57 protein-coding genes, 2 tRNA genes and 2 pseudogenes (1 of these 61 running past the window's edge) are annotated in these 57251 nt (G+C 40.8%); 31 read left to right on the plus strand and 30 right to left on the minus strand.

The window, feature by feature from the left end:
• Positions 1-413 precede the first annotated feature (413 nt).
• The 8 genes from ABLA85_RS09890 (at position 414) to ABLA85_RS09925 (ending at position 8536) form a co-directional block, all read left to right on the plus strand.
• The gene (locus ABLA85_RS09890) at positions 414-1586 is read left to right on the plus strand and encodes a phage tail sheath protein (RefSeq protein WP_367963625.1); all 1173 of its coding nucleotides are present in this window, start codon (positions 414-416) and stop codon (positions 1584-1586) included.
• A gap of 11 nt (positions 1587-1597) precedes the next feature.
• Entirely contained in the window at positions 1598-2116 is a 519-nt protein-coding gene (locus ABLA85_RS09895; protein WP_367963627.1) for a phage major tail tube protein, read from the plus strand.
• A gap of 95 nt (positions 2117-2211) precedes the next feature.
• Complete coding sequence (locus ABLA85_RS09900) at positions 2212-2529, plus strand: phage tail assembly protein (RefSeq protein ID WP_047680883.1); 318 nt, start codon at positions 2212-2214, stop codon at positions 2527-2529.
• A gap of 14 nt (positions 2530-2543) precedes the next feature.
• Positions 2544-2663 (plus strand): GpE family phage tail protein, encoded by a 120-nt coding sequence (locus tag ABLA85_RS09905; RefSeq protein ID WP_197056368.1) that lies wholly within the window; start codon positions 2544-2546, stop codon positions 2661-2663.
• A complete protein-coding gene (locus ABLA85_RS09910; protein WP_367963630.1) occupies positions 2656-6234 on the plus strand; it encodes a phage tail protein in 3579 nt (1192 codons plus the stop codon). Before ABLA85_RS09905 ends, ABLA85_RS09910 begins: the two co-directional genes overlap by 8 nt.
• Positions 6231-6716, plus strand: coding sequence for a phage tail protein (locus tag ABLA85_RS09915; RefSeq protein ID WP_367963633.1), 486 nt, complete (start codon positions 6231-6233; stop codon positions 6714-6716). Before ABLA85_RS09910 ends, ABLA85_RS09915 begins: the two co-directional genes overlap by 4 nt.
• Positions 6717-6734: 18 nt before the next feature.
• On the plus strand, positions 6735-8198 hold the full coding sequence (locus ABLA85_RS09920) for a contractile injection system protein, VgrG/Pvc8 family (protein ID WP_367963634.1): 1464 nt from the start codon (positions 6735-6737) through the stop codon (positions 8196-8198).
• Positions 8199-8287: 89 nt separating this feature from the next.
• Entirely contained in the window at positions 8288-8536 is a 249-nt protein-coding gene (locus ABLA85_RS09925) for an ogr/Delta-like zinc finger family protein (protein WP_367963636.1), read from the plus strand.
• 172 nt (positions 8537-8708) lie between these two features.
• On the opposite strand, the gene ABLA85_RS09930 is transcribed toward ABLA85_RS09925, so the two are convergent.
• Complete coding sequence (locus ABLA85_RS09930; RefSeq protein WP_047680869.1) at positions 8709-8927, minus strand: YdcH family protein; 219 nt, start codon at positions 8925-8927, stop codon at positions 8709-8711.
• A gap of 268 nt (positions 8928-9195) precedes the next feature.
• Between ABLA85_RS09930 and eco the strand changes: the two genes are divergently transcribed.
• The 3 genes from eco (at position 9196) to ABLA85_RS09945 (ending at position 11121) form a co-directional block, all read left to right on the plus strand.
• Complete coding sequence (gene eco, locus ABLA85_RS09935) at positions 9196-9669, plus strand: serine protease inhibitor ecotin (protein ID WP_367963638.1); 474 nt, start codon at positions 9196-9198, stop codon at positions 9667-9669.
• A 210-nt stretch (positions 9670-9879) separates the two neighbouring features.
• Positions 9880-10575 carry an aquaporin Z gene (aqpZ, locus tag ABLA85_RS09940; RefSeq protein WP_367963640.1) on the plus strand — a complete coding sequence of 232 codons (696 nt, stop codon included), beginning with the start codon at positions 9880-9882 and terminating at the stop codon, positions 10573-10575.
• A gap of 108 nt (positions 10576-10683) precedes the next feature.
• Positions 10684-11121 carry a GNAT family N-acetyltransferase gene (locus ABLA85_RS09945; protein WP_367963641.1) on the plus strand — a complete coding sequence of 146 codons (438 nt, stop codon included), beginning with the start codon at positions 10684-10686 and terminating at the stop codon, positions 11119-11121.
• Between the two features lie 187 nt (positions 11122-11308).
• Here the strand turns inward: ABLA85_RS09945 and ABLA85_RS09950 are convergent, their stop codons facing one another.
• Positions 11309-11536, minus strand: a complete 228-nt coding sequence (locus tag ABLA85_RS09950; RefSeq protein WP_367963791.1) for an ATP-dependent Clp protease proteolytic subunit — start codon at positions 11534-11536, stop codon at positions 11309-11311.
• Between the two features lie 659 nt (positions 11537-12195).
• Between ABLA85_RS09950 and pvcA the strand changes: the two genes are divergently transcribed.
• The 3 genes from pvcA to ABLA85_RS09965 are packed head-to-tail and all read left to right on the plus strand — an operon-like array spanning position 12196 to position 15444.
• Positions 12196-13212 (plus strand): L-tyrosine isonitrile synthase, encoded by a 1017-nt coding sequence (gene pvcA / locus ABLA85_RS09955; protein WP_367963643.1) that lies wholly within the window; start codon positions 12196-12198, stop codon positions 13210-13212.
• A gap of 48 nt (positions 13213-13260) precedes the next feature.
• On the plus strand, positions 13261-14145 hold the full coding sequence (gene pvcB / locus ABLA85_RS09960; RefSeq protein WP_367963645.1) for a tyrosine isonitrile desaturase/decarboxylase: 885 nt from the start codon (positions 13261-13263) through the stop codon (positions 14143-14145).
• Between the two features lie 18 nt (positions 14146-14163).
• Positions 14164-15444 (plus strand): glycosyltransferase, encoded by a 1281-nt coding sequence (locus tag ABLA85_RS09965; RefSeq protein ID WP_367963648.1) that lies wholly within the window; start codon positions 14164-14166, stop codon positions 15442-15444.
• Between the two features lie 94 nt (positions 15445-15538).
• Here the strand turns inward: ABLA85_RS09965 and ABLA85_RS09970 are convergent, their stop codons facing one another.
• Both ABLA85_RS09970 and ABLA85_RS09975 read right to left on the minus strand, forming a co-directional pair.
• Positions 15539-16120, minus strand: a complete 582-nt coding sequence (locus ABLA85_RS09970; RefSeq protein ID WP_367963650.1) for a YceI family protein — start codon at positions 16118-16120, stop codon at positions 15539-15541.
• 16 nt (positions 16121-16136) lie between these two features.
• Entirely contained in the window at positions 16137-16697 is a 561-nt protein-coding gene (locus ABLA85_RS09975) for a cytochrome b (RefSeq protein ID WP_367963652.1), read from the minus strand.
• A 519-nt stretch (positions 16698-17216) separates the two neighbouring features.
• Here ABLA85_RS09975 and ABLA85_RS09980 point away from each other — a divergent pair.
• Positions 17217-17846, plus strand: coding sequence for a glutathione S-transferase family protein (locus ABLA85_RS09980; RefSeq protein ID WP_367963654.1), 630 nt, complete (start codon positions 17217-17219; stop codon positions 17844-17846).
• A gap of 304 nt (positions 17847-18150) precedes the next feature.
• Here ABLA85_RS09980 and ABLA85_RS09985 read toward each other — a convergent pair whose 3' ends face one another.
• From ABLA85_RS09985 to prpB, 5 genes are all read right to left on the minus strand, one after another.
• The gene (locus ABLA85_RS09985; RefSeq protein WP_367963656.1) at positions 18151-19098 is read right to left on the minus strand and encodes a glycosyltransferase; all 948 of its coding nucleotides are present in this window, start codon (positions 19096-19098) and stop codon (positions 18151-18153) included.
• Between the two features lie 285 nt (positions 19099-19383).
• Complete coding sequence (locus ABLA85_RS09990; protein ID WP_367963659.1) at positions 19384-21270, minus strand: propionate--CoA ligase; 1887 nt, start codon at positions 21268-21270, stop codon at positions 19384-19386.
• Positions 21271-21384: 114 nt separating this feature from the next.
• The gene (locus ABLA85_RS09995) at positions 21385-22860 is read right to left on the minus strand and encodes a bifunctional 2-methylcitrate dehydratase/aconitate hydratase (RefSeq protein WP_367963661.1); all 1476 of its coding nucleotides are present in this window, start codon (positions 22858-22860) and stop codon (positions 21385-21387) included.
• Between the two features lie 72 nt (positions 22861-22932).
• Complete coding sequence (gene prpC, locus ABLA85_RS10000; RefSeq protein ID WP_367963663.1) at positions 22933-24096, minus strand: 2-methylcitrate synthase; 1164 nt, start codon at positions 24094-24096, stop codon at positions 22933-22935.
• Complete coding sequence (gene prpB / locus ABLA85_RS10005) at positions 24089-24994, minus strand: methylisocitrate lyase (protein ID WP_367963664.1); 906 nt, start codon at positions 24992-24994, stop codon at positions 24089-24091. The genes prpC and prpB overlap by 8 nt, the downstream gene beginning before the upstream one ends.
• 309 nt (positions 24995-25303) lie before the next feature.
• Between prpB and prpR the strand changes: the two genes are divergently transcribed.
• The gene (gene prpR, locus ABLA85_RS10010) at positions 25304-26971 is read left to right on the plus strand and encodes a propionate catabolism operon regulatory protein PrpR (RefSeq protein WP_367963667.1); all 1668 of its coding nucleotides are present in this window, start codon (positions 25304-25306) and stop codon (positions 26969-26971) included.
• A gap of 109 nt (positions 26972-27080) precedes the next feature.
• Here prpR and ABLA85_RS10015 read toward each other — a convergent pair whose 3' ends face one another.
• A complete protein-coding gene (locus ABLA85_RS10015) occupies positions 27081-27422 on the minus strand; it encodes an SH3 domain-containing protein (protein WP_367963669.1) in 342 nt (113 codons plus the stop codon).
• 554 nt (positions 27423-27976) lie between these two features.
• On the opposite strand from ABLA85_RS10015, the gene ABLA85_RS10020 reads away from it, so the two are divergent.
• Both ABLA85_RS10020 and ABLA85_RS10025 read left to right on the plus strand, forming a co-directional pair.
• Positions 27977-28639: an AidA/PixA family protein gene (locus ABLA85_RS10020; RefSeq protein ID WP_367963672.1), complete on the plus strand. Its 663-nt coding sequence runs from the start codon at positions 27977-27979 to the stop codon at positions 28637-28639.
• A 148-nt stretch (positions 28640-28787) separates the two neighbouring features.
• Positions 28788-29333 carry a hypothetical protein gene (locus ABLA85_RS10025; RefSeq protein ID WP_367963675.1) on the plus strand — a complete coding sequence of 182 codons (546 nt, stop codon included), beginning with the start codon at positions 28788-28790 and terminating at the stop codon, positions 29331-29333.
• Between the two features lie 269 nt (positions 29334-29602).
• On the opposite strand, the gene ABLA85_RS10030 is transcribed toward ABLA85_RS10025, so the two are convergent.
• The 5 genes and pseudogenes from ABLA85_RS10030 to ABLA85_RS10050 all read right to left on the minus strand — a co-directional run.
• Positions 29603-30925: a TIGR00366 family protein gene (locus tag ABLA85_RS10030; RefSeq protein ID WP_367963677.1), complete on the minus strand. Its 1323-nt coding sequence runs from the start codon at positions 30923-30925 to the stop codon at positions 29603-29605.
• Entirely contained in the window at positions 30922-31587 is a 666-nt protein-coding gene (locus ABLA85_RS10035; RefSeq protein ID WP_367963679.1) for a 3-oxoacid CoA-transferase subunit B, read from the minus strand. The genes ABLA85_RS10030 and ABLA85_RS10035 overlap by 4 nt, the downstream gene beginning before the upstream one ends.
• Positions 31588-31599: 12 nt before the next feature.
• Positions 31600-32250 carry an acetate CoA-transferase subunit alpha gene (atoD, locus tag ABLA85_RS10040; RefSeq protein ID WP_367963681.1) on the minus strand — a complete coding sequence of 217 codons (651 nt, stop codon included), beginning with the start codon at positions 32248-32250 and terminating at the stop codon, positions 31600-31602.
• A gap of 277 nt (positions 32251-32527) precedes the next feature.
• The gene (locus ABLA85_RS10045; RefSeq protein WP_367963684.1) at positions 32528-32893 is read right to left on the minus strand and encodes a hypothetical protein; all 366 of its coding nucleotides are present in this window, start codon (positions 32891-32893) and stop codon (positions 32528-32530) included.
• 630 nt (positions 32894-33523) lie between these two features.
• Positions 33524-33778: pseudogene (locus tag ABLA85_RS10050) on the minus strand (IS1 family transposase); the annotation flags it as partial.
• 291 nt (positions 33779-34069) lie between these two features.
• Here ABLA85_RS10050 and ABLA85_RS10055 point away from each other — a divergent pair.
• Positions 34070-34492, plus strand: a complete 423-nt coding sequence (locus ABLA85_RS10055) for a GNAT family acetyltransferase (protein WP_367963686.1) — start codon at positions 34070-34072, stop codon at positions 34490-34492.
• A gap of 53 nt (positions 34493-34545) precedes the next feature.
• On the opposite strand, the gene ABLA85_RS10060 is transcribed toward ABLA85_RS10055, so the two are convergent.
• Complete coding sequence (locus ABLA85_RS10060) at positions 34546-35007, minus strand: hypothetical protein (RefSeq protein WP_367963687.1); 462 nt, start codon at positions 35005-35007, stop codon at positions 34546-34548.
• Positions 35001-35273 (minus strand): hypothetical protein, encoded by a 273-nt coding sequence (locus tag ABLA85_RS10065; RefSeq protein ID WP_367963797.1) that lies wholly within the window; start codon positions 35271-35273, stop codon positions 35001-35003. The genes ABLA85_RS10060 and ABLA85_RS10065 overlap by 7 nt, the downstream gene beginning before the upstream one ends.
• Between ABLA85_RS10065 and ABLA85_RS10070 the strand changes: the two genes are divergently transcribed.
• The 6 genes from ABLA85_RS10070 (at position 35194) to cysM (ending at position 40004) form a co-directional block, all read left to right on the plus strand.
• Positions 35194-35772 carry an RpoE-regulated lipoprotein gene (locus ABLA85_RS10070; RefSeq protein ID WP_367963689.1) on the plus strand — a complete coding sequence of 193 codons (579 nt, stop codon included), beginning with the start codon at positions 35194-35196 and terminating at the stop codon, positions 35770-35772. The genes ABLA85_RS10065 and ABLA85_RS10070 overlap by 80 nt on opposite strands.
• Positions 35773-36001: 229 nt before the next feature.
• The gene (locus ABLA85_RS10075; protein WP_367963692.1) at positions 36002-36190 is read left to right on the plus strand and encodes a hypothetical protein; all 189 of its coding nucleotides are present in this window, start codon (positions 36002-36004) and stop codon (positions 36188-36190) included.
• A gap of 3 nt (positions 36191-36193) precedes the next feature.
• Positions 36194-37027: a sulfate/thiosulfate ABC transporter permease CysT gene (gene cysT, locus ABLA85_RS10080; RefSeq protein ID WP_367963695.1), complete on the plus strand. Its 834-nt coding sequence runs from the start codon at positions 36194-36196 to the stop codon at positions 37025-37027.
• Positions 37027-37866: a sulfate/thiosulfate ABC transporter permease CysW gene (cysW, locus tag ABLA85_RS10085; RefSeq protein WP_367963697.1), complete on the plus strand. Its 840-nt coding sequence runs from the start codon at positions 37027-37029 to the stop codon at positions 37864-37866. The genes cysT and cysW overlap by 1 nt, the downstream gene beginning before the upstream one ends.
• Before the next feature lie 33 nt (positions 37867-37899).
• Positions 37900-38988: a sulfate/thiosulfate ABC transporter ATP-binding protein CysA gene (gene cysA, locus ABLA85_RS10090; protein WP_367963699.1), complete on the plus strand. Its 1089-nt coding sequence runs from the start codon at positions 37900-37902 to the stop codon at positions 38986-38988.
• Positions 38989-39122: 134 nt separating this feature from the next.
• Entirely contained in the window at positions 39123-40004 is an 882-nt protein-coding gene (gene cysM / locus ABLA85_RS10095) for a cysteine synthase CysM (RefSeq protein WP_367963702.1), read from the plus strand.
• Between the two features lie 302 nt (positions 40005-40306).
• Here the strand turns inward: cysM and crr are convergent, their stop codons facing one another.
• The 5 genes from crr to cysZ form a co-directional block, all read right to left on the minus strand.
• Positions 40307-40816 (minus strand): PTS glucose transporter subunit IIA, encoded by a 510-nt coding sequence (gene crr / locus ABLA85_RS10100; RefSeq protein ID WP_367963705.1) that lies wholly within the window; start codon positions 40814-40816, stop codon positions 40307-40309.
• A gap of 65 nt (positions 40817-40881) precedes the next feature.
• Positions 40882-42609 (minus strand): phosphoenolpyruvate-protein phosphotransferase PtsI, encoded by a 1728-nt coding sequence (ptsI, locus tag ABLA85_RS10105; RefSeq protein ID WP_367963707.1) that lies wholly within the window; start codon positions 42607-42609, stop codon positions 40882-40884.
• A 142-nt stretch (positions 42610-42751) separates the two neighbouring features.
• Complete coding sequence (gene ptsH / locus ABLA85_RS10110; RefSeq protein ID WP_367963708.1) at positions 42752-43009, minus strand: phosphocarrier protein Hpr; 258 nt, start codon at positions 43007-43009, stop codon at positions 42752-42754.
• Positions 43010-43473: 464 nt separating this feature from the next.
• Positions 43474-44427 carry a cysteine synthase A gene (cysK, locus tag ABLA85_RS10115; protein ID WP_367963710.1) on the minus strand — a complete coding sequence of 318 codons (954 nt, stop codon included), beginning with the start codon at positions 44425-44427 and terminating at the stop codon, positions 43474-43476.
• Between the two features lie 181 nt (positions 44428-44608).
• Positions 44609-45388, minus strand: coding sequence for a sulfate transporter CysZ (cysZ, locus tag ABLA85_RS10120; RefSeq protein ID WP_367963712.1), 780 nt, complete (start codon positions 45386-45388; stop codon positions 44609-44611).
• 220 nt (positions 45389-45608) lie between these two features.
• Here cysZ and zipA point away from each other — a divergent pair, with 220 nt between their 5' ends.
• The 6 genes from zipA to ABLA85_RS10150 all read left to right on the plus strand — a co-directional run bounded on the left by zipA (position 45609) and on the right by ABLA85_RS10150 (position 52821).
• On the plus strand, positions 45609-46526 hold the full coding sequence (gene zipA / locus ABLA85_RS10125) for a cell division protein ZipA (RefSeq protein WP_367963714.1): 918 nt from the start codon (positions 45609-45611) through the stop codon (positions 46524-46526).
• A 582-nt stretch (positions 46527-47108) separates the two neighbouring features.
• A complete protein-coding gene (locus ABLA85_RS10130; protein WP_367963717.1) occupies positions 47109-48026 on the plus strand; it encodes a DUF1266 domain-containing protein in 918 nt (305 codons plus the stop codon).
• 549 nt (positions 48027-48575) lie between these two features.
• Positions 48576-48890 (plus strand): hypothetical protein, encoded by a 315-nt coding sequence (locus tag ABLA85_RS10135; protein ID WP_367963719.1) that lies wholly within the window; start codon positions 48576-48578, stop codon positions 48888-48890.
• 104 nt (positions 48891-48994) lie between these two features.
• Positions 48995-51013, plus strand: a complete 2019-nt coding sequence (gene ligA / locus ABLA85_RS10140; RefSeq protein WP_367963721.1) for an NAD-dependent DNA ligase LigA — start codon at positions 48995-48997, stop codon at positions 51011-51013.
• A gap of 303 nt (positions 51014-51316) precedes the next feature.
• Positions 51317-52507 carry a NupC/NupG family nucleoside CNT transporter gene (locus tag ABLA85_RS10145; protein WP_367963724.1) on the plus strand — a complete coding sequence of 397 codons (1191 nt, stop codon included), beginning with the start codon at positions 51317-51319 and terminating at the stop codon, positions 52505-52507.
• A gap of 95 nt (positions 52508-52602) precedes the next feature.
• Positions 52603-52821: a DUF3820 family protein gene (locus ABLA85_RS10150; RefSeq protein ID WP_367963726.1), complete on the plus strand. Its 219-nt coding sequence runs from the start codon at positions 52603-52605 to the stop codon at positions 52819-52821.
• 347 nt (positions 52822-53168) lie between these two features.
• Here the strand turns inward: ABLA85_RS10150 and ABLA85_RS10155 are convergent.
• The 8 genes and pseudogenes from ABLA85_RS10155 to nqrE form a co-directional block, all read right to left on the minus strand.
• Positions 53169-53244: transfer RNA gene (locus ABLA85_RS10155), tRNA-Ala, on the minus strand.
• A gap of 25 nt (positions 53245-53269) precedes the next feature.
• Positions 53270-53345: transfer RNA gene (locus ABLA85_RS10160), tRNA-Ala, on the minus strand.
• Positions 53336-53500, minus strand: coding sequence for a hypothetical protein (locus ABLA85_RS10165; RefSeq protein WP_367963728.1), 165 nt, complete (start codon positions 53498-53500; stop codon positions 53336-53338). The genes ABLA85_RS10160 and ABLA85_RS10165 overlap by 10 nt, the downstream gene beginning before the upstream one ends.
• Before the next feature lie 77 nt (positions 53501-53577).
• A pseudogene (locus tag ABLA85_RS10170) lies at positions 53578-54086 on the minus strand (transposase DNA-binding-containing protein); the annotation flags it as partial.
• A gap of 123 nt (positions 54087-54209) precedes the next feature.
• Entirely contained in the window at positions 54210-54434 is a 225-nt protein-coding gene (gene nqrM, locus ABLA85_RS10175; protein ID WP_367963730.1) for a (Na+)-NQR maturation NqrM, read from the minus strand.
• Positions 54435-54446: 12 nt separating this feature from the next.
• Positions 54447-55520, minus strand: a complete 1074-nt coding sequence (locus ABLA85_RS10180) for an FAD:protein FMN transferase (RefSeq protein ID WP_367963732.1) — start codon at positions 55518-55520, stop codon at positions 54447-54449.
• A gap of 133 nt (positions 55521-55653) precedes the next feature.
• On the minus strand, positions 55654-56880 hold the full coding sequence (gene nqrF / locus ABLA85_RS10185; protein ID WP_367963733.1) for an NADH:ubiquinone reductase (Na(+)-transporting) subunit F: 1227 nt from the start codon (positions 56878-56880) through the stop codon (positions 55654-55656).
• Between the two features lie 15 nt (positions 56881-56895).
• Positions 56896-57251, minus strand: the 3' portion of a protein-coding gene (gene nqrE, locus ABLA85_RS10190; protein ID WP_038263259.1) for an NADH:ubiquinone reductase (Na(+)-transporting) subunit E. It continues 241 nt past the right edge of the window; the window shows 356 of its 597 coding nt (coding positions 242-597); its start codon lies beyond the right edge, outside the window; the stop codon is at positions 56896-56898.

The raw sequence follows: 57251 nt of genomic DNA on the forward strand, positions 1-57251 counted from the left end.
TTAAACCGAGGTTTTTTACAATCCTTAGATCCTTATGATCCTAGCTAAGATCCAATCTCCTATCCTCTGAAAACCAATAAATAGAGGTGAAAATGGCCCAATTTAGCTTGTCAAAAAATAACCAAAAGCTCGAATTACTTGAAATAATATTGAATAGAATAAATTTTAAACCAATTTTGAGTAAAAAATATACTAAAGAGGGTCATTATTCGGTCAATAAAAGGCTGCCCTCACCAAAAACTACTAATTTCTCTCTCCCATCCAAAAATGAATCAAATATAAAATTAACATATTGATTATTAATAAAAATATTAATATAGATTTGTACCTTGCCCCACACACAGCCAACCGAATGATTTCCCCCGTCCAATCCGCCAATATATCAGCACACCTTAACAGGAGAGAACGCTAATATGGCACAAGATTATCATCACGGAGTCCGTGTACAGGAAATTAACGAAGGTACTCGTACCATCACTACCGTTAGCACCGCTATCGTAGGTATGGTTTGTACTGCTCCTGACGCAGACGAAAAAACATTTCCATTAAATACTCCAGTCCTGATTACTGACGTTATGAGCGCCAGTGGTAAGGCTGGAAAAAAAGGCACTTTGTCTGCATCACTAAAAGCAATTGCTGCTCAGGCTCTGCCTGTGACTGTGGTTGTTCGTGTGGCTGAGGGCGAATCTGAAGAAGTAACCGTTTCTAACATCATCGGTGGTGTCACTGATGCAGGTAAGAAAACCGGTATGCAGGCGCTGTTGGCAGCACAAGGCCAACTCGGTGTTAAACCACGCATTCTAGGCGTTCCGGGTCTGGATTCAAAAGCAGTTGCTGTTGAACTGGCAAGTGTTGCCCAGAAACTAAAAGCAATGGCGTATGTCAGCGCTTATGGCTGTAAAAATATCTCAGAAGTGATCAAATATCGCGACAACTTCAATCAGCGTGAGCTGATGCTGATTTGGCCAGATTTCCTGAGCTGGGATACCGTTACCAATAGCGAAGCTATCGCGTTTGCAACCGCTCGTGCTCTGGGTCTACGCGCCAAAATCGACGAAGAGACTGGCTGGCATAAAACCTTGTCCAACGTTGGTGTCAACGGTGTAACGGGTCTGTCTGCTGATGTCTTCTGGGATCTGCAAGATACCGCGACTGACGCTGATCTGTTGAACAAAAGTGGCGTCACTACACTGATCCGTAAAAACGGTTTCCGTTTCTGGGGTTCTCGTACTTGTGCAGATGATCCACTGTTCCAGTTCGAAAGCTACACCCGTACCGCTCAGGTTCTGGCTGATACGATGGCTGAAGCGCACATGTGGGCAATTGATAAACCACTGACCCCATCGCTGGTACGCGACATTATCGAAGGTATCAATGCCAAGTTCCGCGAACTGAAAGCAGGTGGTTACATCATTGATGGCCGCTGCTGGTATGACGACAAAGCCAACGATAAAGACACCCTAAAAGCAGGCAAACTGACCATCGATTACGACTATACCCCTGTACCGCCACTGGAAAACATGATGTTACGCCAGCGCATTACAGATAGTTACCTGATGGATTTCGCAAAAAGTATCAATAAATAAGGGGCTAACTGATGGCATTACCTCGCAAACTTAAGTACCTGAACTTGTTCAATGATGGCAACAATTATCAGGGTATTGTGGAAGAGCTAACTCTTCCTAAGCTGAGCCGCAAACTGGAAGCCTACCGCGGTGCCGGTATGAACGGCAGTGCAATGGTTGATCTGGGTCTGGATGAAGGCGCACTGGATGCGGAATTCACTCTGGGTGGCGTTGAAGCTCAACTGTACAAACAGTGGGGCATCGCACAAGTTGATGGCGTTATGTTGCGCTTTGCTGGCTCTTTTGAGCGCGAAGACACGGGTGACGTGGTTGCAGTTGAAGTTGTTATGCGTGGCCGTTTCCAGGAATTCGATCACGGTACTTATAAACAAGGCGACAACACTCAAACCAAAATTACCGCTAAAAATACTTATTTCAAACTGACTTGGAATGGTGAAGAACTGATTGAAATCGACACCGTCAACATGGTTGAGAAAGTGGGCGGAGAAGATCGCCTGGCGCAGCATCGCCGCGCTATCGGTATTTTTTAATCACTCTTTTATTAACAAATTTAAAACTTATTCCCTGTCTCAATCAGCATATCGCAGCTGAGACAGGTTTTTACTCGGATAAACAAGGTTGAATTATGACTGAAGCACTGAAAACTCAAGATGAAGATCTGCGCACAATCGAATTGGAAGCACCACTGGCGCGAGGCAACGGAAAAATCACGGAAGTGACGGTACGTAAACCTACCAGTGGCGCGTTGCGCGGTGCTCGTTTACAGGCACTGCTGGAAATGGATGTGGATTCTATGTTGCTGGTTCTGCCACGTGTTACCACTCCTGCATTGACCAAAAATGACCTGATGATGATGTCACCTGGTGATCTGATTAATCTCAGTGTGGAGGTGGTCAATTTTTTGTTGCCGAAGTCGGTCAAGTCCGATTCCCAGAACGATTAACCGTTGATGAACTGGTGGCAGATATTGCCACCGTTTTTCACTGGACTCCGGCAGACACAGATGAAATGTTATTGTCGGAATTATTGGACTGGCGACATCGGGCCATTTTAAGAAGTGGTGCAGAAAATGAGTAATATACAGTCACAGCTTAACAAAGTACTGAGTACTGTTGGTAAGCTGACCAGTTCCTTTAAATCTTTTCAACAGCATCAGAAAAAACTGGTAGGTTCAGTAGATAAAATTTATAACCAGTTTAAAAAACTCAATAAGAGTGTTGAAAAATTAAAACCCATTATAGGTTATGCGCAGGAAACTGCGCGTATGCGGGCCGAACTTAAGGCCTATAATCAAACAATTAAACAATCTTTTTCTGTGCGGCAAAATTCCCCAAAAGTGATACAGGTAAATGCCGCCAGCCAATCAGCTAATGTGGTCCAAATGACTCAGAATGTCCAACAGGAAAATTCATCCAGTAAAAAAAATGAATTTAATCTTGGTGTGACAGGCAATATGACTAACAATTTTAAATTGTTAGATAAATTGGTTATTAATATTAATCCTCAGATAACTATTTTATTTGGCATGCTGAATAAAATTAATGGGGTTTTGAATTTAACTGCTGGTTTTGTAAAAGTCACATTCCAAACATTAATTAGTCATATACAAATATTTGGTAATATCGGCATAAAAGCATTTGACACGTTAAGAATCAGATTAAATATATTTGCCTTGCTGGGGATTCAGGCATTTGTGGAATTAAGGGCCAGTCTGAACTTCTTTGTACAATTGGGTATTCGGGCTTTTGTCGCGCTAAGAACGAGTTTGCGCTTTTTCGTGCAATTGGGGCTGCAGGCATTTGTCGAATTAAGGGCCAGTCTGAACTTTTTTGTACAATTGGGTATTCGGGCTTTTGTCGCGCTAAGAACAAGTTTGCGCTTTTTCGTGCAATTGGGGCTGCAGGCATTTGTGGAATTAAGGGCCAGTCTGAACTTTTTTGTACAATTGGGTATTCGGGCTTTTGTCGCGCTAAGAACAAGTTTGCGCTTTTTCGTGCAATTGGGGTTGCAGGCATTTGTGGAATTAAGGGCCAGTCTGAACTTCTTTGTACAATTGGGTATTCGGGCTTTTGTCGCGCTAAGAACGAGTTTGCGCTTTTTCGTGCAATTGGGGCTGCAGGCATTTGTGGAATTAAGGGCCAGTCTGAACTTCTTTGCGCAGTTGGGAGTTAGTGCTTTTATCGAACTAAAAGCCAGTCTGAATATTTTTGCGCAGTTTGGCATTCAGATTTTTGTTGATCTGAGAGTTAGTCTGAATAAATTTGCGGAATTGGGTCGCCAGGCACTGGATACATTAAAGACCAGCTTGAATACTTTTGCGCAGTTGGGTATTAAGGCTTTGGAGACGCTGAAATCCAGCCTGAATAGGTTTGCAGAATTAGGTAGCCATGCACTGGAAACATTAAAGACCAGCTTGAATGCGTTTGTACAGTTAGGGATTCAGGCTCTGAATAAATTAACATATCCTTTAGATATGTTTGTCCAGTTAGGAATCAAAGCCTTTGAAGAGCTAAAAGCCAGCCTCAATTTCTTTGCTCAATTAGGTATTCAGGCGTTGGATAAATTGAAATCCAGCCTGGATACATTTGTGCAGTTGGGACTTAAAGCTTTTGAGGAATTAAAAGCCAGCCTGAACTTTTTTGCACAATTAGGTGTTCAAGCGCTGGATAAAATAAAATCCAGTTTGGATGCATTTGTGCAGTTGGGACTTAAAGCTTTTGAGGAATTAAAAGCTAGTCTGAACTTTTTTGCACAATTAGGCGTTCAGGCGTTGGATAAATTAAAGTCCACACTGGATGCATTTGTGCAGTTGGGAGTTCAGGCACTAAATAAATTAACGGCCCCACTGGATATATTTGCACAACTGGGTACTCAGGCGTTGGATAAATTAAAATCCACACTGGATGCATTTGTGCAGTTGGGGGTTCAGGCACTGAATAAATTAACGGCCCCACTGGATATATTTGCACAACTGGGCACTCAGGCGCTGGATAAATTAAAGTCCACACTGGATGCGTTTGTGCAGTTAGGGGTTCAGGCGCTGAATAAATTAACATCTCCGCTGGATATATTCGCTAAATTGGGTATGCAGGCTCTGGAAGAATTAAAAGCCAGCCTCAATTTCTTTGCACAGCTAGGAGTTCAGGCACTGGATAAATTGAAATCCAGTCTGGATATATTTACCCAAATTGGGGTTCAGGGACTGGAAGAATTAAGGGCCAATCTGAATAGATTTGCGCAAGTCGGTATTCAGGCTATGGAGAATTTAAGAGATGGCTTGAAGGCATTCGCACAATTCGGAACCGAGGCTTTGGAAGCACTAAGAGCTGCCATGGATTTTTTTGGTAAAACCGGGGATAAGGTTTTTGGTTCACTTAATAATGGTGCTGATTTGCTATCTAACAAAGGTAATAAGGATACTTTTGGAAAACAAAGAAGAGACATAGGTGCATTAGGGAATATTGGTCAAAAAGTTTTTGGTGTTTTGGGTAATGGCATAAATATTCTGGCAAGTATTGGTGTAAAAGGCCTGTCTTTTTTAAGTGGTGCTTTCAGCGTGTTAGGTAAGGCAATACTGTTTATTGGCCGGGCTATGATGGCAAACCCAATTTTTGCTGTTATTGGTGTTATCGCAATGGCTGCTATTTATATTTGGCAGAATTGGGAATCATTAGGGCCAAAATTCACTGCTTTATGGGAGGGCGTAAAAAATATCTTTGGTATTGCTTGGGAAGGAATTAAAAACCTTGTCAGTACGGCGTGGGAAGGTATTAAGAATTATTTCATGAGTGGTGGGTTAATTGGCATTATTTACCAAAACTGGGACACCATTAAACAAAGTGCCTCAGAAGCCTGGGAGTTTATTAAAACGATAATAAGTGGGGCTTGGGAATCTGTTAAACAGAGTACATCTGAAATCTGGGAGAGCGTTAAAAAATCAATTTCAGATAAATGGAATGAAATTGTTGCTGATGTTCAGGCTATTCCTGAAAAATTAAAAACGGCTGGGTCAGAAATGATCGATAGTTTGCTAGTTGGTATTCAGGAGAAGTGGGAAAACCTGAAAAGTAAGTTTTCCTCAATTACAGATTTTTTTAAGTCGTGGTGGTCTGGCGATGATAAAAAGGAAATTGCTGTAAAAACATCGCAGGAAATTACTAAGAACGACACAATACAACAAGCGGCACAAATTACTAAAAGCGACACAACACAACAAGCGGCACAAATTACTAAGCACGATTCAGGAGGATTTATTCCAGCCGGGAAGCTAGGCCTCGTGGGTGAATATGGTCCTGAAATTATCAACGGCCCTGCTAATGTTACCAGTAGAAAAAATACTGCAAAACTGGCTGCTTTGGGGCTTGCCGTCAGCTCAATGTCATTGCCTGCTGCGGCGCAGGATGCCCCGTTGCACGCACAAAGTTTACCTGCTCATGCTTATGAGGAAGTTCAGGCAAAACGGGAGCGGAGCCAGCCACAGCAATATAGTGGCGCAACACCGCAATATAACATCTATGTCTATGGCTCTCAGGGACAGTCCGCTCAGGATATCGCCCGTATGGTCAGACAGGAACTGGAACAACGAGAACGTATGCATCAGGCCCGTATGCGTAGCTCACTTTCTGACAGAGGAGAAGATTTCTTATGATGGCTGCACTTGGTTTATTTGTTTTTATGTTGAAAACCACGCCATACCAAAGTTTTCAGCATAAACAAAGCTGGAGACATGCCTTTAATAGCCGTGTGGGAGCACGGCCTGCATGGCAATTTGTGGGTTCAGATAACGATACGATTACATTATCGGGAGAACTTTATCCTGAACTGACTGGCGGTTCGCTTTCACTGACTGCATTGAAATTGATGGCAGATAGTGGCAAAGCTTGGTCTTTTATTGATGGCTGTGGCTCGATTTACGGCATGTTTGTCATTGAAAGTATTGATGAGACCAAAACCGAATTTATGTTAGACGGGGCGCCCCGCAAGATTAGCTTTACGCTGACTTTACGGCGGGTAGACAACAATCTGTTTGAGATGTTGGGTGATTTGCAGGATCAGCTATCTGACATCAAGGATAAACTATCTAGGTCACAGAGTAAGTTTTCTGAGCTTAAAGATCAGACCAATGGATAAAGTTAAGGAAATATTCTCATGATAGATTTCAGTCAATTGACACCAAGCACGGATTGGATTCCCAAATTTGATTTGATTATTGGGAAAACAGGGGCGCCAGCTTTTCGGTTGGAAACTAATAGCAAAGATATCACAGGAAAAATTCAGTCGCGTTTAATGTCATTAACACTGACAGATAACCGTGGATTGGAATCAGATCAGCTCGATATTGAATTGGATGATGCAGATCACGAACTTATTTTTCCTTCCCGAGGCGATATTTTGACATTGGAACTGGGGTGGCATGGCCACACTTTAACGCCAAAGGGAAAATATGTCGTTGATGAAATTGAACATTCAGGTGCACCTGACCGATTGACTATCCGCGCTCGTAGCGCGGACTTTCGTGGTGACCTGAACGTAAAGCGTGAAGCTTCTTATCATAAACTCACGTTAGAGAACATTGTGAGTACGATTGCTACGAGAAACCAACTGAAATTTCAAGTCAGTGAGGAATTGAAAGGGATCTCTGTGCATATTGATCAAACTAACGAATCTGATGTGAGCTTTTTAACGCGGGTGGCTAAGCAGGAAGGCGCGATTGTTTCAGTTAAAAATGGCGAATTGTTGTTTATTTGTCAGGGAAAAAATAAGACTGCAAGTGGTACGCCTATTACTCCTGTTGTGATTACTCGTGAATCAGGGGATAGCCATCGATTCTCTCTGTCTGATCGTGAAGCTTATACTGGTGTGATTGCTCAATGGTGGGACACAGGTACAGCATCTAAACAGACAGTCACCTATCAACGACAGGAGTCGACAAAAACAAAAATTGATGTCTCCGTTCACTATGAAAGCAGCAAAACTAAGTCATCAACTAAAAATCATTCTCAGATAAGTAATAAGCCTTCTAAACATAATGATTCATCTAAACATAGGGATAGAGAAAAACTAAAAAAAGAAAAAAATAAAAATTCGGGTGCTACTGACTTGTCGAAAAAAAATCCTAAACCGAAAGAAGGGAAGAAATCTCCTTATGATAGGACTCGTCATACAGGAGGAAATCGGCATGACAAAAGTAGTCGTAGAGATGAAAGTCACTCCTATGAGGAACAGCGAGAATCTGTGCATGAATCTCATCAAACAACGACGAACCAACAACAAACACAAGAGTATTTGCAGGGAACAGCGGAGAATATACTGACACTTTCGCGGATCTATCACAACAAAGCAGAGGCAGAACGTGCTGCCAAAGCAGCCTGGGAAAAAATTCAACGAGGTACAGCGCAGTTTTCTATCACTTTGGCTAGAGGACGTGCTGACATCTATCCTGAAACACCAGTTCTGATTAAAGGGTTTAAACCACAGATAGACGAAACTAATTGGACGATAGTTAAAGTGACTCATAATCTCAATGACAGTGGTTTTACAACATCTTTAGATCTTGAGATTAAGCTTGATGAAATAGAAATCAAACCAGAGGATACCAAAATAAACACTTGATCTCAATATGAGAACTTTGATATATTGTTCACCAGACGAGATGGTGTTATTTCATTAAAAACAATGCTTTCAAGATAAGGTGAACAATTATGATTAAGTGTCCTCTGTGTGGTCAGTCAGCACATACTCGTAGCAGCTTCGAGCATTCCAGCCAAACAAAGGAGCGCTATAACCAATGCCAGAATATCAATTGTGGGGCAACGTTCGTCAGCCATGAAACGTTTGTGCGCTTTATCTCTAAGCCGGGGGAAGTTGAAAGTGTTACGCCACATCCAAGGGTAAAAACGAAAAGACAACCTAGCCAGAAAGCTGTTGCACAAGCGGCTGTAAGCCAATAAATAATGAAGAAACCTTGCTCCAGTTTTTGCCACCTTTATGGTGGCTTTTTTGTGGATGTTTGACAATGTGAGTTCTTGATTTGAGAACTTTATTGTAGGGAAATGACAAACAAATGAGTGCTTTCATGAGACGCCCGCTTTTCAGCGTAGCAGGCGTCAGTCTATGGCAGGGTTACTTCTGAGATTCTGCCTGCAAAATCCTTTGCATCTCATCCTTTATATGTAATTTTTCTTTTTTTAATCGCACAACTTTTTCGTTATAGCCGGCTCCGTTCGGGCCTTCAAGTTGCGATATCTCGTGGTCAAGGCGGTTATGTTTTTCAAACAAGGATTGGAAACGGGGGTGAGATTCTTTCAGGTTAGATACTAAATTGTGATCTTCTGGAAACATGGGACCTCCTATACGAAGTTTGCTACCACACTATGAGTGTAGCAGCCCATTGTAATATCAGATTTGAGAAATATCACATAAAAAATATTTTGTAGAAACTATGTATCCTTCTGATTGTTAACGTAAATTTATTTTATATCCGAAAGGAGTTGCTTTTGTCTAAAGGAATAGTGGTAAAAATCAGTGCCTTGCCAAAAAAGCATAATTTCTTTAGGGATTTTCGTTGTTATGATCCTCTTGCATTGTTAAATATATCAAGAGGTGAAAAATGAAAAAGTATCTACTTGCTTTAGCTGCTATGGCTGTTTCTGTTTATGCTCAGGCTGATAAACTTGAAAATGTAGCTCCTTATCCTGAGGCTTCAAAGGGTATGGTTCGCAGTGTGATTACATTATCACCTGAAAAGAACGAAAATAATTATATGGTAGAGTTGATAATTGGTAAGGATATGTTGGTGGATTGTAATCATCACTCATTCGGCGGCAAGCTTGAAACGAAAACCTTGGAAGGGTGGGGATATAATTATTACGTTTTGGATAAAGTCGTGGGGCCTATTTCAACCAAGATGGCATGCCCTGATGACAAGAAAACTATGAAATTCGTTCAGGTGAATTTAGGAAAAGATGCGGCTGTACGTTATAACAGTAAATTACCAATTGTAGTATATACACCAGATACCATGAAAGTGAAATACCGTATTTGGCATGCGTCAGATAAGATCAATAACGCGGTAGAGAAATAAATTACTAATTAAATAAATCAGCGACCTGAGTTTATTATCATTAAACTCAGGTTGTTATGTATTTAATATGATTGTTATGTACTCATTATTCGTAATGTATTTCTGTCATTTATTTTCTGCTGACAAGTTCCTTGCACATACTTAAAAATACTAACTAAACTTTGTTTGGATTCTTTTGCATTCATGCAAATATTATTGAGGATTCATAGGATGTTTAAAAAATTATCAGCGGAGTTCTTCGGAACTTTTTGGTTAGTATTTGGAGGATGTGGAAGTGCTGTTTTAGCTGCGGCATTTCCACAGCTAGGGATAGGTTTTGTGGGAGTATCTCTGGCTTTTGGTTTAACTGTTGTGACAATGGCGTATGCTGTCGGCCATATTTCCGGTGGGCATTTTAATCCGGCTGTGACATTGGGATTATTTGCTGGTGGGCGTATTTTAGCTAAAGACGTTATTCCTTATATTATTGTTCAGGTAATTGGAGGAGTTGTCGCCGCTGCGGTACTTTATCTGATTGCCAGTGGTCAAAGTGGTTTTAATGCAACAGAGAGTGGATTTGCATCCAACGGTTATGGGAATCACTCTCCTGGAGGATTTTCATTACAATCTGCAATTATCATTGAATTGGTGTTAACAGCATTTTTCTTGATCGTCATTTTTGGCGCGACAGATAAAAATGCGCCAACGAAATTCGCGCCATTGGTAATTGGTTTGGCATTAACTTTGATCCATTTAATTAGCATACCTGTGACAAACACGTCAGTTAACCCTGCAAGAAGTACAGCAGTTGCGATTTTTCAGGGAACCTGGGCTATAGAGCAGTTATGGTTATTCTGGTTGGTTCCACTAATTGGGGGGATTATTGGTGGTTTGATATATCGCAGGTTATTACAAAAAAATGAGTAAATCATGGAGATTTTCATATTTTGAAAAGCCACACAATTGTGTGGCTTTCTTTTAAGCGTTTTTGTGATAATTTCTTTTCACAGCTAATTTTTCTGAAAAGGAAAAAAGATGAAAGAAGCGATAGAGTGGAGACGTGACGAATATTGGATCACAACGGATAAAAATAAAATTGATGTGAAATTTGTTCACAGTAATCTTACGCAATTATTTTGGGCACGTGGAATTGAATTTGAAAAAGTTAAAACTGCAGTAGAAAATAGTTTATGTTTTGTATTATTTCATCACGATAAAGAAATTGGGTTTTCCAGATTAATAACTGATTTTTCAATGTTTTCTTATATTTCAGATGTATTTATTATTGATGAGTATCAAAAGAAAGGATTAGGGCGTTGGCTAATAGCGTGTATTTTGCAGCACCCTGCTATTACTCAGGTAAATCATGTGGCATTAGTGACTTCTAATGCGGGTTGGTTATATAAAAAATTTGGATTTGCGCCTGTCACAGAACAAGATTTTGTATGGACACTGGAGAAAATCCAAGAATAATTAGAATATAAAGTAATTAGACCCCAATGAATTTTAAGTTGCGTCATGGCGGCAAGGGAATGCTCCCCAGAAGCCTTGCAAACGTGATGTGTTCATAGAGAAGGGTATAAACCTATCAAAGCCATAAAACAGCCATCATTGACCATACTCTTCATCTTCCAATTTGTTCCAATGGCTGATATTTGCCCTACGATACTATAATCACGGGCTTCTTCCAGCCCACCCATAAATTACGGTCAGTGTCTTTTACTGCTTTATCAATAGGGCAGCCAGTAGCTTCACTGATAAGCTGATTTATCCGGCCACGGATTTTTAATATTCCTTTTCTTTCAATTTCGATGTCGGAAGTGCTTCCCTGAACGCTTCCAAAAGTCTGGTGGATCATAAAACGAGTATGATGATAATTGAATGTGATTGAAGTAGTTTATCGTAAAAAAGTAACTTTTAGGTATTTCTTTTTTATTACCAAAAAAATATATGTTATTTTATTCCTAATTAATATTGTTAATATTAATAAATAATATATCTTATAAAAAAATATTCTATATAAAAAAGACTAAATTTATAAGTTAAAATTTCTAATTAGTTTTATTGGGTGAGGTTTCTTCTTTGTATTATTTTTTTTAAAGTTTTTTTTCTTTACTTGCAGATATTAACTGTCTATATTATTTTGCATATGTACATGTAATAAAATACATTATATACAAGGAATATTATTATTTATGTATTATATGATTGTCATGTATGATTAATGTTAATCAGATGTTGTTTTATTTGTTTTTATAGAGGAGGTTAATTGTAATAATCTTTTCGACAAGCTTAAGTTTGTCGCCTTTTTATTACTTATCTGATTTTGTCGGCATAACTTATTGTTTATTTAAGTGAATTTAATATTCCTGAGTTTTGTGATTCTTATATTAAAAAAAATTATAACCTTATAACTTTTCAAATTTTTTGAATTTCTTATTGGGTTATATTGAATAATATCATTAGTCAGTATCTAAATCTAATACAGATATTCTGTAGGTGGGAATTATTTGTATTAAGGTAAATGTAATAAGCTAGGAATGAATTATGAAATACTTTGATATAGAAAATGTGTCAGGAAAGATCTTACAGGAATTATTGCAATATCGACGTCGTTTTCCAACATCTGAACATACAATTGAAAATGAGGAAAAGTACGTTGCCGAGGTTCAGTTACCACGCATTCGTGCTTTTGTTGAACAAGGCAAAACAATTAAATGTATCTTGCCCGCGTTTCCGACAAAATCACCAAACCCCCGTAAAGTGTTGGGCGTTATGCCTGATATGGCAGAAAAGTTATCGCTGATTTTTTTGAATTCTTTATGTCAACGTATTCAGCTTTATTACCCTCCAGGAGCGCATATTGTTATTTGTTCTGATGGGCATGTATTTAGTGATCTGATACGGGTCAATGATAAAACGGTTACTCTTTATCAATTGGAAATTGAGAAACTGTTACATGAATTGGGATTGACTAATCTCTCGGTATTTAATCTCGGTAATGTTGAGTCATTAACTCAATATACCAGCGATTATGATCAACTACGTGAATTGCTGGTCAGTAACTATGCTTATTCTACCGAGGAGATTAAAGCCACATTGAAAGAAAGCGAAGAGGGTATTCAATTATATCGGGCGATTACCCGTTTCCTTTATGAAGATAGCTTATTACCTGAATATATCGGTTCTAAAAATGCTTTGCAGAAAGATGCCCGCCACCGTTCTGTTGGGGTGATCCAACGCAGTTGGGCTTGGGGAAATCTGCTGTCAGAACAATTCCCTGAAGCCATCCGTCTTTCTATCCATCCTCAACCTATGGACAACATTAAAATCGGTATTCATATGATGCCTACCCGAGATGATTGGTTGACTCCATGGCATGGTGTCGCAGCCAATATCAATGGTCAGTTTGTGCTGATGAAAAGTGATGAAGTGAAAAAAATGCAAGGCAAATTGGTCGAAATCCGTGGTGTTCCAAGCCATTACTTGATCGAAGGTTTATCTGAGATAAGTCCGCAGGATGTGCCTTTGATGACTACATTACAGAATAAGCAAACAGCTTAGGAAAACCTCTATCCTCCGTCGTTATACTTTACTTTGAGAGAAAGCATTATGTATGCAGATAAACTCGATTGTCATATTGAACCGATTACTCCTTTTGGTGTGATGATTACGCCAAATTGGCCTGGGCAGGACGTGTCCACGCTGCCTGTTGATACTTTACGTGAGTTAGCTCGTACTCATTTACTGGTTATATTACGCGGTTTTTCTTCCGGTTTTACAGATCCAGAAAGGTTGACTGAATACTCTCGCCGTTGGGGAGAAATCATGATGTGGCCTTTTGGTGCTGTATTGGATGTGATGGAACATCAGGACCCTTCTGACCATGTATTAGACAGTACTGAAGTACCTCTGCATTGGGATGGGATGTATAGAGAAACTATTCCGGAATTTCAGATATTCCACTGCGTTTCAGCACCAGAAACAACTCAGGGTGGCCGAACCACATTTTTTAATACTGAACAGTTGGTCCTTGATGCCAGTGAAGATGAACGTCATAGCTGGAAAAATACTATTATCACTTACCGTACAAGCCGCGTAACACATTATGGTGGTGAGGTAGTTTCTCCACTGGTTTGTCTTCATCCTGATGGTGAGAAATGGGTAATGCGTTACAACGAACCGATGGCGGTTGACAATGAAAAATATTCTGATCATCACACAGTGAAATTTGCCGGTTTTTCACCAGAGCAACAGAAGGTCTTGGAAAAAGATCTGAAGAGCAGGCTTTATGAACCGCGCTATTTCCTTGCTCATCAGTGGCAAACGGGTGACCTTGTTATTAGTGATAACTTTACTTTACTACATGGCAGGGAATCTTTTGTCACTCGTTCATCTCGCCATCTCCAAAGGGTACATATTCATGGAACACCAATATGTAATAACACCAGCTTTAAGACTATTTCCACGCCGCCTTCAGATAGTAAGGCAGTTTAATTGAAGGAGGTTTGATTTATGGCGCGTATTGTTTTGGCAGCAATTGCAACTCCGGGGCATGTTTTTCCCATTTGTTCTATTGCCAGACATTTAATAGAACAGGGACATGATGTAACAATATTCAGTGGTTCTCTTTTTCGGCAGCAGTCGGAAGCGCTAGGGGCGAGTTTTGTTGCTTTTGATCCGAGAGTGGATGTTGATTACCGTTATTTGGAAAAAAAATTTCCTGAACGTGGACAGCATCCGCCGGGAAATGCCCAGACGTCGTTTTCTCTTAAGCAATTTTTTGCGGGGCCGATCCCTGTACTATATCCTCAATTGCAACAACTGGTTGCAGATGCTGATTTGCTGATTGTTGACAATACGTTCTATGCTGTATTGCCCTTATTACAAAAGCCTGTTCATGAACGCATTCCTGTCATGGTGATTGGGGTAAGTCCGCTGTTATTGTCATCTCGGGATGCCATATTCTGGGGGGCACGTATACCGCCCGAATTGCTTCCTGCCGATTTAAAGCGTGAACAGTTGGTGGATGAGGAAACTCACAAGCTGATTGCGCAGGTCCAGGAAGCTTTTAACACAGCTTTGGCCACAGTGAATGCTCCTTTACTGACACAGGATTATAACGATGTCATTCTGAAACAATCTAATTGTTTCCTGCAATTGGCAACTCGGTCGTTTGAATTCCCGCGTGATGATCTGCCGGAAACACTGGATTTTATTGGTGCGCTGAAAGTTGATGTACAGGATGATAAAAAAGAGCTGGAATGGCCTGATGAGAGTTTGCCACTTATACTGGTTACTCAAGGTACATTGGCGAATATTGATTTCAATCAGTTAATAATACCGACTTTGCATGCCCTGGCGAATTTACCAGTACGCGTTTTGGCTATCACCGCAGGAAGGCCGGCTGAAATGTTGGGAGAATCAATACCGGATAATGCCAAAGTAGTGGAATATCTTAACTTTGAATACTGGCTTCCCCGTTCAGCAATTTTTATTACGAATGGTGGATATGGTTCTCTCAATGCAGCAATTCGTCATGGTGTACCTATGGTTGTGGCTGGTACAGGAGATGGTAAGCTGGAAGCGGTTGCCCGTGTTATCTGGGCACGCTGTGGTATCAGCCTGAATACAGATACACCGAGTGAACAACAGCTCTATCAGGCAGTTACACGGATACTTTCTTCTCCTGAATGGTATCAGCAGGCGCAGAAACTTAAGGCAGACTATGCTGCTCATAACGCTCTGGAGTCTATTACATTCCATGTTAATAAATTGCTTGCACAGTCGGTTTAAGTAGCGACAGAGATCATGGTTTAATTTCAAGTTGCAGCCAACAAATCTGCAACTTGAAAAGCAAAAAGGATAGGAGAAATGATTTTGAAAAGTATCAGGCTTTTTCTCGAATACCTTCCAACGAAATATTCAGTTCAACTTCCTGAGATTTGGGCCCTAAATCAGTTTTAATATTAAAATCTTTCAATTTAAGTTTCCCGTTAGCTTCAAAGCCTGCGCGATATCCTCCCCACGGATCTTTACCTTCGCCCATTAGTCTTGCTTGCAGCGTTACTGGTTTAGTCACACCATTCAATGTCAGATTACCGATAATTTTGTAGTGATCTCCCTCTTTCTCCACCTTGGTTGAAGTAAATTTGGCTTCCGGATGTTTTGTGGTATTTAAAAAATCAGCACCACGTAAGTGCTTATCGCGTTCAGCATGGTTTGTCTCTACGCTATCTGTTTTTATAACGACATTGACCTTATCCGTTGTTGGATTGTTTGCATCGAAAGTAAAATCACCATCAAATTTTTTAAAGCTACCGTAAAGCCAGCTCATACCTAAATGTTGGATACGAAACTCGATAAAGGCATGTTGGCCAGCAGTATCAATTTTATAGTTAGCAGCGATTGCTGAGCCTGCGCTCATAAATAAAGCACCTGCTGTCAGGCTGATTAGCGTCTTTTTCAACATAATGATTCTCCATAATTTATTTTGAGTCGGGTGGGAGTCCAAACATTCTTTTTAGCGTACTATCTCGGTCAATAAAGTGATGCTTCAGCGCTGCAAGCCCATGTAATAGCGAAAGCACAACGACCAGCCAGGCAAGATAGAGGTGGATAATACCGGCTGTATCTGCTTGTACGCCTTGCTTTGCCAGTGTGGCGGGGATATCAAACCATCCAAAAACACTGATAGGCTGACCATCTGCTGTGGAGATAAAATATCCGCTGAATAAAATGCCAAACAGGGCGATATAAAGGGTGAACTGAACTAATTTTGAACTGATCCGTGTAAGTTGGCTATAACTATTCAGGGGCTTAGGGGGAGGAGAAATAAATCGCCAGATAATGCGGATGACCATAATAATAAAGATTAAAAAACCGATGCTCTTATGAAGTTTGGGAGCTTGATGATACCAGGTATCGTAATAACTTAATGTGACCATCCATAAACCTAATGCGAACATTCCATAAACAGCAAGCGCAATTAACCAGTGGATCAAAACAGAGATATGACCAAATTGCTTGGAGGTGTTTTTTAATAACATATCGTTTCCTTATTTTTGATCACTTACAAAATACAATTTCCTAACATAGCACTCTTCTAACATAGATAGTAAACAGAAATGAAAAAAAATGAACCTCACAATAGATAAAAGTTTAGTCTTATTTTTGTAAATCTTCGCCAAATAATTTGTTTAAGAATGTCAAAATTTATCAATAATAGAGTTAGCTGGCGTATTCTTAATAAAATAAAAGACAAATGGAATATTGATATTCCTATTGGATATATATAAAAAATAAATTAACTTAATTAAAGATGGATTGAAAAATTATTTTTCACTTTAAGGATGTAGTGAAATAATTAAAGAATCAGCGAAGATATCACGCATGTAATTATTTTACATGTAAAAATAAATAATGTTAATTTATATATTTATTTACTCATATGGTTAGAAATTGTAATGTTACATGTGCAATATTTCACCATCACACCCAATATATTTCTAATTTCAGCCAACAAAGCGGTAAATTGAAATATGAAGGGACTAACAGAGAGAAATAAAATGTATACATTATGGATAGCGAATAAAAACTACTCTTCCTGGTCACTACGTCCGTGGATTTTACTCAAAGCGCTGAATATTCCTTTCAATGAGCAGTTGAGTTACTTTGAAGATGGCAAAAGTAGTCATGAGAAATTCAAGGCATTCTCGCCTTCTGGTCTTGTTCCTTGTTTAGTGGATGGTGAGATTACCGTTTGGGATTCATTGGCTATTGCTGAATATATTGCAGAGGATCATACGCAGGTTTGGCCAAAAGATCGTATTGCCAGAGCATGGGCAAGGAGTGCTGCGGCAGAAATGCACTCTGGTTTTATGACATTGCGCCAAATGTGCGCAATGAATTGCACAAATACGCTTAAATTAGAAAAAATAACTCCTGAATTACAAAATGATCTTGATCGTCTTGATACACTCTGGGCTGAAGGGTTAAGCCAGTTTGGTGGTAAATGGCTGGTGGGAGATTCGTTTACAGCAGTAGATGCCTTTTTTGCTCCAGTGGTTTTTCGTGCCCGAACTTATGGGTTAACATTTTCTGCTACCAGTCAGGCATGGATTGATCGCATGCTTAATCATCCGGCGATGATAGAGTGGGTAGAAGCCGCAGTAAAAGAGCCTATATTAGCACATTAATTATACAGTTGGTTATTTTGGCAGTGGTAAAATTTTTGACCAGCGTACGTAATATACATGCTCTGGTTCAAAACGTGATACGAATCAAAAAAAAGCTCCGCATTGGCACGGAGCAGGAATGGGTAAAAGTAGCTGGGAAAATGTAGTACAAGAGCATAGTAATACTATGCTGCTAAACATCGATTAAACAAAAGATAAAATGAGAAAAATAAAGGTAATATCAACTAGGGTTATATGGTAACCCTCTTTTTTTTATTCATTTTTACCGTTAAAGTTTCAAATTGTCTATTCTGATTGATTTGCTTTAACGTGATATTAATTTGTGAAAGTAAAACTTAACGAATCGAGAAGTTTTTTGGGCATTTTGTTTGTTGTTATAAACTTCTTGTATTAAACGAAACCATTTTTGGGCAGTGGATTCTCGGTTATATTCTTCAAATCTTTTTTTTCCATTTGATATCATCGATAAATATAAATTTGACTGATTTCTCAATTTATCCACTGCATCTATAAATTCTGCGGGAGTTTTTGCTATCAAATAATCTAACTCACTTAACCTTATTGCTCTCATTGAGGGTTCATCATCGCAAATAACAGGGCAACCTGCATTCCATGCATTGATGAGCTTACTGGCTGGTTTTCTTATGATATTTGTATAATCGCGTCTAAAACTTATAGCAATATCTATATTGCTATAATCAGTCCAATCTTTGTTCGATTTTATAAAAGTAATTTCCCTTAAATTTAGCTCATTTTCTAATGTCTTGTCTGAAAAAAAATCGGGTAATGCATCTTCATGCCCAAAAAAACCAATGGTTTTTATTTCGTTATTATTTTTTATTCTTGGTTTTAATCCTGACTGAGGCCAGTGAGGGATGAAAATTTTTCCATTCTTAGCCTGTAGGGGATTTTGTACAACCACGTAACCAGCACCGTGTACTGATGGGCGATCAGCCTGGCAGACTATAGTATTTCCTCTCCATGGTTTAGTCTTAGAGCTAAAATTATCATAGTGTAATATATTAATGGCATTATCTTGGGTTTTATTGGTTAATCTAATGTCTAGACAATCTCCATAATAATAATTAAGGTTAATTAAAGTTTGCATGACCCAACAAGATTTTCCTTTACGATAGTATCTTTCTGAGAGGCTGTCGGGTGATGTTTTTCTATTTATTATATATTGAAAATCGTAAGCATATTTTTCTATGAAATTTTTATCTGAAATGCCATTGATAATGATTTTACTCATGCTATTGTACATATTTAGTTTTAAAATTTATAAAACATATCATAAAATATATGATATGTTCAATGAATATCTATTTTTATGGAAGAGATAAATGAAAGTAATCAACAAAGGAAGTGATTTTGAAGATAGCAAGTATATTTATTATGGAGAATTTTTATCTTTTATGGTGTTTTAACTAAAAAATAGCAGCCTTATTATTTGTGACAGAAAAGCGGTAAATATCCCACTTCCTGCCACAAAATAAGTTGGTTATTGGAATGAACTTCACTTTTATTAATCTCATTTTTAATGAGAAACCGCATCTCGTATTACGTCCAATGAAGCAGGATTTTCAATTAAAGCAATATCACTGGGTTCACGACCTTCACAAATGGCCTGCATGGTGCGGCGTAACATTTTCCCAGAACGTGTTTTTGGCAATTGCGTGACAAAATAGATACGTGCCGGACGTCCAACACTGCCAATTTTCTTATCGACCAGGCTCATCAGTGATTTTTCCAAAGTGGCAAAATGGTCCGCACTCTGAATTTCACGTCCTTCTTTGAGGACGACAAAGGAAACTGCGGCCTGCCCTTTTACATCATCTTTGATACCGATAACCGCGACTTCAGCAACATCTTCATGGCTGGCAATACACTCTTCGATTTCCCTGGTTCCCAGACGATGTCCCGAAACATTAATCACGTCATCTGAACGTCCCAGAATAAAGTAATAACCATCACGATCACGGAGCCCCCAATCGAAAGTGGAGTAAACTTGCTGATCAAAATGTTTCCAGTAAGTATTTACAAAACGGTTATTATCACCATAAATAGTTTGGATACATCCGGGAGGCAAAGGGCCTTTGATGACCAACATGCCTTTTTCGTTGTCATCACACTCCTGTCCGGTCAGTTCATTCATCAATTTGACGTTAAAACCATACATCGGGAATCCCGTACTACCAAAACGACTTGGCCTATCGTCCAGTGCTCGTGCTATCGTCATAATTGGCCAGCCCGTTTCTGTTTGCCAATAATTGTCAATCACAGGTACGTTAATGGTTTCAGTAACCCAACGTGCAGTATGCTCATCAAGTGGTTCACCTGCCAGATAGAGTGTTTCAAGAGAAGAAATATCGTATTGAGAGCAATTATCTGTAGGATATTTCTTCAGAACACGAATGGCCGTTGGTGCGGAAAACATCCTGTTGACCCGATATTTTTCCACAATTTGCCACCAAATACTGGCATCTGGCCGGATGGGCAAACCTTCATACATAATTGTTGCCATACCCGCGATCAGCGGAGCGTACACAATATAGGAATGCCCTACGATCCAACCGATGTCTGATGTACAAAAAAATACACCGCCAGCTTTACCACCAAAAATAATCTCCATTGATGTTGCCAGCGCTACTGCATAACCGCCAACATCACGTTGTACACCTTTGGGGGTTCCTGTTGTCCCTGATGTATAGAGAACACAAGAAACTTCATTGGATTCCAGCCATGTTACCGGAACCTTTGCATTCAGATATGATTGTCGCAAGGTGGCAAAATCCACATCCCGGTTTCTGACCCAACTTATCTCGGCCAGGCCACGGTTGATCATCAATACATGACGTGGTGTGTGTACTGCTAATTCAATGGCTTCATCCAGCAATGGCTTGTAGGGAATGATTTTTCCTCCACGAGAGCCTGCATCAGCAGAAACGACTAGTACTGGCTCAGCATTATCTAATCGGGTAGCGAGGCTATGGGCAGCAAAACCGCCAAAAACCACAGAGTGGATAGCACCGATACGGGCGCAGGCAAGTAAAATAAATAAGGCTTCTGCCACCATCGGCATATATATCACAACACAATCGCCTTTTTTGACACCGAGAGAAAGCATGATAGCGGCGGCCCGGTTAACTTCCTGATATAACTCCTGGTAAGTGAAGACTTGTTCAGTATTCGTTTCTGTTGAAATCGCAATCAGTGCCTTAGCATCAGGCTGTCTTTCCAGCCAGCGATCCAATGCGTTGTAACATAAATTGGTCTTTCCACCGCAAAACCAGCGGGCAAAAGGAGGATTACTGTGATCCAGAACTTGTGCAAAAGGGTGCTGCCAATGAATTCGTTTGGCTTGTTCTGCCCAGAAGACGTTGGGTTCATCAATCGAACGTTGGTAAAAATCTTGGAATGACATAATTTCTCCTAACGCAGTATTTTCCTAACATGCAGTATTTTTCTAACATGGAGTATTTTTCTAACATAATGTAAGGATAGCGGTTCCTGAAATGCGAACCGCTGAATAGGCAGATTAAACAACGTACAAGTCAAGATATTCGTTTACCGGGATGTCTTTGATATCGTTCAGTTCAAGGGATGCTGACAGTATTTTTTGTTGCTGCTCTGCTGAGAAGCGCCGGGCCAGATTGGTTTTGAACTTTTCCAGCAGAGTGGGGATACCATCGGCACGGCGTCGCCTGTGCCCGATTGGAAACTCTATTATGACTTCATCAAGCTGACTGTCATCGTTGAAGGAGATAGTCAGAGCATTGGCAATCGAGCGTTTTTCCGGGTCATGATAATCTTTCGTAAAATCAGGATCTTCAATACAGACTATTTTTTCTCGTAAGGCATCAATACGCAGATCTTTAGCGACATCATCTTCATAATCCGTAGCGGTGAGACGACCAAACAGCAATGGAATCGCAACCATATACTGAATGCAGTGATCTCTGTCAGCCGGATTATGTAACGGGCCTTGTTTATCGATAATGCGGATACAAGCCTGATGGGTACGAATAGTGATTTTGGCGATATCTTCGATATTTTTACCGAGTTTTTTCAAATGATTATGCAATTGCATGGCGGCTTCAACCGCAGTTTGTGCATGAAACTCAGCGGGGAAAGAAACCTTGAACAGTATATTTTCCATCACATAACTTTCATAGGGGCGTTGAAATTGAAATGGCTTGCTGCTGAACAAGACATCATAAAATCCCCAGGTTTTAGCCGTTAATACAGAGGGATAACCCATTTCACCTTTTTGTGCTATCAGGGCCAGAAGCACAGCACGGGAAGTCGCGTCTCCCGCTGCCCAAGATTTGCGGGAACCTGTATTGGGCGCATGACGATAAGTTCTTAAGGGTTGACCGTCTACCCAAGCGAGTGAAACGGCACTTAATATCTGTTCACGATCCAGCCCTAACATTTGAGCAATCACTGCGGTTGAAGCAATTTTGACCAGAACGACATGATCCAGCCCGACTTTATTGAAAGCATTTTCCAGTGCCAGGCAACCCTGGATCTCGTATGCCTTAATCATGGCGGAAAATACATCCCACATAGTGAGTGGTTGTTCCCCACGGGCTACAGCATTTCTTGACAGCCAGTCAGCGACAGCAAGTATTCCGCCGATATTGTCAGACGGATGTCCCCATTCAGCAGCCAGCCAGGTATCGTTGAAATCCAGCCAGCGGATAAGAGTACCTATATTGAACGCAGCCTGTACCGGATCAAGCTCGAATTGAGTACCCGGCACTCGTGCACCATTGGGGACAACCGTACCTGGCACAATCGGCCCCAATAATTTGGTACAGGCGGGATGCTCCAATGCCTCTAACCCACAGCCTAATGCATCTAAAAATGTGTGTTGGGCTGTGGCATAGGCAATAGGGGAAATGATGGTGTAATCCATGACATAATCCACGATATCTACAATCACCTGATCATATTCGGGACGAGCATTAACACCGGGAGTTAGTGTAGAAGCAGGAATAGAGGTAGACATAATCAATCCTTTTTGAAAAATTGCATGTAAGGTATGAATCAGTACTATTTAAAAGGCAATGATCAGTTGGTGTCAGCGCTGTTCAATTGGAACAAAGAGCAAATTTTCCGGGCCGGTATAATTGGCAGAAGGGCGAATAATTTTGTTATCAACACGCTGCTCAATAATGTGTGCAGCCCAACCGGAAGTGCGGGCAATAACAAACAGTGGAGTAAACATAGCAGTGGGAACGTTCATCATGTGATATGATACGGCTGCAAACCAATCAAGGTTTGGGAACATTTTTTTCTTATCCCACATCACAGATTCAATTCTATCCGCAATATTAAACATTTGAAGTGAGCCTGTCTCTTTGGAAAGAGTCAGAGCTATATCTTTAATCACTTTATGGCGTGGATCAGAAACGGTATAAACCGGATGGCCAAAGCCAATGATCACTTCTTTTTTTTCTAATCGCCTGAGAATATCGGCTTCTGCTTCATCTGGTGTGTCATAACGCTGCTGAATTTCGAATGAAACCTCATTGGCACCGCCATGTTTTGGCCCTCGCAGAGCTCCGATTCCTCCAATAATGGCGGAGTACATATCTGAAGCTGTACCAGCAATCACGCGGCTGGTAAAAGTAGAAGCATTGAATTCATGTTCTGCATATAAGATCAGAGAAGTGTGTATCGCCTTTTCCCAAGATACGGGGGGGTATTTGCCATGCAAAAGGTGAAGGAAATGGCCGCCGATAGAATCATCATCGGTTTCAACATCAATACGGCGTCCGTTATAACTATAGTGATACCAATAAAGCAGTATGGAACTGAGGGAAGCAAGTAAACGATCAGCAATATCACGGGCGCCAGGGAGATGATGATCTTCTTTTTCCGGTAGAGTACAACCAAGAACGGAGACACCAGTACGCATGACATCCATTGGATGGGCGACTGCGGGCAGGGCTTCCAGCGCAGCCTTAACGCTGCTTGGCAAACCACGCAATGCTTTCAGTTTGGTTTTGTAAGCGGCCAACTCCGCACGGGAAGGGAGTTTTTCATGGATTAACAGGTAGGCAACTTCTTCAAATTCGCAATGGGCTGCTAAATCGAAAATATCATAACCCCGGTAATGTAACTCCTTACCATTTTTTCCAACAGTACAAAGTGCGGTATTACCCGCAGTAATTCCCGATAAGGCAACAGATTTTTTGGGTTTAAATGGGGTAGCTTCAATCTTTGTATTTTGTTCATTCATGTGTATCACCTCTGTTATTTTTCTGGGAAAACAGGGCATCCAGTTTCTGTTCAAAATCGTAGTAGTTGATGCTTTCATACAGTTCATTACGGGTTTGCATCATACCGAGCACATTTTTTTGAGTGCCATCGCGACGGAGTGTGGTATAGACCTGTTCTGCGGCCTTATTCATGGCGCGAAAAGCTGACAGGGGATAGAGGGCGATAGAGACATCTACGCTTCTTAACTCTTCGAGGGTAAAGAGCGGAGTGGCTCCGAATTCAGTGATGTTTGCCAGTACTGGAACCTGAGTTATTGCAGCAAACGTTTTATACATTTGTAGCTCAGTCATTGCTTCTGGAAACAGCATATCTGCTCCTGCTTCAATATAGGCTTCGGCTCTATCAAGGGCAGCACTCAGTCCTTCTACTGCCAATGCATCGGTACGAGCCATAATGACAAAATGTTCGTCGCTACGGGCGTCAACGGCGGCTTTGATACGGTCTACCATCTCATCTTTTGAGACAATCTCTTTGTTTGGCCGATGACCACAACGTTTTGCACCGACCTGATCTTCAATATGTAGTCCGGCAGCGCCTGCTTTAATAATAGACCGAACTGTACGGGCAACATTGAATGCTGATGAGCCAAATCCGATATCTGCATCTACCAGCAGTGGTAAATCACATACATCAGTGATGCGCCGTGTATCGGTCAGCACATCATCCAGTGTTGAGATGCCAAGATCCGGCAAACCTAATGAACCGGCTGATACGCCGCCACCGGAAAGGTAGATAGCTTTATAGCCTGCTCGTTTTGCCAGTAATGCATGATTCGCATTGATGGTTCCTACCATCTGTAACGGAGATTCTTCTTTTATTACCTGACGAAAAGTCAAACCAGCAGAATAAAATCCCATGTATAACTCCATTATTATAAAAATGAAACTAATTTGTATTAAATTGTTAATTAAGCAAAGATTGTGCCAAAAAGTAAAAATGGGGGAAGAGTAATTGAGATGGATAATGAATTTATTTTTATTTTCTATTTATAATCAATATATTAATTGGTTTTTCTATGTTGTGGTTTCTGATTTCCTATGAGGTATAGTATATACTTGTTTTAAAATGAACCTGGTGATGTTTCAATTTTGTTTCATTATGGGGAAATGAAACATCGTAAGGAATTGTAAAGAAAGGACGGGCAGAAAACGCAAAAGGGGAAAGATATGATACCGATACAAACCGAAGAACGTGATAATAGTAAACCGGTTATCTGGACAGTTTCCATCTCCCGCCTTTTTGATCTTTTTCGAGATATCACCCCAGAGTTTAATCATCAGGCTGATATCACACCAATCCATCTTGGTTTTGAACAAGCGGTGCAACATATTCGCAAACGTCTGGAAAACGAACATTGTGATGCCGTGATTTGTGCCGGATCTAATGGCTCATACCTAAAAAGCCGCTTATCAGTGCCAGTGATCATAGCCAAAGCCAGTGGGTTTGATTTTATGCAGGCATTGGCTCGCGCCCGACAAATTAGTTCCCGCATTGGGGTGATCACTTATCAGAGTACCTTGCCTGCTTTGGAGGAATTTCAGCAACGTTTTAATCTGCACATTGAACAACGGAGTTATGTGACAGAAGAAGATGCCAGAGCGCAGGTTAATGCCTTGAAAGCGATTGGTATTCAAGTGATTGTAGGTGCTGGATTAATCACCGATCTGGCTTATGAAGCTGAGCTGGTGGGCGTGTTTGTTTACTCTGCTGCTTCTATCCGGCAGGCATTTCATGACGCTTTAGATATGGCCAAAATGGCCAAACTTAATCAAGCCGTGATTTCACCTTATCCTGCTAAAGATAAGCTGCGGATCAGACATACTATCAATGACATTCGGGGAAATTCCCCTGCAATAGAGCGTGTGCGCAGCACAATTATGCTATATGCCCGTTCAACGGCTACCGTATTGATTCAGGGAGAAAGTGGTACAGGTAAGGAGTTGGTTGCACAGGCTATTCACCATGAATATACCTTGCGTTATGGTCAGTTAAAGGGAAAGCATCCACGGCCATTTGTTGCCGTCAACTGTGGGGCGATTGCTGAGTCGTTATTAGAGGCTGAATTGTTTGGCTATGAAGAAGGTGCGTTTACCGGATCCCGACGAGGTGGGCGTGCAGGATTATTTGAGATTGCGCACAGAGGAACCTTATTTCTGGACGAAATTGGTGAAATGCCATTGCCATTACAAACACGTTTATTAAGGGTATTGGAAGAGAAATCTGTCGTCAGAGTTGGGGGATATCGTCCAATTTCGGTTGATGTCCGCATCATTTGTGCAACTCACTGTGATTTGGATCAATGGGTACGCGAAGGGCGTTTTCGTGTCGATCTATTTTATCGCTTAAACGTATTGCGGATTAATCTTCCAGCATTACGGGAGCGGGGAAATGATATAAGTATGCTGGCGCTGGAATATTTGCGGCGGGCATTTGCGACACTCAATTTACCTGTTTCTGCTTCAAGAGTACGTGAACTTTCTCATTGCGATGAGATATTGCAATCTTATCATTGGCCGGGAAATGTGAGGGAATTGCGTAACCTGATGGAGAGAATCGTTCTCTACATAAGTGCTAATCCTGAGCAGGTATTGACTCCTGCATTAATACTGTCACTTTCGCCTGAACGTCAGGTTGATATTGGTGCAACAAACAATAACCTGCAAACGCAGATAGCCACTTTCCCCTTTAAAGAAACATTACTGTCAGAACATGATATTTCAGTACATGACGTCGTGGCACGTTTTTCAGGCAACCGTCAGGCAGCAGCAGAGTATTTGGGGATTAGCCGTACAACATTATGGCGGAGACTGAAACAGACGCAGGGGAAAAATTAACTGAAAAGACCCTTATCTTTCTACTAATTAAGTAATTTACTTGTTAATTTACGGTTAGAAAGATGACTGTAAGTTGAAATTTTCACCGGAATAGGGAAGTAATACTCTTTTAAAACTCTACGCAACCTTGTGGTATCCAGCCTGTTTCACCACATCTTTTATGTGCCAGAAACCAACCGTTTAATAACTTTTCCAAATATAGACATTCGCCGATTTGTACAGTTAATTCGTGAGCGATGTAGTTTTCTGTACAGATCGCTTGATTAGTTTGGATGAAACAGAGGATTTGTTGCGGAACCCAACCACTTATTTCTGATGTATCTGTCGCCCAAACCCAGTAAGGATACTCTATATCACTGTGACTGATTACAACAACATCGCCAGCTTGTAAGCGAATTGGATTTGGATAAGCGCTGACATAATTTTTGATCACGATACCTTTACCAAACATGTTTTCTCCAGATTTAGCTTAATTTAGCTGGTGGAATGATAATAAGTAATTATACATCGAATAGAATTGTATATCTATGTAACTTCGACGGTCAGATATTAAAAGGAAACGGATAAGAGAAAAATTATTCTGTTTTATTTTACGAAAAAACTATCAATGATGTTATGTTATCATTTTTATGATGAATTTATTTTTATCTGTTCTTTTTAAATCCGAAATGTCAACGAGTTAATGATGACAAATTAATTAAAAATTTATAACCATGATTATTTTGAAATGTTTTGATAAATAATCATCATTATAACATGTAAAGTAAATTATTATGTTTAGCAGTTAAGCAGCATATTATTGGTGATTAATCTATATAAAATACAATTTAACATTTCTTTATTGTGATAAAAAAATTCTTTATAAGGACACTTTTTGAGACTTGGCTTTTATATTATTTTGTTATGATATGTTCTGTAAGAAGCTTATAAATAAAACGCAGGCCCAGTGCTATGTTGGTCGCGTAGCAAAACATACTAATACCATAAACAAATGAGGGTACTATAATGTCTAAAATGATTGATGTATTAATGGGTGTAAGAACCGAAGATATTATGAATGATTTTGGTAAACTTAGCAAAGATATTAATAGTCCAGTTTCAATGTGGTCTGCGGATGTTTTCAAAAAATATGTTACTTACATCCATGAAGATGAAACAATGACTTCTGTTGATGACTCAGGTAATTTAATGGTTAAATGCGATGTGGGAGATGTAATTCGCATGAATTTAATAACATTAAATAATAATCCTGACTATTCTGTTGCTATGATGAAGATGGATCCAATGATGAAGATGGACTCCATGATGAAGATGGATTCCATGATGAAGATGGATTCTATGATGAAGATGGATTCTATGATGAAAATGGACTCCATGATGAAAATGGACCCGATGATGAAAGTCATGCAGGGTGACATGGTTCAAATGCTGGAGCCACACAAAATGGTTGCCAGCACAAAATACATGCCCGTTGTTGACGTAAGAAATCCAATGGATGTGGATATGCAGAAAGTGAGAAGTTGCTATTTGATGACCAGAGTCAACATGATGCCTCCTATGGGCACTATGCGTGTAATGTATTATGAGTGTATTTTGGGAATATATAAAGAAGGCATGTTGCAGGGTTACATTGCTGCAGAGCCTGGCCTTGTTCTGGATAACAGATAATTTTTATCAGGTAAAAAACTGAATTAAATTTAAACTTCTTAGGTCGCGCAGATGCGCGGCCTTTTTATATCAGTAAAGTCAAGTTATCTGTTGGATTAGCGGTAGGATGAAATTGTTTTAAATTTTAATAATCATAAATGAGGCATTTATGTCAGAAATTAATACTCCAAAATTTGCTTTTGCAGATTATATGTTGGTTGCTGATATTACTTTAGGAATTAAAGTGCATAAGATAAATAGTTTTGTTGATAATATTTCTTGGGGATACTTGAATAAACCAAGGATGGAAGTTCCAATAAAGGGAACAGTACCAGATTATGGTTCTTTCGATGTAATAAAAAATAGCACAGGATTTGCTTATGTTATGATATTTGGATGGAATGAGTATGTTAAATTTGATAATAATGAACATCCTGAACTTCAAAATATCTTTACTACGCCGAAACTTGTTTTTTCTGTTCTTACTTATAATAGTCAAGAAAATTACAATGACATAGATAATTACTTTAAAAATAAAGAGCTTCATATAACAATTGGTGATGAAAAATATAACCTTGGTAAACGTGTACGTAGCTTAGTTGGTACAGTCCCCTATGAAATTATCAGTTGGTATGAAGGTTACGATTCATTAAAATTTAGCACTGAATTGAAAAAAGCGGGTGAGACTAAGCGTCTTTGTATGAATTGGATATAACTCTATTATATTTATAATTGAATTCAAGGTTGTACTCTGCTGTGACTTGATAAGAAGAACATTTATCCCTGTTAGCGTATATTGACAGGTTTTTCTTTGATAATTATATTAAACCATCTCAATTGCCTGTTAGCTTTTGAATTTTGGCCATGATTCCAATTTTGGTGATGTCTCTCATTTATTGATGTATTGGTCGACTGCTGATAACGGCACATTAAGCGCTGATAATCACTATATTTTCCATAATAAATCGTTAATTCTTATTATCATTAAAATAGAAGGAGGCCGATAATAAATATCAGAGCGGAAAAAAAGAGTGCCGTGATACAGTAGCCCATAATATCGCGTACCCCAAGCCCTGCAATAGCCAGCGCTGGTAATGCCCAAAACGGTTGTGCCATATTCATCCACTGCTCACCATAAGCGATAGCCATAACTGATTTACCTAAATCTGCGCCCAACGCTTCAGCGGCAGACATGACAAACGGCCCCTGAATAACCCAGTGACCCCCACCAGATGGCACCGCAAGGTTAATCAGTGCGGAACTGAAGAAGGTCATCATTGGGAAAGTGTCTTTGTTAGCGACGTTGATAAAGAACTCAGTGATAAGCCCGCCTAGCCCTGAACCTTCCATCATCAGTTGAATACCTGCATAGAAGGGGAACTGTACCAGAATACCCGCAGTACTTTTCGCAGCAGCCCCCACTGCACGCATATATGCCATTGGGGTTTTATGTAGTAATAAACCGGTCAGCAGGAAAATCATGTTGACGGTGTTAATGGTAATGTTGAACCCATTCTTGGCAAAGTATATACCGAGGTAGGTGAAGCCTAGTATTCCGATGATCCACGCGATAATACGGCTTTCCTCCATGCGTTCAGATAGAGGGGCGTCTTTCGGCAGTTTTTTCTGGAAATCCGGCTCTTCTTCCAGCAAAGCCGGGTCGATCATCATAATTTCCTCTTTTTTCGGCATCATCATACGAGTGACAAACGGCATGACGGCGATAAGGCCGAGTGTGATAAAGATGTTGTAACTGGTAAAGATAGTCTGGCTGACTGGGATCAAACCTGATATATGCTCAACCGGATTACCAGGCGTTGCTGCCAACAACGGCATTGAGCCGGAAAAACCGCCTCCCCATGTCAGAAAGCCGATGTAGGCGCAGGCGATCAGAAGCGGGTAGTCAGAACCGGGAACCCTACGGGCGACCTCACGGGCAAACATAGCTCCGACAACTAACCCGAATCCCCAGTTAATGACACAAGCCACGGAACCGAAGAAGGTTACTAGCATCACACCCTGTGTGGGTGTTTTTGCCAGTGAAGCCGTTAGCCTCAGAATACGTTTAACAGAGCCAGAGCTTGCCAGCGCGTGACCAGTGACGATAATCATCGCCATCTGCATCCCGAAAGCAAGTAGGTTCCAGAAGCCGTCCCCCCACATTTTGACCAGATCCATTGATGTGCTTGATGTCAACAACAGCGCGATCATAAATGTAAGCATGGTGAGCAGCATTGCAAAGATCAGCGGATCTGGCAGATAGCGGTTCACAACCCGTGTCATTACACGAGAAATGTGGCCGATCATACGCTCTCCTCAGTTACATAAAGAGACATCACTTTCACGTGTGGAGAAACGATAAATTTGGCCTCGGTTTTCGCCTTGATGGTGTCAATGTTTACACCCGGTGCGTATTCAAATAGCACCATCTGACCGTTTTCGAAACGGAATACAGCAAGTTCAGTAACCAGCGTATCCACTGCATTCACAGCTGTCAGTGGCATAGTGCATTGACGTAGAATTTTGGCTGAGCCATCTTTTGCACAATGTTCCATTGCAATGATCACTCTACGGGCGCCAGTCACCAAATCCATCGCGCCACCCATGCCCGACACCATCTTGCCTGGAATCATCCAGTTAGCCAGATTAGCATCCTGGTCTACTTGTAATCCGCCTAGCACACTAGCATCAACGTGACCACCTCGTATCAGAGCAAAGGAGAACGCACTATCAAACACAGATGCGCCCGGTAGTACACCACAAGGTTGCCCGCCAGCGTTCACCAAATCTCTATCCGGCTGTGTGACAGGCCCCAGACCGAGAAAACCGTTTTCAGACTGTAGGATGATATGTACCTTTTCAGGCAGGTAGTTCACAACCTGAGTTGGTAGGCCGATACCAAGGTTAACGATATCTCCATCATTCAATTCAAGAGCTACGCGGCGGGCGATAAGTTCTTTAGCATTCATGGCATTTTATCCTTACTGAACAATGAGATGGTCAATGATAGCACCCGGTGTGATAATGCAGTCAGGATCGAGTGAGCCAATCGGTACGATTTCATCCGGTTCAGCGAGCGTGATATCTGCAGCCAGTGCAATAAGTGGGTTAAAGTTACGTGCGCTGAGGTGATAAGTCAGGTTGCCGAAAGTGTCTGCTTTGTGTGCCTGAATCAGTGCCAGATCGGCATACAGCGGCAATTCGAGAAGGTATGTCCGGCCATTGATGACTTTTTTCTCTTTGCCTGCTTCCACCACGGTGCCCACGCCGGTTGGTGTCAGAAAACCACCTAAGCCAGCACCGGCGCAACGGATCTGCTCAGCTAGCGTACCTTGTGGCACCAGTTGTACTTCCATTTCACCGGAGATCATGCGGCGACCAGCTTCTGGATTAGCACCGATATGGGATGCAATTAATTTTTTTACTCGGCCATTAACAATCAATGGTCCCAGACCGGTATCAACAAAGGCTGTATCATTGGTAATAAGGGTTAGATTTTTTACACCGGTTTCTAATAGCGCTGTCATTAAACGTGGAGGGGTGCCCACACCCATAAATCCACCCACCATAATGGTCATCCCATCGCAGAAAAATTCCTTTGCCTTATCAATCGTTATTTGTTTATTTTTCATGTTTCTTTCCTTAGTAAGAAAAATATCTTAAACAGTAAAATAGCAAAGGGTATATCAATAGATTAAATTTTATTTTCCACTAACAATAAAATTTTTGGAATAATAAATATTATTGGTTTTTAATGGTATGATAATTTTTGGTTGGCTGTGATTTAATTAATATTAAATATCAGGAAATGGTATGTTGTAAAAAATGTATAGCAAAGAACAGCAAAAAACGGCAGGAGTTCAATTTAAGAAAAAAAGATTAAAGAGAAATAGAAAGTTAGCGAAATAATTAGATGTTAAAGAAATCTTGAAAGTATTGGCTTCTTGATTTTTGTAAAAGGGAAAATAATTGCGTAAAATCAGCTTGGCTACCAACTGCAACTTCAATGGTTGTCGAATCACTGGAAAAATTGAATTTTAGCCATATCCAAGCTGAACCCGTAAGTTTCTGTTCGCTTGTACCATTAATAAGAGACACTGCTATTGCTTGTTGAGGTGCAGTTAATCCAGATCCTCTTATAATAGTAATTATTTTTCCTCGGAGATCAGCAGGTATATAGATGGTTGAGCCTACATCCCAATATCCGCTGATCGATTGTATAGAACCTGTTGCCACAGTCATTTCACTATCATTTTTTTTATCTTGAGTACTCATATTTATTTCCTCATGTATTAACAACGTAGATTGCTAATTAAGCCAAAGAGGTTCATTGAAAATATCTTTGGCAATATGAGGCAGTGGGATATTTCTCCGCCTGTGAACATCAATAAAATAGATTTATCAAAATTGGAAAATACTTCTTGGGTTAAGGATGACACAAAATGGCTGTTTGGAAATTAATAAGATTCACATTCTACTGATAAAACTAATATACTGAATGCAGAGGAAGAGAGTGATGACAGATTAATCTAAAACTTGACCGTTTTGTACTGGCCGATTTTATCTAACACATCTATTTGAAAAGAGGAAAGTTTGAGTGTCAGATAGAGTTATGACTAATACAGTTTGTATACCCCAGAGCAGAGCAAGTAATCTATATGCGCCAAGAAGGCTTGCATCAGGTTTAATCTGGGTTTCATGATTATAGGTGTTAAGGTTACAAGCAGGTTGAAAGCATTGGTGAATTCTATTTTGTGCAAGTGAATAACGAGTTATAAATGATCTATTGGTATAACTACCTCCATCACAAACAACATCATATTGCAAAGGTTAATAAACCTTTTTCCACTCACAACAAGTGAACAACAAATCACTGTTAGCCCTCCATCCTTGAAGTCGAGGAAACTGGGTAAATTTCTTTCCTCTGCAGTGCTTTCCATCAGGAAGACAATGGTAAACCGCATAATTATCTGTACAGTAAAATTGAATATTAAAAGGCGTCAGAAGCGCTAACAATTTATCCAAGGTTTTCCTGCTGCGATCACCCAATACATGCGCTATTACCCGCTTCCTCTCCGGTTCCCAAGCATACCAAAGCCAGCGCTGATTTTTCTTGTTACCGACGAATGACCCTTGTTCGTCTACTTTACCGATAATTTGGTATCACTTTCCGGCGAGGAAGAAGTAAAGCGTCAATAAACACTGTAATTGTATACAGGGTTGAGGTAATCGATTATTTAATTTTAATATAAAAATATTAATCATGGACAAACATAAAAACATTAAACTAATATATATTAAGTATATTTATTTCTGCTTTCATTCTGGTTAGTTTATAGCGATAGGCAGTATACCTGTTAGTATCAATGAACGCATTTTCATATTGATTCCAAAATGAAAGTAGTGATTATTGTCATTGAACCAATTGCTTATTAAACAGGCTGACTAACTATGGAAATTAGGCTATTTCGTCAAGAAGATTTTGAAGCCGTTATCACACTTTGGGAGCGTTGTGATTTGATTAATTTTGGCGATGATCCAGAACTCGATATTGAGCGTAAATTAACTCATGATGCTGATTTATTTCTGGTTGCTGAAGTGGCAGGAGAAGTCGTTGGAACAGTGATGGGAGGGTATGACGGACACCGTGGTCATGCTTATTATTTGGGCGTTCATCCTGAATTTAGAGGCAGAGGAATTGCCAATGCTTTAGTTTCCCGCCTTGAAAAAAAATTATTGGCGAGAGGTTGCCCCAGTATTTTAATCATGGTTCCAGAGGAAAATGATGCAACAATTTGTATGTGTGAAAAAATGGAATATGAATATTACGGACAAGAGCACACTGTTTTTAATAAACGTTTAATTATTGATTAAATGTTAAAGGTAAGTGGCTGAGAAAATTTATTTCATTCGGCCATGAACCACATTTATTTAAACGAACCTCTTTTTAAGAATTTTATTAATTTTCTGGCCGATTTTTTTATTAAGTGATGAAATTTCCTCTGGTATTTATTTTTTGTAATAAAGAGATCTTTTGACATTAAGAAAGAACGATGTCCGGTTACAGTAATAACTTTAACATTAATAACGCCATTTTTGTCTTTTGAAAAATAATAGTGATCATGAATCGGTGATTCAGTTTTACTTTTGAGTACCCTACAGTTTTGTGCAGAATAATTTTGTGCGGAATAAAAGTGGGGTGAGTTTATTTGTTTATTTTTTCTTACTGTATTGAGAGGGTTTTTCACATATTTCTGTACCTTGTTGATATTAGTCTGGGAAGCTAACTGATAGCATGGTATTTTTGCAATAGTATTTATTACCATAACATCTGATATAGTTGTAGAATTTAAAAAAATCAAAAATACCGTAATCATTGTGGCTACCATGAATCTTTGCCATTGATTTCAATGTTTTTTATAATCCAGTCACGTTTTGGTATGATATCGACCTGTTTATAAACAATTACACAATGATTTTTATATAGTTGTGCTAAATAATCAGTCCAGAAAATAAGGTAAAAAAAAGTAATGAAAAGATATTTTATATTTAGTTTATTGTTAAAAAAGAGAGTTATGACAATCAGTGGCTTAATGAGTGCTTCATTATTATTGACTGCTTGTGCAGGAACATCTGAATTTTCATGGTCTTCCATATCACCTTTAAACTGGTTTTCGAGTCACTTAAAGGTATCTGACCAAGGTATAGGAGGGATCAACCCGCAGACAGATATGAACTTATCTGTGATTCAGCAGGGGCTGGAAGGCAAATATCGTCTGCGTAATGGTATGGAAATGCAGAATGGAAAACTAGTCAATATCGTACAGGGAATGGAAGGTAATCAAGTCAAAATTGAATTATCTGGTTTGAATCATGGCAAGGTAGATCATATTGATATCCTGGATGAAAACATTAAAACAGTCTGGGGAACAAAAATCGGAATGCCTTTTTCTGAACTGTATGATAAAGCCTATGGTGCTTGTCAACGTTCCGGCAGTTTAGCTATGCAACCGGCAGTTGTTTGCGCTGCACCACAAAGCCAGCATATCAGCTATATATTTACAGGGGCATGGAATGGCCCAGAAGAGTTAATGCCTTCAGATGATGTACTAAAAACGTGGAAAATCTCTCGTATTATCTGGAAAGCTGAATGATAAATACAAAATAGAAAGGTTGAGGAAGAATTTTGCTGAGAGTCATTTTTTAACATTATGCAACTGAGGAGAGCTGTAAAGAGTAGCGTTTTTTATAGCTTATCTCGTTTCATCATTTCTCATAAAAATTCGGTATATAAAACAGCGGGCAGTAACCTATCCTGTTATAAATATTCTGGATACAGTATGGAGCAATCGTTGTTAAATGGTGTGACAGATAAGGTGTTGAATGAAAACAGTGGTAAATACAAAGCAATGGAGCGAATTGTTTTCCAAATCACTATTTACTGTATCCCTTATAGGGAATTTCAACGCCTATATTTCTAATGCAGATGTAGTCGCATTGCAGGAACATTCGGGGGAAAACCCATATCAACTCGGATGGTATGCCGGCTCAATCATTGATGGAAGGGTATGAGCCATGTTTGTTTCATCCAGTAAACGTGTGTTACCCGGATTTGGATTGAGTTTGGGTTGTAGTCTCTTTTATACCTGTTTGATCTTGTTATTGCCATTGAGCGCTCTGGCCATACAACTTTCCAGCATGAGTTGGGCAGAATATTGGCAGGTGATTGCAAATCCTCAGATTGTTGCCGCCTATCAGGTCACTTTGTTGGCTGCTGCCATTGCCAGTTTGTTCAATATGGTTTTTGGCATGTTAATGGCCTGGATATTGACTCGCTATCGTTTTCCCGGACGCAATCTGCTTGATGGATTGATAGATTTACCCTTTGCTTTACCGACAGCGGTTGCGGGGTTAACGCTGGCAACACTATTTTCTGCAACCGGATGGTATGGCTCCTGGCTTGGTAATTTTGATATTAAGGTCGTGAATACCTGGTTGGGTATTGCGGTTGCAATGGCATTCACCAGCCTGCCTTTCGTTGTCCGTACCGTTCAACCAGTACTCGAAGAATTAGGTCCGGAATACGAGGAAGCAGCCCAGACATTAGGGGCAAGTCGTTGGCAGACGTTTAGGCAGGTGATTTTGCCGGAACTCTCACCTGCATTGATAGCGGGCACGGTACTTTCTTTCACGCGAAGTCTGGGAGAATTTGGTGCGGTCATTTTTATTGCAGGCAACATCGCGTGGCAAACTGAGGTAGTTTCTCTGATGATCTTTGTACGATTGCAAGAATTTGATTATCCGGCAGCCAGTGCGATTGCTTCAGTGATCCTGGCTGTATCACTGCTGTTGCTATTTAGTGTCAATTTATTACAAAGCCGCTTTGGTAAACGGATCGGAGGGCATTAATGGCCGAATTTTTCGGATATACACTGATGCCGCGCTCCTCAATAAATTGGGGTAAATGGGTATTGATTAGTACAGGGATAATTGTTTCTGTCTTGTTATTGGTAATTCCGATAGCGTGGATTTTTCTGACTGCCTTTTCACAAGGGCTTGATATCCTCTCACTGAATCTTATTGATCCCGATATGCTCCATGCCATCTGGTTAACCGTGTTGATTGCATTGATCACAGTACCCATCAATCTGGTTTTTGGTGTGGTAACAGCGTGGCTGGTAACCCGGTTCCAGTTTCCTGGCAGGCAATTATTACTGACATTAATCGATATTCCGTTTGCAGTTTCTCCCGTTGTAGCGGGGTTACTTTATCTGCTGTTTTACGGTTCTAATGGCTGGATGGGAGAGTGGCTTGGAGCTTATGACATCCAGTTAATGTTTTCATGGCCGGGTATGGTATTGGTTACGGTATTTGTGACGTGCCCGTTTGTTGTTCGTGAATTGGTGCCAGTGATGTTGAGTCAGGGTAATCAGGAAGATGAAGCCGCAATATTATTGGGTGCTTCTGGTTGGAAGATGTTCTGGCGTGTGACATTGCCGAATATTCGCTGGGCGTTGCTGTATGGCATTGTTTTGACTAATGCGCGAGCAATTGGGGAATTCGGGGCTGTGTCTGTGGTATCAGGTGCGATCAGAGGAGAAACCTACACATTGCCTTTGCAGGTTGAACTGCTGTATCAGGATTACAACACAGTTGGCGCATTTGTGGCGGCGGCTTTATTGGCAGTGATGGCGATTATTACGCTGATTGTCAAAAGTGCTTTGCAGTGGTGTTTAAGCCGTCAGTAAATGGGAGTCATAAGTGGAGGTCAATAGCAGAATATGAGTATTGAAATCAGCAAAATCAGTAAATCTTTTGGTCGGGTTCAAATACTGAATCATATTTCTCTGGATATTGAATCCGGTGAAATGATTGCTCTGCTTGGCCCATCAGGCTCCGGCAAGACAACATTGTTGAGGATCATTGCAGGGCTTGAGCAGCAAAGTGCAGGGCAGTTGAAGTTTCATGGTCAGGATGTCAGCCAGGTACATGCAAAAGATCGGCGGGTGGGTTTTGTTTTTCAGCATTATGCTCTGTTTCGTCATATGAGCGTATTTGATAATGTTGCTTTTGGTCTGACGGTTCTTCCCCGTCGTCAGCGTCCCAGTGGTGAGACACTTCGTAGTAAGGTAATGTCTTTACTCGATATGGTCCAGCTATCTCATCTTGCAGATCGTTATCCATCACAACTTTCTGGTGGTCAAAAACAGCGAGTGGCTTTAGCAAGGGCATTAGCTGTTGAGCCGCAAATTCTCTTATTAGATGAGCCTTTCGGTGCTTTGGATGCTCAGGTTCGGATGGAATTGCGTCGTTGGTTACGTGAGCTGCATGAAGAATTAAAATTTACCAGCGTATTTGTCACTCATGATCAGGAAGAAGCAATGGAAGTGGCGGATCGGGTTGTGGTGATGAATCAAGGTGCTATAGAACAGGTTGGCACTCCACAGCAAGTATGGAAAGAACCGGAAAGCCGTTTTGTACTGGAATTTATGGGCGAAGTGAATCAGTTACATGGTGAGATTAAAGGCTCACAGCTATGGGTTGGAGGAAAAATTTTCCCACTGGAGGTGATGCCACTACATCAAGGGAATGTTGATGTTTTCTTTCGTCCGTGGGAAATGAATCTTAGTACACAACAAACGTTATCTTGCCCTTTGCCAGTTAAGATTGTGGAAGTGAGTCCACGAGGGCATTTTTCCCTGTTGTCTGTTCAGCCTATAGGATGGGGGGAAGAGAGTTTATCGGTTGTCTGGCCGGATAATTCTTTGATTCCGGCGAGAGGAAGTCAATATTTTATTGGTGGAAAGAATGCCCGATTGTATGAAGGTAATTCATCATTAAAGGTACTGAAACTCGCTGAGTCCGCCTAATTTTTTCATTACTTGCACAACTTTGGGTTTCCCCTGTTGTCTTGAAGGATACAGTTTTTTTTGTTTAAGAGCTTGCGACAGTTTTCTGAATGCGATTATTCTGTTGTTTATTCTCATATGATTCAGGTAGTGCTGTGGCAAGCTTAGAAAAATTTATCGGTAATACCCCGTTGGTTAAATTACAACGAATTACTGAAAAAGTAGATGCGGAGATTTGGGTAAAACTGGAAGGCAACAATCCTGCCGGCTCTGTAAAAGACAGAGCAGCACTCTCAATGATCCAGCAAGCGGAATTACGGGGAGAAATCTCACCGGGAGATGTGCTTATTGAAGCAACGAGCGGCAACACAGGCATTGCGTTGGCGATGATTGCTGCGGTAAAGGGTTATCGGCTTAAGTTACTGATGCCTGAAAATATGAGCCTTGAACGTCAGGCGTCTATGCAAGCTTACGGCGCTGAACTGATTCTGGTCAGCCAAGAGTTGGGAATGGAAGGTGCACGGGATTTGGCGCAACAAATGGAACTGAATGGTGAAGGAAAAGTTCTTGACCAGTTTAATAATCCTGATAACTCACTGGCGCATTTTAAGACAACAGGGCCGGAAATTTGGCAGCAAACACAGGGGCGTATTACCCATTTTGTCTCCAGTATGGGAACAACCGGCACTATTACAGGTGTGAGCCGCTATCTGAAATCTCAATCAAATAAGGTACAGACGACGGGGTTACAGCCAGCAGAAAACAGTCATATTCCCGGTATCCGCCGTTGGTCGCCTGCTTATATGCCGGGTATTTATCAGAAATATCTGGTGGATAATATCTTAGATATTACGCAACACGAAGCAGAAGCAATGATGCGATTACTGGCCCAGAAAGAAGGAATTTTTTGTGGTGTTAGCTCTGGGGGGGCTGTTTCTGGGGCACTGCGTATTGCGGCTGAAAATCCAGGTGCAGTTATTGTTGCGATCATTTGTGATCGTGGAGACAGGTATTTGTCTACAGGGGTATTTAGTTAGCTCTCTTTTCATCCTTTTCATATATCTTTTATACTCAAGCTGTGGTTTTTTTTTGATCATGCTACAGCTTTAAGTCAGTTGAACATTTTCCACGTCCCATCAATAACCTCTTATCAGAAGAGTGAGAATGTAAGTGAGTGGGGCGATTACACTCCCGTCGATAGCTATATATTGTGTCAGCATTGTGGATTAGTGGCTGGAGATTGTTGAGGTAAACGGAAATCGCCCTGTTTTATCAGATATCGTTACTGCTTAACCCGATAAAACAGAGGCGATTCACGTATAACTCATCAATAGCATTATTACTTTTTGATGCGCATGATGACAGATTCACCGACGTTCACAGAGCCATTTACTTTAGATAGCTCTTTGATTTCATCCATGTTAGAAATAACAACAGGCGTTAAAGTTGACTTAGCTCTTTCCTCCAGAAATGCCAAATCAAATTCTAAAACCAGATCGCCTTTTTGCACACGTTGACCTTCTTCGGCAATGCGTTTAAAGCCTTCGCCTTTCAGTTCAACGGTGTCAATACCGAAATGAACGAACAGTTCTATCCCACTATCGGATTCGATAGAAAAGGCATGATTAGTTTCGAAGATTTTACCAATGGTGCCATCAACGGGGGAGACAATCTTATTGCCTGTAGGTTTAATGGCGATACCATCACCTACAATTTTTTCAGCAAAAACAACATCTGGAACATCTTCGATATTAACTATCTCACCTGATAACGGGGCGATAATTTCAATACTGCCGCTATTTTTTTTATCATCTGAAACCAAAGATTTCAGTTTATCAAGCAGACCCATAAATCTTCTCCTAATTGTTTTGATGGGACCGTGTTCTGGTTAACGTGCTATTTTGGTTAACTTACTTAGCAGAGAGTTTTTTCTCTGATGAAAGTGTCAACCAACTCCATCAATTCCTGTGCAGTTGGCTGAGCCAACGCTTGCTCTGCCAGTGCTTTTGCATCATCGTAATTTGCATTACGGATGATTTTCTTAATACGTGGAATTGATATTGCACTCATACTGAATTCATCCAATCCCATGCCTAAGAGCAATAGTGTAGCGCGTTCATCTCCAGCCAGCTCACCACACATGCCCGTCCATTTACCTTCTGCGTGTGAGGCATCAATAACTTGTTTGATAAGGCTCAACACTGCTGGCGACATTGGGTTATAAAGATGAGAGATCAGTTCATTACCACGGTCTACCGCAAGAGTATACTGAGTTAGATCGTTTGTCCCAATACTAAAAAAGTCAACTTCTTTTGCAAGATGTTTAGCAATGGTTGCAGCAGCAGGCGTTTCTACCATGATGCCGACTTCAATCGATTCATCAAACGCCTTATTTTCATTGCGTAACTGATCTTTGAGCAATATCAATTCTGCTTTCAGCTCCCGGATTTCTTCAACGGAAATAATCATAGGGAACATAATGCGGAGTTTACCAAATGCGGAAGCTCGCAGGATAGCACGCAATTGAGAATGTAAGATTTCTTTACGATCAAGGCAAATTCGGATTGCACGCCAGCCAAGAAATGGGTTCTCTTCTTTGGGCAGGTTCATGTAAGGCAGATCTTTATCACCACCGATATCCATAGTGCGGATAATAACTGCCTGATTACCAACGGCTTCTGCGACTGCTTTATAGGCTTCAAACTGCTCTTCTTCCGTCGGCAGAGAATCTCGATCCATAAACAAGAATTCAGTGCGGTATAAACCTACACCTTCTGCACCGTTGCGCTCTGCCCCTTTAATATCGCGAACTGTACCAATATTGGCGCAAACTTCGACTTGATGACCATCCAGCGTGATAGCAGGCAGATCTTTCAGTTTTGCCAGCTCTGCTTTTTCTGACAGATATTCACTTTTGGTTTTTTTTAGTTGTTCAATTTCGGTGTCAGATGGATCTACGTAGATGTGATTATTGACAGCATCTAAGATAAGGTAATTACCATTTTTTATTTGGGCCGTGGCATTAGTTGTTCCTACAATTGCGGGTAATTCCAACGAACGTGCCATGATTGAGGTATGAGATGTGCGGCCACCTAAGTCAGTAATGAAACCTAGCACTTTATCCAGATTAAGTTGCGCGGTTTCTGAAGGTGTTAAGTCATTGGCAACCAGAATAACTTCTTCTGTGATAGAGCCTAAATCAATAATCGGCATAGCCAGAATATTTTTCAGTAAGCGTTTACCGATATCACGAACATCGGCAGCACGCTCTTTCAAATATTCATCATCCAGCTCTTCCAGTGCTTTGGCTTGATCTTCGATCACTGAATAAACAGCGGCATCTGCTGTAGTCAGATTTTTCTTGATCAGAGTAATGATTTCCTGTTCCATTTCCTCATCTTCCAGCAACATAATGTGGCCTTCGAAGATTTCAGCTTTTTCTGACCCCAAATTTTTTTCTGCTGTATTTCTAATGATTTCTAATTGAGCAGAGGCTTTGTCGCGCCCTTGTTTAAAGCGTGAAATCTCTTGTTCGACTTGTTCAGGAATGATTTTTTTGTGATTGATAATAATGGGATCTTCTTTCAGTAATAATGCCTTACCGAAAGCAATACCTGGTGATACTAAGATGCCTGAAATCATATTATATGACCTTAACTGCGGGTGATTATCTTTCTTCATTGCGCCTTCAGAGGGCAGGCTTTAATGAAGAATATCCCCAGATTTTGTTTTTCTGGGGATAGAACTGGATGATATGAAATAGACTGGCTTTACAAGCGGATGATTATTCCAATTCACCCATCAGCTTAACTAAATGTTCAACAGCTTGTTGCTCATCTTCACCTTCAGCAGAGATTGTTACAACAGTCCCTTGAGTCAGTCCCAGCGTTTGCAACTTAAACAGACTTTTCGCACTGGCTGATTTACCGCCGGAAGTAAGAGTGATATCAGAAGAAAAACTTTTTGCTTCTTTGACGAATTGTGCAGCAGGGCGGGTGTGAAGGCCATTTGGTGCAGTAATAGTAACTTCTTGCTGGAACATAGTATTTCCTCAATAACTTAAATTTTTGTTGATAAGCCAAGAGAGTGCTAAAGCGAGTTTAGCCGGATTATTTCTGACTTGTACAACCGTTAAACCGATAATGATATATACCTTTTTCTTTCAAGTTGTTTCTTTGTTGTTGGTTGCATTCATTTACGACCTTGATACAACTCGAAATTTATTGCGCTAAAGTGTATTAAATCATTATCAAAAAATTAACAAATTTGATGCCATTCAATTGTTGATTGAATGTTAACACACGCCAACCGAATATGAGTTGAACCGAACAGAATTCTTTCTGGTTGTCTGCGATTAATTTCGTGCATCAAAATAATTACTGGTTAAATACTAAAGCTACTTGAATAAATCATCTAGGAAAGTTTTAAACTTTGATCTGATGCACAAAAAAGCACCCTCGCGGTGCTTTTTTGTCAATAAAATTGAAAAAATAATGAGGTGATAAATTAGTCAGTGACCAGATCAGCAAACAGTGCTGTGCTCAGGTAACGCTCAGCAGAAGAAGGTAGGATGACAACAATATTTTTATCCTTGTATTCATCTTCTTGAGATAATTTAATGGCAGTGGCAACGGCAGCACCTGAAGATATACCGGAAAGAATTCCTTCTTTTTCAGTGAGTTCGCGCGCAACTTTAATCGCTTCCTCATTGCTGATTTTAAACACACGGTCAACTAATGTTAAATCCAGGTTATCAGGGATAAAACCTGCCCCGATCCCCTGAATTTTGTGCGGGCCTGGTTTAAGTTCTTCGCCAGCAAGTTTTTGGCTGATCACAGGCGAATCTTCCGGCTCTACGGCAACAATAGTTACCTGTTTGCCCTGCGTATTTTTCAGATAACGGGCAACTCCAGTAATCGTGCCTCCTGTACCTACGCCAGCGACGAAAACATCGACATCACCATCGGTATCTTCCCAAATTTCTGGCCCGGTGGTTTTTTCGTGAATTTCAGGGTTTGCCGGGTTACTGAACTGTTGCAGCAGAACATAACGCTCCGGCGCATTGTCATGAATCTCATTCGCTTTATCGATAGCCCCTTTCATGCCTTTAGTACCTTCGGTTAACACTAAGTTAGCGCCCAATGCTCTTAGTAGCTTACGACGTTCTAAGCTCATGGTTTCCGGCATCGTTAATGTCAGTTTATAACCGCGGGCTGCTGCGACATAGGCAAGTGCAATACCTGTATTACCACTGGTTGGTTCGATAAGCTCTTTGCCTTTTGTCAGAATGCCACGCTTCTCTGCATCCCAAATCATGTTGGCGCCAATACGGCATTTCACACTGAAACTTGGGTTACGAGACTCTATTTTTGCCAGAATGCGGCCATTCCCGAAATTTTTTAAGCGTACAAGTGGAGTGTGACCGATAGTTAACGAATTATCTTCATAAATTTTGCTCATTGTCCGATTGCCCCTAAGATACTCTTAACTTCTGATTAATTAACCATACGCGAACATCTTATTAATGGAAATAAGGTTTAAATCTATTCTTATTATATAAAAGAATATTTAGCAATTTATTGTATTACTCCTCTGTATTTTCATTCTATTTCGTTATTTCTGTCCATTTTTATATTAGTAATTATTGATGAGAAGAATGGTTATTCATAACATGCTGTGCGCGATAACGGTCAACCCACATAGCAGTAGCACCACAGACGGCAACAGGCATAATAAATAGATTAATGATTGGGATCATGGTTAATACACTGACTATGGCCCCAAACTGGAGATTGTCAATTTTGTTTTGTCGTAGGGTATTACGCATATTGACAAAGCTGACTTTATGGTTATCAAACGGGTAATCACAGTATTGGATAGCCAGCATCCATGCACTGAAAATAAACCAGATAACCGGAGCCACAGTCTGTCCGATACCCGGAATAAAGTACAACAATAAGAGGGCAATAGCGCGAGGAATGTAGTAGAGAATTTTGACTATTTCACGTTTCAGAATACGGGGTGTATCTTTTATTAGGTCAAAAACACCCGTGTCTGGCGCAGAGATACCCGTCAACTGAGATTCTAATTTTTCTGCTAATAATCCATTAAACGGAGAAGCAATAAAATTCGCCAATGTGCTGAAAAGGTAGGTAAAAATCAGTAGCACAGAAATAACAGCCAGTGGCCACAACAAATAACTGAGCCATTGCATCCAATCTGGTATTTTATTGAGCACCCATTGTATCCAGCTATCCAGCCTTTGGTATAACCACCAGAAAGAGCTGCCGAACAGTAAGATATTAGCCAATAGAGGCAATAAAACGAATCTCTTGATGCCAGGGCGGGTTATTAAATGCCAACCTTGTACAATATAATGAAATCCGCCTAAATGTTTTGGCAATTTTTTCGAATTCGTCATATTTTCTTATTCTCTCTTAGAGGATTGAGACGGTATGATATAGGCAGGATTTTCCACTGACCAGTAGTTTTATGTGTGAAAAACACGCGAAAAAACAGGAGATACCTCTCTTTATGATAAGAAAAGTCTGTAGAGGCTTGCACTTGTGCTATTTGACAAATACTCTTATCTAAAGAATATTCCGCCGTGGTGGCAATTAATTTAAACAACAGAGATAGCAATGATGCAGGATTTGCGTCTGATATTAATCGTTGTTGGTGCGATAGCCATAATAGCTTTGCTATTACATGGGTTGTGGACCAGCCGTAAAGAGCGTTCGTCACTCTTTCGTGATCGCCCAGTGAAACCTCATAAACAGGAGCGTCGGGAAGGGTTAGAGGATAATGATGGCGATGAGTTGTTTAATAATTCGTCAAAATCACGTATTCAAGAATCAGTTAAGTCTCGTTATGAATATCGTGAAGAGCCGGTTATTAAGCGCGATGCACCTGATTTATCAGAAGTCACATCTGATGATGGAGTTGATCCTTTACTTTCAAAGCAGCAACCTGAAACATCTGTAGCAAAGGTAAAAGCTATTGATGAAAGTCAGAAAGAATCACAACTTGGTCTGTTTGAATCTGTTGAGAAAAATAGTGCAGAAGGTGCGGAAACGGAAGCTGTTCAAGAGCAGTCGAAGTTGGAAAATGCAACGAAAGCTGAACCTGAGCAAACTAAAAAAGAAACTGTGTTGGTATTACATGTAGCTGCTCATCATGGTCAGGAACTAAATGGCGAAGTACTGCTTCAGAGCATTTTGCAATCAGGTTTCCGATTTGGTGATATGAATATCTTCCATCGTCACTTAAACCCATCGGGTAGTGGTGCGGTATTGTTCAGTTTGGCTAATATGGTTAAGCCGGGGTCATTTGATCCAGAACGTATGGTAGATTTCAGCACTCCGGGGATCTCAATGTTTATGCTCGTACCTTCATATGGCGATTCTAATCAGAATTTCAAATTGATGTTGCAGGCAGCACAGCGTATTGCTTCTGATGTGGGTGGTGTGGTGTTAGATGCCGAGCGTAAAATGCTTACACCGCAAATGATCGAAATTTATAAGGCACGTATTCGTGATACGCTCAGTGCCCAAGAATAATTCCTCTTTTTAGTATTAAGCCCCCGCCTGGTCGGGGGGGGGGTAATGATGCAATATATTGATTATAAATGAATTTTTTAGTCGACATCCACATCTCATCCACTTTATAACTGAAACCTTTAGCAAAAGCCCTTCGAAAATCGAAGGGCTTTCTATAATTATCAGAAGCTTTTTATCTTATGAAAAAAAATACCTCACCGCAGTAGTGATAGTGAGGATGAGATACAACTTTACGCTACAAGATTTATAATCTCTGTACTTGTAAATTTTGCAATAGAAAATAATAAAGTTGGTATAAATATTGATATATACCCTATGCCTAAAACACCAAATGAACAACTTACCACATTTTGTGTTGTTTCAGCCTTTCAGACTGCTATAGGCCCTGGCTAAATGCTCCGATAAGGGGGAATCGCTATGGTGGCTGCTTTACAATAAAATCCAGGTGATGAGGGCTAATACAAAGGCAATTCAGTGCGATTGGATCAATACCATAATGTGATCACTTCTTTTTCTGTTTTTTTAATTATTAAAAATATTTATTATTAATACCCTCAATACCTCATATTAAATGGAGATTTTATGCAGTTGTTTTTGCGCGTAGGGGCTTTAATTCTTTTCCTTCTGGGTGTGAGCTATAGCATTTATGCCCGCTTTTCCCCTTATGTAACAGAAGAAAACAGAAAAGAAGAGATTGAGATCACCACGCAAAACACGCTCCCGTCGGTGTCCAGTGAAGACTGGGGGATCATTCTGGGGGCACCTTATGCGGTTTTTAATGAGCATGCCATTAATGACTATACTCCTGACATTGCCGAGGACAATGGTTTATCGTCAGCATGGGGGATCAAAAACAGACAGGATTTACTCCAGCAATTATTTTGGCTCATTGTAGACGGTCACTCCACCGATTATTACACCATGAGAGATAATGTCATTCACATAGCAAAACAGGATTTCGACACCTTAATAAGCCGCATTGAAAAGAGCCAATGGGATGAAACAGAAAAACAAGAGATCCTCTGGCGATATAAAATGATGTATCACAATACCAATAATATTCAGAATGTGGACTATCTGGCTTGGGATTATGTCCGTTTCAGTATGTTATGTTTAGAAGGTGCCCGGCTGAAATACATTACCGCAGAGGAAGCCAAAGCCTGGACGCGAATGTTAGCCCCGCGCCTGCGTAAAACGTATACGAGTTGGGCGGATTTGTGGAATCAGTTATTCATCACTCGTTGGTTCTGGTCGGCACAGGATACACAATGGACAAGTAGCCAGTCTGATTACCTTGCTATCGTCGATAATTTATTACAGGACAAGAACAGCCCGGCAAATACGATTAACTGGAATGCGCCACTGTCCACCACGGATACCACATCATTTGCCGAAGCGGTAGCCAGTTTGGAATTAGAAGATGAAAACGGTGTGGTTGCCGGGGTCAATGAACTGAATGAAATCATCCAATCGCACCTGAATATCACTGGTTCAAAATAAGGCAAAATATAAAATATCAGCAGGGGCAATGTGTTAGTTACCAAAGAATGCAGGATATAGAGAGGGTTTTATGTACAGTACACAGAGGATTTCAGCGTTTATTAATCAAGAAGTAATACGAGGAAGAAACTGGCTACGATATCACGCTTCTGATTCTAACGATTTGTATTTTTCGCCAAATCCTGGGTGTACCAACCCAGCCAACGCATGGCCCCATTTACACCTGTCTTATACTTATCAGGATACGTTACTCTATTTAGGCGGGAAGACGAGCGACTTACGCAGAATTGACTTATATAAGGATAGCAACTGGAACATGCATGCGATTACACAATTTTCTCCCCCCATACAACGGGCAATAATAAGTGTTCAGACATTTTGGACGCCGCCACCAAGATAAAATCTTATGAACAGTAGATGTCTTATCTGACTGAGTCAGAAATTACTGCATTACTAAATGTTGTTGCTGATGATGCTTGGCGTTTAATCGTTCTATGTCTAAACACTGGCGCAAAATGGGGAGAGGCTACTAGGCTATAGGCTGAAAACATGTTGCATAATCGCGTTACGTTTACTGAGACAAAAGGTGGTAAACATAGAACCGTTCCTATTTCCGATGAGGTAATGGTGACAGTTAAGACTAAGCAGGCAGGTCTCTTGTTTGATGTTAGTTATCAATCTTACAGAAAAATATTGAAAGAGATAAAACCAGATCTGCCTAATGGTCAAACGGTGCATGTTCTGCGACATACTTTTGCTGCGTATTTTGATCCAGATTATCTATTGGACGCTATTAAATTTAATTCACTAAAGGGGTGTATCTATATTCCATCCACACTATCGGGAGAAAATGGGCATCCATAGCACCCCGATAGATTATAACCTATTGAAATACAACGGCAGCCCTTGTATAAAGGGCTGTCTTATCCCCGCCTGGTCGGGGGTTTTTTCATCTCTGGTGAGAAGTCATGAAAAATATTATTCGAAAAATCAACGAACTAAGAACAGCATTGCGTCATCATGAGTATTTGTATCATGTTATGGATGCGCCAGAGATCCCTGATGTGGAATATGATCGCTTGATGCGTGAGTTAAAATCATTGGAAGAACAGCATCCAGAGTTGGTTACAGCAGATTCTCCTACCCAACGGGTCGGGGCTGCGCCATTAACCGCATTTGAGCAAGTTCGTCACGAAATTCCGATGTTATCTCTGGATAATGTATTCGACGAAGAAAGTTATCTGGCGTTTGATAAACGTGTTCGTGATCGTCTGAAAAATAATCGGGAATTGGTATTCTGTTGTGAACTTAAACTCGATGGTCTGGCTGTCAGCCTGTTGTATGAAAATGGCGAATTAGTGCAGGCTGCGACTCGTGGAGATGGTACGACAGGAGAAAATATTACTGCCAACATTCGTACAATTTGCGCGATTCCTCTGCGTTTGAAAGGGGACAACATTCCTGCTCGTGTTGAGATTCGTGGTGAAGTCTTTATGAAACAAGTCGGTTTTGAAAAACTCAATGAAGAAGCGCGCCGTACAGGTAATAAAGTGTTTGCTAACCCTCGTAATGCAGCCGCAGGATCACTACGTCAGCTCGATCCCCGTATTACAGCCAAGCGTCCACTGACTTTTTATTGTCATGGCATTGGTGTGATTGAAGGTGGAGAGTTGACAGCAAGCCACTACGAGCGGCTGATGCAATTCAAACAATGGGGATTGCCAGTTAGCGACAAAGTGAAATTATGTCAGGGAACCCAACAAGTATTAGATTTTTACCACGAGGTAGAGCAACAGCGCCCGATTCTGGGTTTCGACATTGATGGTGTTGTCATTAAAGTCGACTCCCTTGAGTTACAGAAAACATTGGGGTTTGTGGCCAGAGCTCCGCGTTGGGCAACCGCATTTAAGTTTCCTGCACAAGAACAGATAACTGTCGTACGTGATGTCGAATTTCAGGTAGGGCGTACAGGTGCGATTACACCAGTTGCACGTCTGGAGCCAGTACAGGTTGCCGGTGTAACGGTCAGTAACGCTACATTACACAATGCGGATGAAATTGAACGTCTGGGGCTGCGTATAGGAGATACTGTCATTATTCGCCGGGCAGGTGATGTGATTCCGCAAGTTGTTGGTGTGGTAAGGGAGCAAAGACCAACAGAAAGCCAGAAAATAGTTTTCCCACAGCATTGTCCTGTTTGTGGTTCTGATATCGAACGTATTGAAGGTGAGGCTGTAGCGCGTTGCACAGGTGGTTTATTTTGTGGAGCACAACGTAAAGAAGCGCTGAGACACTTTGTTTCCCGTCGTGCGATGGATGTGGATGGGATGGGAGAGAAAATTATTGAACAATTGGTTGATAAGGAATATGTCAAAACACCCGCCGATCTTTTCCGTTTAACCGCAGGGCAATTAACCGGCCTTGAGCGAATGGGGCCAAAATCTGCTCAAAATGTGGTTAATGCTCTGGAAAAATCGAAGAAAACCACATTTGCCCGTTTCATCTATTCTTTAGGAATACGTGAAGTTGGAGAAGCCACCGCGGCTAATTTAGTTGCCCATTTTGGCACATTGGAAAAATTGCGTGCAGCGGATACGGAAGCATTAATTGCTGTACAAGATGTAGGTGGTGTGGTTGCCAGCCATGTAGTTAATTTCTTTAACGAACCACATAACCAGGCAGTAATTGACGATCTCGTCAATAATATTGGTATTTGTTGGGAAACAGCAGAAGTATCACAACCAGAAGAAATCAATAGCCCATTTGCGGGTAAGACCGTAGTTTTGACTGGCTCATTAAGCCGTTTATCCCGCGATGAGGCAAAAGATAAATTAGTTGCGTTGGGTGCAAAAGTCACAGGCAGTGTTTCCAAGAAAACAGATTTGGTGATTGCGGGTGAGGCAGCAGGATCTAAATTAGTCAAAGCGACAGAATTAGGTATAACTGTGATTGACGAAGAAGAAATGCTTCGTCTTTTAGATGAATAATAATAAACATACCTTTCATCTTTGTTGGCTGCGCTACTCTACTCTTTTTTACAACTACTTTTTTACAACTACACCCCCCGGTCACATTGGGGGTTTTTGATCATAAACCTTAATAGTGCCTTTTAAATAAGATATTTTTGCATATTTAGCAGCCACTTTCCGGCTTAAAGTGTGATCAAGTTTGCTAAATAGGATTTTGTTGCCGTTCTATAGTTAATTAATGTGATAGTTATCACTATTTATTATCGTATGTTGCAAAAATGCGATTTTAAATTTGCATCTCGTCATGTTTGGAGTTCTTTTATGTCTCATATTTTTCATTTTGTTCTCGCTTTAGCGGTCATTGGTGGCTTGGCGATTTTTGCGAGTAATAACCGGAAAGATATTCGTATTCGGTATATTATTCAGTTGCTTGCTATTGAACTTGTTCTGGCGTGGTTTTTTCTTAATTCTAATGCTGGATTAGGGATCGTTGAAGGGTTTGACAGCTTGTTTATCCACCTGTTGTCTTATGCTGCGAAAGGTACTAGTTTTATTTTTAGTGGTATGATTGAAGCAAATCTGGCATTTTTCTTCCTGAACGTACTTTGTCCTATCATCTTTATCTCTGCTTTGATCGGTATCCTGCAACATATAAAAATTCTGCCAATTATCATTCGTGCAATTGGCACTGTGTTGTCCAAAGTTAATGGTATGGGAAAACTGGAATCGTTCAATGCGGTTAGCTCATTGATTCTGGGGCAATCAGAGAATTTTATCGCTTATAAAGATGTATTGAACAAAATGTCTGAACGTCGGATGTACACAATGGCGGCAACAGCGATGTCCACGGTATCCATGTCTATCGTGGGTGCTTACATGACAATGCTGAATGCAAAATATGTGGTAGCGGCCTTGATACTTAACATGTTCAGTACCTTTATCGTTTTGTCTCTTATCAACCCTTACTCTGTTGAAAGTGAAGGGGATATCCATATGAGCAATCTGCATGAAGGGCAAAGTTTCTTTGAAATGCTAGGCGAGTATATTCTGGCTGGTTTTAAAGTCGCTTTGATTGTAGCAGCCATGTTGATCGGCTTTATTGCCTTGATTGCGGGTATCAACGCCGTTTTTGATATGGTATTTGGTATTTCTTTTCAGGAATGTCTGGGATATGTTTTCTATCCATTTGCCTGGATCATTGGTATCCCCAGTGATGAAGCATTGAAAGTAGGTAGTATCATGGCGACTAAACTGGTTTCTAATGAATTTGTTGCAATGCAGAGTTTACAGGAAATTGCAGGACAATTGAGTGAGCGTTCAAAAGGTATCTTATCCGTATTTCTGGTCTCCTTTGCCAACTTCTCATCCATAGGAATTGTAGCGGGTGCTATTAAAGGCTTGAATGAAAAACAGGGGAATACCGTCGCACGTTTTGGGCTGAAGCTGCTGTTTGGTTCAACATTGGTCAGTTTCCTGTCGGCTGCAATTACCGGACTGGTAATGAGTATTTAATTTTCTCAGCAATTTGACTTTTAGAAAAAATGGTATCTAGGCAGATGCCATTTTATCTTTATACAAAAACCAAAATGAATTAAGAGATCGATATAATGAATAAAGAAAATTTGCTGGAGATTGCCAACACTGTCATGCCATTTGGTAAATATAAAGGACGGATGTTAATTGATCTTCCTGAAGAATATTTACTTTGGTTTGCCCGTAAGGAGGGATTTCCACAAGGAAAATTGGGGATATTAATGGAAATGACCCTTGCAGTTAAAATTGAAGGATTGGATTCATTGGTAAAGCCATTGAAAAAAAACGGCTAGCCATAATTGTGGTCAAGCGGAGTTATTGGTGATGAAATATCAATCAGTGCACCACTTTTATCTTTAATTAAAAGACGACGCTGACCATAGGGCAAATCACGTGGTGGTTCCAGTATATAAGTTATCAAATATAGGCGAAGCTATTATATTCTTAATTAAAGATGAAAATAATAAAACAATTCAACTTAAGCCAACTCATTTTGTGGATTATTCGAATGGAACTTTCAGTTTGAAAATAAAAAGTATTACGATGATTTGATGCTTTAAGAGATAGGTTGTTTTCACTATGTTATATTCAGCCATAAGAAAAATCCCTGAAAACTTGCGCTTTCAGGGATCCAGAATCTTGGTGGAGCTAAGCGGGATCGAACCGCTGACCTCTTGCATGCCATGCAAGCGCTCTCCCGGCTGAGCTATAGCCCCACAATTGTGGTTCAGGATAAGTATTTGGTGGAGCTAAGCGGGATCGAACCGCTGACCTCTTGCATGCCATGCAAGCGCTCTCCCAGCTGAGCTATAGCCCCAAATCAAAATCCTGTGGAACGGTGCGCATCATATGAAACCCGAAGAACTCTGTCAACGGATTCATTAATATTTCCGGTGTAAACGCTGAAAAAGCCATCAATGTCAGGTTGGTAGAAAAAAGTATCCCCCCGGCATAGTCCAGCCTCTTGATCATATTTCATAGATCAAGAGACTGGGACAGTAAATAACCTTCAAGGAGGGTTTGTAACATGAACTATCCCTCCCACAGTGTTTAATCTGAACTTTTCTTTTATCTGCCGGCTGCAAGGATTCATTGAACTGATAAAGCTTATCTGAGCTTCAATACAACGGCTTTGCATTGAACGAACAATAAAACGCTGTTGATGCGTGATCTTATAGGTCAGATAGTCAATGATATCTGCTTCGCGATCACACACCGAAATGACTTTACTCATCTTACTGCCAAAACGGGTTTCTGCTGCTTGAGAGGCACATTCCCACTTATAACTTTCCTTGTCTTTATATGGCCGGGAAGCCCGTTGTGCTTTCTTACCATAATGACTCAGCGCTCTCCCGGCTTCGGCAATGGCTTGGTTACGCGTAAATCGATAAGCTGCTTCAATATCCGCTGGTGTTTTGAGTGATTGCACAATGGATTGCCCGATATGGTTGGCTAAAGAGGTGGTGAATTTGATAAGACGCTGGGTTTGTCGGCTGTCGCCCAAATTTGCGCGAGCAAAAGTCTCATAAGCCCATTGTTCTGCGTGAGTTTGGAACATGTTACCGTACCTCAATGGCAGGGGGGGCTATATACAAAAAACCCGCTGCTTTGTCTCACAGCGGGCTATCCTTCAAACGCTATTTTTTAACTGGTGGCTGATTTTTTCACAAGAAGAATATCATCAAAAAATGCGGTTTTTCTCCAGTTGAGCACGGCGGGCAGCTTCCCTTGCCATACGTTTTTTACGTGCATCACAAGGTTCAGGACAATCACAGACTTTTTCAACTCCTATGCTTCCCAAGCCTCCACAACTTCCCTGAATACTTTTGCGCTTAAAGATATAGCCTAATGCCATCCCCACAAAAGCCAACAGGAAAAAGATAAAGGCTGCGATAAAAACTTCCATAACCTTTCCCTCTTATTTTTTCTGTTGTAACTCGTTGTTTTTACCTTGTAACCTGTTGTTTTTGCCCTGTAAATAGTGCTTAAAAGCCGGGCTATAACGTTCTTCAAAACCATCTTTAGTTTTGACTATCATAAAGACCGGAATGTTCAGTTTTTCAGCTAATTCCATTCCCTTAACCGGCCCTAACACATCTATACCCGTAGAAAAACCATCTGCGCTCATACAGGTCGGTGCAATAACGGTAATCGAAACCAGATTATGTCTGATGGGGTTACCTGTTTTAGGATCAATGGTGTGAGAATAACGCACGCCATTCTGTTCAAAATAGTTGCGATAATCACCCGATGTTGCAACAGCCATCTCACCGGGTTCAAGAATTTCCTGAGCACTTTGCGTCATTCCACTATCGGATGGCTTTTCAATCGCAATTCGCCACGGAGTACCCTTACCGTTGTTACCTGACGTGCGAACTTCACCACCAATATCAACCATGTAATTCCTGATATTTTGGGAAGTCAGATATTCCGCGACCACATCAACGCCGTAGCCTTTAGCAATGGAGGAAAGATCAACATATAATTCGGGAATGGATTTAATCAGGTTATTGCCTTCAACAGATAATTTATCGATCCCAATCCACGCACGGCGTGTTACCAATTCTTCATCTGTTGGCGCCTTAGTCACGCGCCCTTCCGGTCCGAATCCCCACAAATTCACTAATGGCCCAACGGTCACATCTAAAGCACCATCCGTCAATTGATTAATACGGATAGCTTCCTTAACCACTTTCGCTGTAGCTGCGGATACCGGAAAAGGTTTATTCACTTCACGACTTTGATTAAAACGACTCAATTCAGAATTTGGCCGGTAAGTGGACATTTGATCGTTTACTTCTTCCAATAAACGATCAATCTCTTTTTGCAGTTTTTCCGGGGAAGATACTGACGAATCAGCGACATACTTGATGGAGTAATAAGTCCCCATCGTTTGCCCACTCAGGTTCTGTTGTTCTGGACCACCACATGCTGATAACAGCACAGCCATCAACATCAATACACCCCAGTTGATAATTTTTTTACTCAACATAACTTACTCTTTCTGAATCGTCAGCGCCCACTAAATGTGGGCGCTTATCGTTAAATCAAAGTGTTATATACCCGTCGCTTTCCAATCCAATCTTGAAATCCATAGGGTATAGATCATGATCTGATTCAGATCATCAGCCACCGAAATCATCCAGCATAATGTTTTCATCTTCTACGCCAAGATCTTTCAGCATCTTAATGACCGCAGCGTTCATGACCGGAGGCCCACACATGTAGAATTCACAATCTTCTGGCGCCGGATGGTCTTTCAAATAGTTTTCATACAACACATTGTGAATAAAACCTGTATAACCATCCCAGTTATCTTCCGGTAAGGCATCAGACAGCGCAACATGCCAGGTGAAGTTTTCATTTTCTGCCGCTAGCTGGTCGAAATCTTCGGTATAGAACATTTCACGCTTGGAGCGGGCACCATACCAGAAAGAGATCTTACGCTTGGAATTCAAACGATTGAGCTGATCAAAAATGTGAGAACGCATTGGTGCCATACCTGCACCACCACCGATGAATATCATTTCAGCATCGGTATCCTTCGCGAAGAATTCACCAAATGGGCCGGAAATCGTCACTTTATCACCGGCTTTTAATGACCAGATGTAAGAAGACATGATACCTGGTGTGACATCAGGGTTTCTTGGCGGAGGTGTGGCAATACGCACGTTCAGCATAATGATGCCATGCTCTTCCGGGTAGTTCGCCATTGAGTATGCACGAATTGTCGGCTCATTGACTTCAGAAACATAGCGGAACAAATTAAATTTATCCCAATCTTCGCGGTATTCCTGCGGTACATCAAAATCAGCATAACGGGCAATATGTGGAGGACATTCAATCTGAATGTAACCACCGGCACGAAATGGTACAACTTCCCCCTCCGGAATTTTTAATTTTAATTCCTTGATGAAAGTCGCTTTGTTATCGTTGGAAATAACTTCACATTCCCATTTCTTAATGCCGAAGATCTCTTCCGGCAACTCAATTTTCAGGTCTTGCTTAACATTAACCTGACATGCCAGACGGCAGCCTTCTTTTGCTTCACGCTTGTTAATGTGAGACAGCTCAGTAGGCAGGATGTCACCACCACCTTCTTTGATCTTCACACGGCACTGACCACAAGAGCCACCACCACCACAAGCTGAAGAAACGAAAATGCCCTGATTGGCAAGCATACCCAACAACTTGTCACCAGCGGGAGCTGTAAAACTTTTCTCCTCATCGCCGTTGACTTCAACTTTAATATCCCCGGTGTTCACTAACTTCGATTTTGCGAACAAAATCATTGCCGTCAGCGCCAACACAATCAGGGTAAACATTACTACGCCTAGAATGATTATATCCATGAATTCTTCTCTCCTTTAGAGCTGCACGCCGGAGAAGGACATAAAGCCCAATGCCATCAATCCGGTGGTAATAAAGGTGATACCCAGTCCTTTCAAACCTGCCGGAACATCCGCATATTTCATTTTTTCACGAATAGCAGCCATCAGAACAATTGCCAGCATCCAGCCCATACCGGAACCGAAACCATATACAATGGATTCACCAAAGTTATAGTCACGCTGTGCCATGAAAGAAACACCACCGAAAATCGCACAGTTCACTGTAATCAACGGCAGGAAAATCCCCAGCGCGTTGTAAAGTGCGGGAACGTAACGATCAAGGATCATTTCCAGAATCTGCACCAGTGCAGCGATCACACCAATAAAGGTAA

Source organism: Xenorhabdus sp. SGI246 (assembly GCF_040838225.1).
In the GTDB taxonomy this organism is placed as follows: Bacteria; Pseudomonadota; Gammaproteobacteria; order Enterobacterales; family Enterobacteriaceae; genus Xenorhabdus; species Xenorhabdus indica.

What these genes read in the sequence shown, in the direction of transcription:
- ABLA85_RS09890 (WP_367963625.1), top strand. Translation starts at nt 414, where the DNA reads ATGGCACAAGATTATCATCACGGAGTCCGTGTACAGGAAATTAACGAA.
- ABLA85_RS09895 (WP_367963627.1), top strand. Translation starts at nt 1,598, where the DNA reads ATGGCATTACCTCGCAAACTTAAGTACCTGAACTTGTTCAATGATGGC.
- ABLA85_RS09900 (WP_047680883.1), top strand. Translation starts at nt 2,212, where the DNA reads ATGACTGAAGCACTGAAAACTCAAGATGAAGATCTGCGCACAATCGAA.
- ABLA85_RS09910 (WP_367963630.1), top strand. Translation starts at nt 2,656, where the DNA reads ATGAGTAATATACAGTCACAGCTTAACAAAGTACTGAGTACTGTTGGT.
- ABLA85_RS09915 (WP_367963633.1), top strand. Translation starts at nt 6,231, where the DNA reads ATGATGGCTGCACTTGGTTTATTTGTTTTTATGTTGAAAACCACGCCA.
- ABLA85_RS09920 (WP_367963634.1), top strand. Translation starts at nt 6,735, where the DNA reads ATGATAGATTTCAGTCAATTGACACCAAGCACGGATTGGATTCCCAAA.
- ABLA85_RS09925 (WP_367963636.1), top strand. Translation starts at nt 8,288, where the DNA reads ATGATTAAGTGTCCTCTGTGTGGTCAGTCAGCACATACTCGTAGCAGC.
- ABLA85_RS09930 (WP_047680869.1), bottom strand. Translation starts at nt 8,927, where the DNA reads ATGTTTCCAGAAGATCACAATTTAGTATCTAACCTGAAAGAATCTCAC.
- eco (WP_367963638.1), top strand. Translation starts at nt 9,196, where the DNA reads ATGAAAAAGTATCTACTTGCTTTAGCTGCTATGGCTGTTTCTGTTTAT.
- aqpZ (WP_367963640.1), top strand. Translation starts at nt 9,880, where the DNA reads ATGTTTAAAAAATTATCAGCGGAGTTCTTCGGAACTTTTTGGTTAGTA.
- ABLA85_RS09945 (WP_367963641.1), top strand. Translation starts at nt 10,684, where the DNA reads ATGAAAGAAGCGATAGAGTGGAGACGTGACGAATATTGGATCACAACG.
- pvcA (WP_367963643.1), top strand. Translation starts at nt 12,196, where the DNA reads ATGAAATACTTTGATATAGAAAATGTGTCAGGAAAGATCTTACAGGAA.
- pvcB (WP_367963645.1), top strand. Translation starts at nt 13,261, where the DNA reads ATGTATGCAGATAAACTCGATTGTCATATTGAACCGATTACTCCTTTT.
- ABLA85_RS09965 (WP_367963648.1), top strand. Translation starts at nt 14,164, where the DNA reads ATGGCGCGTATTGTTTTGGCAGCAATTGCAACTCCGGGGCATGTTTTT.
- ABLA85_RS09970 (WP_367963650.1), bottom strand. Translation starts at nt 16,120, where the DNA reads ATGTTGAAAAAGACGCTAATCAGCCTGACAGCAGGTGCTTTATTTATG.
- ABLA85_RS09975 (WP_367963652.1), bottom strand. Translation starts at nt 16,697, where the DNA reads ATGTTATTAAAAAACACCTCCAAGCAATTTGGTCATATCTCTGTTTTG.
- ABLA85_RS09980 (WP_367963654.1), top strand. Translation starts at nt 17,217, where the DNA reads ATGTATACATTATGGATAGCGAATAAAAACTACTCTTCCTGGTCACTA.
- ABLA85_RS09985 (WP_367963656.1), bottom strand. Translation starts at nt 19,098, where the DNA reads ATGAGTAAAATCATTATCAATGGCATTTCAGATAAAAATTTCATAGAA.
- ABLA85_RS09990 (WP_367963659.1), bottom strand. Translation starts at nt 21,270, where the DNA reads ATGTCATTCCAAGATTTTTACCAACGTTCGATTGATGAACCCAACGTC.
- ABLA85_RS09995 (WP_367963661.1), bottom strand. Translation starts at nt 22,860, where the DNA reads ATGTCTACCTCTATTCCTGCTTCTACACTAACTCCCGGTGTTAATGCT.
- prpC (WP_367963663.1), bottom strand. Translation starts at nt 24,096, where the DNA reads ATGAATGAACAAAATACAAAGATTGAAGCTACCCCATTTAAACCCAAA.
- prpB (WP_367963664.1), bottom strand. Translation starts at nt 24,994, where the DNA reads ATGGGATTTTATTCTGCTGGTTTGACTTTTCGTCAGGTAATAAAAGAA.
- prpR (WP_367963667.1), top strand. Translation starts at nt 25,304, where the DNA reads ATGATACCGATACAAACCGAAGAACGTGATAATAGTAAACCGGTTATC.
- ABLA85_RS10015 (WP_367963669.1), bottom strand. Translation starts at nt 27,422, where the DNA reads ATGTTTGGTAAAGGTATCGTGATCAAAAATTATGTCAGCGCTTATCCA.
- ABLA85_RS10020 (WP_367963672.1), top strand. Translation starts at nt 27,977, where the DNA reads ATGTCTAAAATGATTGATGTATTAATGGGTGTAAGAACCGAAGATATT.
- ABLA85_RS10025 (WP_367963675.1), top strand. Translation starts at nt 28,788, where the DNA reads ATGTCAGAAATTAATACTCCAAAATTTGCTTTTGCAGATTATATGTTG.
- ABLA85_RS10030 (WP_367963677.1), bottom strand. Translation starts at nt 30,925, where the DNA reads ATGATCGGCCACATTTCTCGTGTAATGACACGGGTTGTGAACCGCTAT.
- ABLA85_RS10035 (WP_367963679.1), bottom strand. Translation starts at nt 31,587, where the DNA reads ATGAATGCTAAAGAACTTATCGCCCGCCGCGTAGCTCTTGAATTGAAT.
- atoD (WP_367963681.1), bottom strand. Translation starts at nt 32,250, where the DNA reads ATGAAAAATAAACAAATAACGATTGATAAGGCAAAGGAATTTTTCTGC.
- ABLA85_RS10045 (WP_367963684.1), bottom strand. Translation starts at nt 32,893, where the DNA reads ATGAGTACTCAAGATAAAAAAAATGATAGTGAAATGACTGTGGCAACA.
- ABLA85_RS10055 (WP_367963686.1), top strand. Translation starts at nt 34,070, where the DNA reads ATGGAAATTAGGCTATTTCGTCAAGAAGATTTTGAAGCCGTTATCACA.
- ABLA85_RS10060 (WP_367963687.1), bottom strand. Translation starts at nt 35,007, where the DNA reads ATGGTAGCCACAATGATTACGGTATTTTTGATTTTTTTAAATTCTACA.
- ABLA85_RS10070 (WP_367963689.1), top strand. Translation starts at nt 35,194, where the DNA reads ATGACAATCAGTGGCTTAATGAGTGCTTCATTATTATTGACTGCTTGT.
- ABLA85_RS10065 (WP_367963797.1), bottom strand. Translation starts at nt 35,273, where the DNA reads ATGGAAGACCATGAAAATTCAGATGTTCCTGCACAAGCAGTCAATAAT.
- ABLA85_RS10075 (WP_367963692.1), top strand. Translation starts at nt 36,002, where the DNA reads ATGAAAACAGTGGTAAATACAAAGCAATGGAGCGAATTGTTTTCCAAA.
- cysT (WP_367963695.1), top strand. Translation starts at nt 36,194, where the DNA reads ATGTTTGTTTCATCCAGTAAACGTGTGTTACCCGGATTTGGATTGAGT.
- cysW (WP_367963697.1), top strand. Translation starts at nt 37,027, where the DNA reads ATGGCCGAATTTTTCGGATATACACTGATGCCGCGCTCCTCAATAAAT.
- cysA (WP_367963699.1), top strand. Translation starts at nt 37,900, where the DNA reads ATGAGTATTGAAATCAGCAAAATCAGTAAATCTTTTGGTCGGGTTCAA.
- crr (WP_367963705.1), bottom strand. Translation starts at nt 40,816, where the DNA reads ATGGGTCTGCTTGATAAACTGAAATCTTTGGTTTCAGATGATAAAAAA.
- ptsI (WP_367963707.1), bottom strand. Translation starts at nt 42,609, where the DNA reads ATGATTTCAGGCATCTTAGTATCACCAGGTATTGCTTTCGGTAAGGCA.
- ptsH (WP_367963708.1), bottom strand. Translation starts at nt 43,009, where the DNA reads ATGTTCCAGCAAGAAGTTACTATTACTGCACCAAATGGCCTTCACACC.
- cysK (WP_367963710.1), bottom strand. Translation starts at nt 44,427, where the DNA reads ATGAGCAAAATTTATGAAGATAATTCGTTAACTATCGGTCACACTCCA.
- cysZ (WP_367963712.1), bottom strand. Translation starts at nt 45,388, where the DNA reads ATGACGAATTCGAAAAAATTGCCAAAACATTTAGGCGGATTTCATTAT.
- zipA (WP_367963714.1), top strand. Translation starts at nt 45,609, where the DNA reads ATGATGCAGGATTTGCGTCTGATATTAATCGTTGTTGGTGCGATAGCC.
- ABLA85_RS10130 (WP_367963717.1), top strand. Translation starts at nt 47,109, where the DNA reads ATGCAGTTGTTTTTGCGCGTAGGGGCTTTAATTCTTTTCCTTCTGGGT.
- ABLA85_RS10135 (WP_367963719.1), top strand. Translation starts at nt 48,576, where the DNA reads ATGTTGCATAATCGCGTTACGTTTACTGAGACAAAAGGTGGTAAACAT.
- ligA (WP_367963721.1), top strand. Translation starts at nt 48,995, where the DNA reads ATGAAAAATATTATTCGAAAAATCAACGAACTAAGAACAGCATTGCGT.
- ABLA85_RS10145 (WP_367963724.1), top strand. Translation starts at nt 51,317, where the DNA reads ATGTCTCATATTTTTCATTTTGTTCTCGCTTTAGCGGTCATTGGTGGC.
- ABLA85_RS10150 (WP_367963726.1), top strand. Translation starts at nt 52,603, where the DNA reads ATGAATAAAGAAAATTTGCTGGAGATTGCCAACACTGTCATGCCATTT.
- ABLA85_RS10165 (WP_367963728.1), bottom strand. Translation starts at nt 53,500, where the DNA reads ATGATCAAGAGGCTGGACTATGCCGGGGGGATACTTTTTTCTACCAAC.
- nqrM (WP_367963730.1), bottom strand. Translation starts at nt 54,434, where the DNA reads ATGGAAGTTTTTATCGCAGCCTTTATCTTTTTCCTGTTGGCTTTTGTG.
- ABLA85_RS10180 (WP_367963732.1), bottom strand. Translation starts at nt 55,520, where the DNA reads ATGTTGAGTAAAAAAATTATCAACTGGGGTGTATTGATGTTGATGGCT.
- nqrF (WP_367963733.1), bottom strand. Translation starts at nt 56,880, where the DNA reads ATGGATATAATCATTCTAGGCGTAGTAATGTTTACCCTGATTGTGTTG.